The sequence below is a fragment of the Nitratireductor sp. XY-223 genome (assembly GCF_004959855.1).
Classification (GTDB): Bacteria; Pseudomonadota; Alphaproteobacteria; order Rhizobiales; family Rhizobiaceae; genus Hoeflea_A.
This window is the reverse complement of record NZ_SPNT01000002.1, coordinates 789,443-847,113: the sequence shown is the minus strand read 5'-3', so window position 1 is coordinate 847,113 and position 57,671 is coordinate 789,443. Positions and strand designations below refer to the sequence as shown.

The following is a 57,671-nucleotide window of genomic DNA, read 5'->3' as shown; positions in this document are numbered from 1 at the left end:
ATAGTGGAAATCGCCGACGATCGGCACATCGAGGCCGAGCCTTTCCAGCCTTTCGCGGATTTTCGGCACGGCCGCGGCGCTCTCGTCCCGGTCGACGGTGATGCGCACGATCTCCGAGCCGGCATTGTGGAGCGCGGCGACCTGCGCGACGGTGGCGTCGACATCGGCCGTATCCGTGTTGGTCATCGATTGAACGACGATCGCATGATCGCCCCCGACCTTGACGCCGCCGACATCGACGGCAACGGAACGGCGCCTGTCGAATACCTCTGAATAATAGCTGCTCATCGGAACCCCTGGCCGCAGTGCTTTGTGGCGCCAAAAATCCTTGTCTGGGTGTGAGGTGGTACAACCAGCCCACAATGTCAACATGATGACGGTCGGCGGAATCGTCGACAAATGCGGTGGGTCAGAAGGAACCCGCCGTGCAGGCGGGTTCTTTGTCAGCTTATGTTGTCGACAGGGCGGCCAACGCGCCGTCCCGGCGGTCCGCGGTATCCACCCCGAGTTCCGAAAGCGCAGCCGCCACCGCAACACCCGCTTCCGTGTGCGGCACACGCGCGATCAGTGCCTTGAGCTTGCTGCCATCGAGGCTGTGCGGGGTGCGCCAGAGATAGGACATCTCGCAAACCTCGCGCAGCATCGGAGAAAACACGCCGGCGGCACGCAGAAGTGGCCAGGGCATGCCGGCCCTTTTCAATGGTCGACCGGCAGCATGCTCGCACAGGGTTTTCAGTTGCGACCCGGTTAAAGTGTGGCCGGTGAAATGGAAGGTCTGGAATGGCTGCAGCGCGTCACAATGGTCGGCAAGTCTCACAAATGTTCCCGCCAGATCCGGGAGGTAGGCCCAGCCGTGCGGCAGGTCCATCGGCCCGGGATAGGTGAATATCCCCCTGCCGATCTTCTCTGCGATGGCGAGATCGAACCAAGTGCCCCTTATCGAACCGCCGAAGAAATCACCGGCACGCAAGATGGCCGTCCGCACATTGCCAAGACCGGCTTCGCGTTCGAAATGCTGCTCCAGCGCGATACGGATCCGGCCCTTGCGCGTCTCGGCCCGCTGCGGGTGTCCCACGTGCGTGTTTTCGCCGATGTCCCGCCCGAAATTATAGACGTTCCCCGGGAACAGATGGAACGCGCCGTGGCTCCGGGCCGCTGCCATGACATTCTCCCCCATTGGCAGGACATATTTGCCCCAGTCCGTGTAAGCCGGATTGAGGCCGTTGAACAATATGTCCGCACCCGACGTTGCGCTGATCAGCGCCTGCCGGTCCATGGCATCCGCCGCCCTCTGTTCAATCTCGGCTGGAAGCCCCTTGGCCTTGCCGGAGCGGGTTACCGCCACGACACGATAACCGGCCGCGTGAAATGCCCTGGCAACCGGGTTGGACAGGCGCCCGTTGGCGCCGAGGACTGCGATCGTCTGCATTGCGTCATCTCCTTTGGATGGAACTATACGATGCATCGACAATATGAATTCAAGATTGTATTTTATATAGACTAAACTGCATAACATCTATTCAACAATGTATCGTTGCCATGGACTGGAACCTAATCCGCAGTTTTCTGGCCGTCGCCGAACAGGGGACCCTGGCCGGCGCCGCCGATCATCTCGGTGTCAGCCAGCCGACGCTCGGGCGCCACATCGATGCGCTTGAATCGGCGCTGGGACTGACCCTGTTCACCCGCGGCCGGCACGGCATGTCGCTGACGGAGGCGGGCCTGTCCATCGTCGAGGACGCCAAGGCGATGGCCGCCGAGGCCGACCGGCTTACGCTGAAGGCCGCCGGCCGGGCGCTAACGGTCAGCGGCACCGTCCGCATCACCGCCAGCGAGGTGGTCTCCGCCTACGTCCTGCCGCCCATTCTGGCTGCCCTCAGCGTCGCCGAACCGGACATTCAGATCGAACTCGTGCCGAGCAACACGGTGGAGAACCTCCTGAGCCGCGACGCCGACATCGCCGTGCGCATGGTCCGTCCGGTCCAGAACGACGTCATTGCCCGCAAGACAAATGATTTCGGGATGGGAACCTATGCTCACGAGGATTATCTCGCCCGCCACGGCACGCCGGCCACGGTTGAGGAATTCTTCGAACACCGGCTCGTCGGCATGGACCGCTCCGGCCTCATCATCGACGGAATGGCGAATCTCGGCATCCGCGCACAGCGCGATTTTTTCGCGGTCCGCACCGATCACCAGATCGCCTATTTCGAGCTCGTCAAGGCCGGTTCTGGAATCGGTTTCGTCGCCCATTTCCTTGCCGCCGGACACCCGGGCTTGCGCCGCATACTGCCGGACGTTGCCATTCCCGCCCTGCCGATCTGGCTTGCTTCGCACCGGGAGTTGCGCACCAGCCAGCGCATCCGGCGCGTCATGGATTTCCTCTATGAACGCATCGGCGCACTGCCGCTCAACGACGCGTGAAGAACAGAGCATTGGTGTTGCAATATTTGCATTGGCGGGCGACACTGCGGCCGATTTGCACAGGGCGCCGGCGAGCGGAAGGGAGGCGATTCGATGCATCTGATTGACTTCCCGATCACCGGCTACGACTACCTGACCTTCCTGTTCCTGGTCGTCCTCATCGTTGTATTCTTCTATGTCCTTATTCAGCTCGGCAGTTTGCCGGGAAAGATCGCGGAGCGGCGCAACCACCCGCACGCCGAGGCCGTCAAGATTGTTGGCTGGATCGGCCTGTTCACGATCTTCCCGTGGATTCACGCGATCATCTGGGCGCTGCATGAAGCGACGCTCGTCGACGTGCGTTCCATGCCCGACACAAACGCCGATCTCGAAGGCCAGCGCGCCACCGTCTACGGCGTGCCGCTGCCGGGCGGGCCGGTAAAGAAGGTTGACGTTGCCGAGGTGCAGCCTGCCCGGCAGGCCGAAAGTGATGCCGCTCAGCCGGGATCGGCGGATGCAGCAGAAAAAGACGATCCGGAAAAACCGGCATAGCGGGGTGGGTGGATGTTAATAGCCGTCGGCATCGTCGTTACCTACATCGTCTTCGTGTGGCTGGTCTTTTTCCGTTTCCGGCTTCTCAAGTTCAACATCGTGTGGGGCATCGTCGGCTTCTGGGTCGGCGTCCATATGCTGCTGATCTTCCTGATCGCGCTGCGCTTCTTCCAGCCGTTCTCCATGGACGGGCATGTCATCCGCCCGACGATCCAGCTCGTACCGCGCCTGCCGCAGCCCACCATCCTCAAGGAGGTGCTGGTGACGGCCAACCAGCAGGTCAAGGCCGGCGACGTGATGTACCAGTTCGACAAGACGATCTACGAGGCCAATCTGGCGACCAACCAGGCCAACCTCGTGCAGGCGCAGCAGAACGCCAAGATGTTGGATGTCGACGTCGAACAGGCCAAGGATGCCCTTTTGGAGGCGCAGGCGAACCGCACCTTCGCGCAGGAAGACGTCAATCGCTACACGGACCTCGTACCCAAGGGCGGCGCCCGTCAGGAGACGCTGGACAAGTGGACGCAGCAGCTTGCCGCCGCCGACGCGCAGGTCTCCGAGGCGCAGGCCAATATCACCAAGGCCGAGCTTGCCCGCGACGCCAAGATCGACGGCATCAACGCGCAGGTCTACGGCGCGCAGGCCGAGGTTGCAAAATCCCAGTATTATCTGGACCAGACCACCATCCGGGCGCCGGAGGACGGCGTCATCATAACCCAGCAGGCGCGGCCCGGCCTTGTCGTCGGCAATCGCCGCATCGCATCCCTCGCCGTGCTCGTGGCCGACGCCGACCCCTATTTGCTGGCGACCTTCTATCAGGAGCATCTCAAATTCGTCGAACCCGGCCAGGAGGTGGAGATCGCGCTCGACATCTTCCCGGGACAGATATTCAAGGGCAGCGTAGAGGCGGTCTGGTGGGGCACGGGACAGGGCCAGATCAAGCCGAGCGGCAACGTGCCGACATTCCGCTTCCCCAAAGTTCAGGGCCGCATTGCCGTGCAGATCAAGGTGGACGATCCGGCGCTGAAGCGGTTTCCTGCCGGCGTGCACGGCGCTGTCGCCATCTACACCGGCCTCGGCAAGGGATTCGAGCCGCTGCGGCGCATCAACATCCGGCTCTACTCCTGGGCCAATCTCCTGTTCCCACTGAATCTGTGACCGAGGCGGGCAAGATGAGCGGACTGACCCGATACGCAAGGCATCTCAGCAGACTTCCCACCCTTGCGGCGACCGCCCTTGTCCTTGCCGGCTGCATGGTCGGGCCGGATTTCGAGCGTCCGGAAGCGCCCTATCTCGGAAGCTGGAGCAAGGGCGCCGGCCTTCCCGTCGACGCCAAGACCGGTTTCACGACCCGCAGCGCCGCCGTCAACAACTGGTGGACGCTGTTCAAGGACCCGACCCTGACGGCGCTGATCAACGAGGCGTACCGGCAGAACGTCCTGCTCGAGGCCGCCGGCGCCCGAGTCTATCAGGCGCGCGCCCAACTCGGCGTCGCCGAGGGCGAGCTGTTTCCGCAGCAGCAGCAGGCCAAGGCCGGCGTCGAGAAGGTTCAGCTCAGCGAGAACGAGCCGCTGGTGCGCGATGTCCGCCAGTTCATCCCCCTGGATCCGAATTTCACCCGCTACAGCACCGGCTTCGATGCCGGCTGGGAGATCGATCTGTGGGGCAAGATCCGCCGCGATATCCAGTCGGCCCGGGCCAACCTGCTCTACCAGATCGCCAGCTATGACGATGCGCTGGTCACTTTGACCGGCGACATCGCCGCCACCTATGTGACGATCCGCGAACTGCAGGGCCTGATCGCCATCACCCGCCGGAACCTGGCCCTGCAGAAAAAGAGCCTCGACATCGCCAAGGTCAAGCTCGAGGGCGGCACAACCACGCGCCTCGACGTCGACGAGGCCACCGCGGCCTATAACAGCACGCTCGCCACCCTGCCCGGCTACCAGGCCGATCTGGCGCAGACGATGAACGCCCTGAGCGTGCTCCTGAGCGAGCCGCCGGGCGATGTGGCGCCGCGGCTGAAGAAATACGCCCGCCTGCCGCGCGTGCCGGCGACGGTGGCCGTTGGCGTGCCCGCCGACATGCTGCGCCGCCGCCCCGACATCCGTGCCGCCGAGTATCTTGCCGCCGCACAGTCGGCGCAGATCGGCGTCGCCAAGGCGGACCTTTATCCCGCCTTTACGATATCCGGCGCCATCGGCCTCAAGGCCAGCGACTTCAAGGGCCTGTTCAACACGCGCAGTTTCGAGGGTTTCATCAACCCGTCCTTTTCCTGGAACGTGCTCAACTACGGGCGCATTCAGAACAATGTGCGGGTTCAGGATGCCGAGTTCCAGGAAACGATCGAGCAGTACAAGAACACCGTGCTCAACGCCTATTCCGAGGTCGAGACCGCGCTCGTCGCCTTTGTCCGCTCGAAACAGCAGGTGGTTTATCTGTCCCGCGCCGTCGCCGCATCGAAGCGCGCCGAGGGGGAGGTACTGGTCCAGTACCAGGACGGCACCGCCAGCTACGACCGGGTGATCGACGCGCAACGGGCGCTGCTGGATTCGGAGGCCCGCCTGCTCGTCGCCCGCGCCGATGTGCTGACCAACCTGATTTCCGTCTACAAGGGGCTCGCCGGCGGCTGGGTGCCGCCCAACGTCAAGGGATTCATCAACGCCCAGACACGCGAGCAGATGGAAGACCGCACCAATTGGGGCCAGCTGCTCGAGAAGCCGATCGAGCCGGATCCCATCCAGACGCAGTAGCTTTGACTATGAACGAGCCCCGCGGGCGCATGGCAGCACCCGCACCATGAGAGCATTCGTTGTCATAAATCCGCTCGCCGGAAGCGGCCGAACCGGCCGCCGCTGGCCGGGCATTGCCAACGCCCTGTCAGACAGGATCGGATCGTTCGAGCACGCTTTCACAAGCGGCCCGGGCGATGCCACGAAGCGTGTGCGACAGGCCGTCGAGGCGGGCGCGGAACTTGTGATCGCCGTCGGCGGGGACGGAACGATCAGCGAGGCGGTGAACGGATTTGCGGGTGACGACGGAAGCATCCGGCGCGGATGCGCCTTCGCCGTCATCAGTGCTGGCACCGGTGCGGATTTTGCCCGCAGCCTGGGTCCCTCGGCAGACCCCCTCAGGGACATCGCATCGGGAAAGCAGCGCCGGATCGATCTCGGCCGCGTTAGCTATACGGATGACAACGGGAATCCCGCATCCCGCCTGTTCATAAACATTGCCGGCATGGGCCTTTCCGGCGAGGTCGACCGCGCGGTCAATGGCGAGCGCATGACGGGTCTCCTGCCGGGAAAGGCCGCCTATTACATCGCCACGCTCGGGGCGCTGCTGCGCCACCGCAGCCGCACCGTGCGCCTGACCATTGACGACCGCGAGGAACTGACCGTCGATCTCACCATGGCAGCGATCGCCAACGGCCGGTACTTCGGCGGCGGCATGCATGTCGCGCCGAATGCGCGGCTTGACAGCGGCGAGTTCGAAATCGTCATTCTTCGGGGCGGATCGAAGCTGACACTGGCAAAGGATCTGCGCCAGGTCTATCGCGGCGCCCATATGAATCACCGGATGATCGTCGCACGCACGGGACGCCGCATCGTTGCGGAAACCGTGGGGCAGCCGGGGTCCGGGGTGCCGCTCGATATCGACGGCGAATCGCCGGGCTGCCTGAAGGCAACGTTCGAGATCCTTCCCGGCGCGCTGCTGCTGGGCCAGTAGCGGCAATCACCCTCCGGTGAATGGCGTCTCGGCCGCTTCGCTGAGATCGGCGTGGCGCGCCACCGACGACAGCCCGAATACGACGACGAACAGCGCGGCGAGCCCCATGAAGGCTGCCGAAAAGCCCTGGAACTCGGCGACGAAGCCGATCAGCGCCGGCGCCATCAGGATGCCCGAATAGCCCATCGACGTGGCGATGCTGATGCCGACGCCGGGCGGCAGGCCCGGCAGGTTGCCCGCCGCCGACAGCGCCACGGGCACCAGGTTGGCGATGCCGATGCCGGACAGCGCGAACCCGGCGATCGCCATCGCCGGGCCGGTCGCCGTCGCGGCGAGGAGCAGCCCGGCGGCGGCTACAACCGCCGAATAGCGCATGGTGGTCACGGCGCCGAACCGTTGCCGCACCGCATCGCCGGCAAAGCGCATGATGGCCATGGTGGCCGCGACGGCGCCGAAGGCGAGCCCGGAATAGGTGACATCGGCGCCGAGATCCTGGCGCAGGTAAAGCGCGCCCCAGTCGAGGATCGCGCCCTCCGGCACCATGGAAAACAGCGCGACGAGCCCGACGACGTAGGGCATCGGCGCGAGCGTCAGCCGGAATTTCGGCTTGGCGTCTTCAGCCAGGGGCAGGTCCGGCGCCAGCCGCGAAACGAAGGACAGGGCGACGATGGCGGCAAGAACGCAGACCAGCGCCACCTGGACGCTGCTCCCGAAACGGTCGATCAGCACGCCGCCCGACGCCGCGCCAATGAGTCCGCCGAGGCTCCAGAAACCGTGGCAGGAGGACATGATCGCCTTCTTCAGCCGCCGCTCGACGACCACAGCGTTGGCGTTCATAGCGATGTCCATGGAGCCGATGATGCCGCCGAAGACGAAGAGCACGCCGACCAGCACCGGCACGGACGGCGCCAGCGCGACGGGCAGAAGCGCAAACGCGCATAAAAGGCACGTCACGCGCAGCACTGGCAGCGCGCCGATGCGGGCGATCAGCGCCCCGGAGATGGGCATGATGAGGATCGAGCCGAAGCCCAGCGTCAGGATCAACAGCCCCAGCGCCGATTCCGACAGCCCGTGCCGTTCGGCGAGCTCGGGGACCAGCGGCGCCCAGCTGCCGACGACAAAGCCGTTCATCAGGAACATCGCGGATACCGCTGCGCGCATGCCCGTAGCCCCCAGAGCAGTCAATGACCGGATTGCTCGATGCCCGCCGACCGGCGGATATGGTTGAATTACGCGTAGACGACCAGGAGGTCTTTCGCGTCGATCTGATCGCCGGCTTTTACCAGCACCTCGGCGATCACGCCATCCCTTTCGGCATGAATTGCCGTTTCCATCTTCATGGCCTCGATGGACAGCAGCACGTCGCCGGCCTGGACCTCCTGGCCGGCGGCGACCGCGACCGTGGAGACGACACCCGGCATCGGTGCCCCGACCTCGGCATCGTTGCCGGCATCGGCCTTGCGCCGCTGCGCCGCCGCCGATGCGCCGTGCGCGCGGTCCGGAACCTTGATGCGGCGCGGCTGGCCGTTGAGCTCGAAGAACACGGTGACCATGCCCTTCTCATTGGGTTCGCCCACCGCCAGGTTACGGATCACCAGCGTCTTGCCCTTCTCCAGGTCGACGAACAGCTCGTTGCCCGCCGGCAGGCCGTAGAAATAGGCGGGCGTCGGCAGGGCCGACACGGGACCGTAGGTCTTGCGCGCCAGCGCATAGTCCGTGAAGACCTTCGGGTACATCAGGTACGAAGCCAGCTCAAAGTCGTCGACCGACCGGTCTATTTGCTTCTCGATCTCGGTTTTTTCGGCGTCCAGGTCCGCATCCTCCAGAAGCGAGCCGGGGCGGTCGGTAAAGGCCTTATCGCCCTTCAGGACCTTCTTCTGCAGCGCCTGCGGCCAGCCGCCCGGCGACTGGCCGAGATCGCCGCGCATCATCGAGACGACCGAATCGGGAAAGGACACATCGCGGTCGGGATCCTCGACGTCGGCAACCGACAGGTCCTGCGAGACCATCATCAGCGCCATATCGCCGACCACCTTCGACGATGGCGTCACCTTGACGATGTCGCCGAACATCTGGTTGGCGTCGGCGTAGGCTTGCGCCACCTCGTGCCAGCGGGTCTCAAGCCCCAGCGACCGTGCCTGTTCCTTGAGATTGGTGAACTGGCCGCCCGGCATTTCGTGCAAGTAGACCTCCGAGGCCGGTCCCTTGAGGTCGCTCTCGAAAGCCACGTACTGGGCGCGCACGGCTTCCCAGTAGAAGGAAATGCGGCGGATCCACTCGGGATCGAGACCCGGGTCCCGCTCGCCGCCGCGCAGTGCCTCCACGATCGAGCCGAGGCAGGGCTGCGAAGTGTTGCCGGAAAGCGCGTCCATTGCCGCGTCAACGGCATCGACGCCGGCGTCCACGGCCGCCAGAACGGTGGCGGCGGCGATGCCCGAGGTGTCATGCGTGTGGAAATGGATGGGAAGGTCGGTCGCCTCGCGCATCGCCTTGAACAGCTCCGTCGCCGCCGCCGGTTTCAGAAGCCCCGCCATGTCCTTGAGCGCGATGATGTGGGCGCCGGCATCGGTCAGCTCGCGGGTCAGGTCCGTATAGTATTTGAGATCGTATTTCGGCCGCGCCGAGTTCAAAATGTCGCCCGTGTAGCAGATCGTCGCCTCGCAGAGCCTGTTCTCCTCGCACACGGCATCCATTGCGACGCGCATGTTCTCCACCCAGTTGAGGCAGTCGAAGACGCGAAAGAGGTCAATGCCGCCGCGTGCCGCCTGGTGCACGAAATGCCTGACCACATTGTCGGGATAGTTCTTGTAGCCGACGCCGTTGGCGCCGCGCAGCAGCATCTGCAACAGGATGTTGGGGGCGCCTTCGCGGATCTGCGCCAGCCGCTCCCACGGGTCCTCCGTCAAAAAGCGCATGGCGACGTCGAAGGTCGCGCCGCCCCAGCATTCCAGCGACAGCAGTTCCGGCAGCGCCCGCGCATAGGTGCCGGCGATACCGGCGATGTCGTGCGTGCGCATGCGCGTCGCCAGCAGCGACTGATGCCCGTCGCGCATGGTCGTGTCGGTCATCAGCACGCGTTTTTCGGCGCGCATCCACGCCGCGAACTTCTCCGGCCCCAGCGCGTCGAGCTTCTGCTTGCTGCCGTCGGGGGCGTCGCCGCCGACAAACGGCACGATCGGCGCGCTGACCTCCTCGTCCGGTCTGATCCGGCCGCGCGTTTCGGGATGCCCGTTGACCGTGACGTCGGCGAGATAGGTCAAAAGCCGCGTCGCGCGGTCCTTGCGCCGGACCTGCTCGAACAGTTCCGGCGTATTGTCGATGAATTTCGTCGTATAGCTGTTGTCGCGGAAATTCGGGTGGCCGATGATTGCTTCAAGGAAGGTCAGATTGGTGGCGACGCCGCGGATGCGGAACTCGCGCAGCGCCCGGTCCATCCGGTTGATGGCCTCTTCGGGCGTCGGCGCCCAGGCCGTCACCTTCTCGAGCAGCGGATCGTAGTAACGGGTGATCACCGCGCCGGAATAGGCGGTTCCGCCGTCCAGCCGGATGCCGAAGCCGGTGGCGCCGCGGTAAGCGGTGATGCGCCCGTAATCGGGAATGAAGTTCTGCTCCGGATCCTCCGTCGTGATGCGGCACTGCAAGGCGTGGCCGTTGAGGCGGATGTCCTTCTGCGCCGGTACGCCCGACCCGGCGGTTCCGATGGCGTGCCCCTCGAGAATGTGGATCTGCGCCTTGACGATATCGATACCGGTCACTTCCTCGGTCACCGTGTGCTCGACCTGGATGCGCGGATTGACCTCGATGAAATAGAAGGCGCCGCTGTCGGCATCCATCAGGAACTCGACGGTGCCGGCGCCGATATAGTCGGTCGCTTCGCCGATCTTGATGGCGTAGGAGGCAAGCTCGGCCCGCCGCGCGTCGTCGAGATAGGGCGCCGGCGCCCGCTCGACGACCTTCTGGTTGCGCCGCTGGATGGAGCAGTCGCGCTCGAAGAGGTGCACGACATTGCCGTGCTTGTCGCCGAGCATCTGGACCTCCACGTGACGGGCCCGCTCGACCAGCTTTTCAAGGTAGACCTCGTCCTTGCCGAAGGCGGCGCGGGCCTCACGCTTGGCTTCCGTCACCTCGCGTTCCAGATCGTCCTCGGAGCGGATGACGCGCATGCCGCGCCCGCCGCCGCCCCAGGACGCTTTCAGCATCACCGGATAGCCGATCTCCCGCGCCATTTTGGCGGTCTCTTCCATGTCGTCCGGCAGCGGCTCGGTGGCCGGCACGACCGGCACGCCGACCTCCACCGCAAGATTGCGCGCCGCCACCTTGTTGCCGAGCCGGCGCATGGTCTCCGGCTTCGGGCCGATGAAAACAATGCCGCTGTCAGCACAGGCTTCCGCGAATTCGGGGCTCTCCGACAACAGCCCGTATCCCGGGTGGATGGCGTCGGCGCCGGAAAGCTTGGCGACCCGGATCATCTCGTCGATCGACAGATAGCTCTCGATCGGACCGAGATCCTGCGCCAGATGCGGGCCGCGGCCGACCTGGTAGGATTCGTCCGCCTTGAACCGGTGCAGCGCCAGCTTGTCCTCTTCCGCCCACACGGCGACCGTCTTCAGGCCGAGCTCGTTGGCGGCGCGGAAAACGCGGATGGCAATTTCGGAACGGTTTGCGACCAGGATCTTGGAAATCGGCAAGGCGAGAGTCTCCGTCATTGTGCGGCGCGGTATAATTCGGCCGCAGTCGCACTCTCTTAGAGCATGTGACGGCTAATTTGAAGCGTTTGATGGCCGGGGCTGTGAGCCGGAGCCGGAGCCGGAGCCTGTGTGCATTGCACCATACCGCGCCGGTCTCAGGAGATCAGTCCCAGCCGGAAGGCAATCGCCACCGCGTGGTGGCGGTTCTTTGCCTTGAGCTTGATCTGCAGGGCGTTCATGTACCAGTCCACCGTATGGTTGGAGAGCTTGAGCACCGATGCGATCTCGTTTGAGGTCATGCCATCGGCCAGGTAACTCAGCGCCTCCATTTCACGGCGGGTCAGCTGGACGTCGACCGCCGACGACAGCTCCTCGTTGATCAGCGGATCGGTCAGTTCGAGCAGCCGCCAGAACACGGTTTTCGCCAGGGCGTCGAACAGGGTCATCTGCGTCTGGTTCAGCTCGACGGCCTTGCCCCCCACCGAGAGGTTGCCCATCAGGCCGCGGCGGCCGTGGATCGGAAAGATATAGCCGCCCTCCAGGCCGAATTTCATCGCGTCCACCATCATGCGCTGCATGCGGCGGCGATGCGGGTCCGACTGGAACGCCGGAATGGCCTCGGCCCAGCTGAAGCCCTTGCGGGCATGCCCCAGATAGCGGATCGTCGGATCGATCAGCACGTATTTCTTTTCCATGTAGCGGGCCGGCCAGCCTTCGGGCCACCGCCCCGCCAGCACGAGGCTGAGCGGATCCTCAGACGCCTTGGGCTGGCGTATGACGCCGTAATAGTCGAAGCCGAAGCGGTCCAGTACGGATTCCAGCGCGTCGATGATCTCCGACTGGGTTTCCAGTTCGTGCACTGATTCGAGGAACTCGGTAATTGCGTCCGTATTCACAAAGACACCTATCTTTCCAAATATTCGTTCGCCGGCAATGTTTCGGGCCGATTGCCCGCATTGCGGCCCGAAAAACAGCCAACGCCACCCGGCGCTGGCGCCCGGTGCCGTTTTCCCCATCAAAATCCTATTTCCACCCAATGCGATCTTAACCACTGTTGTGAACTGAGAAAAGTGATCGATGAAATGTTGTAGCGCTGGGACATTTAGCCGGCGGGACCGTTTCGCCCGGCTGGCTGCTTGCCTGCCACATCGTTCTTGCTATGCTCCGCCCATGACGGCCATCAAAAGCTCCTTGCGGATCGTTCTGACGCTTGCGGCGACGCTGGTTTTGCCGTGGGCCGTTTCCTGTGCGGGCGCCAAGCCGACCTTCAAGAATTATGTCGATTCGCTCTATCCCGATGCGGCCGCGGCCGGCGTGACCTGGGAGACATTCGAGGCCGCGACAACGGGACTGCAGCCCAACAACAAGATCCTGAAATTCACCAAGAGCCAGCCGGAATTCAATCGTTCGATCGGTCAGTATGTCGGCAAGCGGGTAACGTCGGGGCAGATCAAGTCGGGCCAGGCGAAGGCCAAGAAGCTCAACCGCACACTCTCGGCCATCGAGAAGAAATACGGCGTCGACCGCCACGTCCTGCTGGCTATCTGGGGCATGGAAACGAACTATGGCGGCTATATCGGCAAAAGCGACATCCTCCGGTCGCTGGCCACGCTCGCCCATTCCGGCTACCGCGGCGATTTTTTCCAGAAGGAATTCATCAATGCGCTGCTGGTCATCCAGCAGGAAAACCTCAATCCCCGCCAGCTGCGCGGCTCCTGGGCCGGCGCGGTCGGCCATACCCAGTTCATGCCGTCGAGTTTCCTCAAATACGCGGTCGACCATACCGGCGACGGCAAGCGCGACCTGTGGGGCAGCCCCTCGGACGCGCTGGCCTCGGCAGCCAACTACCTGAAGGGAAACGGGTGGCAGAGCGGCGTCCCGTGGGGTTTTCAGGTCAACCTGCCCAGGAACATCGACCTGACGAAGGCAACCGACAGCTACCGCAACTGGGTCCGGCGCGGCGTTGTGCGCATGGACGGCGGCAGCCTGCCCGACCACGGCTCGGCGACGCTGCTCTTCCCCAGCGGCATAGAGGGTCTCGCCTTCCTCGTCACCGACAATTACATGGTCCTGAAATCCTACAATTTCTCCGACGCATACGCCTTGTCCGTCGGGCACCTTGCCGACCGCATTGCCAACCGGCACGCGCCGCTGGCGGGCAAATGGAATGTCGAGCGGCCCCTCAGCAAGGCAGAGCGCATCGCCCTTCAGGAAAAGCTCAAGGCCATGGGCTATGCGGTGCCCGGCACCGACGGGCGGATCAGCCTCGAAATGCGCGACGTCATCCGCAGCTATCAGATCCGCAACGGCATGACGCCGGACGGCCACGCGGATGTGCCGGTTTATGAATCGGTCATGAAGAAATAGAGCAATTCTGAATTACTCGACGACCACCTCCACACCGGTGCTGCGCCCGGCCGCGTCGATGACGGAAAGGCGTGCGCTGCCGGGTCCGTCCGGTACCCATTGCCAGTCGCGCCGGCGCACGGGTGCGGCCGCCGGCCGGCCGTTCGCCAGCCACCGGAATGGCGGACGACCACCCTGCAGCTTGATGACCAGCGGACGGAAGCTGCCGTCGGCGGAACGGCTGAGCGCAACATGCGCGCCGCTCGGCGGATAGGCGATCTGCGGCGCGGCCTCGCCGCTTGGCGCCTGCTGCAGCCGTTCCTCGAAGCTGCGGAACCGGCGCATCGGCTCCGGCAACGATCCGCGGGCAAGGCGCACCGCCCCGGGCGGCGGCGGCCGGAACGGCACGATGGCCGTGCCGGACCGGGCAAAGGCCTCGAACAGGACCGGGGCGGCGGCATTGAGGCCGGTGAGACCGGGCACCGCGCTGTTGTCGGGCCGCCCGATCCACACGCCGATGACATGGCGGCCGTCAAAGCCGACGGACCAGGCATCGCGGTATCCATAGCTGGTGCCGGTCTTGTATGCGATGCCGATCTGCTGCGAGCCGGCCGGCGGCGCGACACCGCTCAGGATATCGCGGACATGCCAGCGCGCCACGCCGCTGAGCGGCGCGTTCGACGATTCGGGAGGTGACACGGGATCGACCCCGTTGGAAAGCCCGACCGGCCGGCCGTCGGGCGCTGCGAGCACACCGTAGAGCTGCACCAGGTCGACAAGGCTCGTCCCGATCCCGCCGAGCCCGATGGAAAGCCCGGGCCGGTCCGCCGCCCTCGGCAGCGCGTAGCGTATGCCGCTCCTGCGCAACAGGGCCGACAGGCGCGCCGGCCCCACCGCGACCAGCAGCCGGACAGCCGGAACGTTCAGCGACAACTGCAGCGCCCGGCGCACGCTGACGTCACCCTGGAACTGCATGTCGAAATTGCGCGGCCGGTAGCCGGCGAAATTGGCCGGCCGGTCCGAGATCAGGGTTTCGGGAACCACCAGCCCCTCGTCGAAAGCGAGGCCGTAGATGAAGGGCTTAAGCGTCGAACCCGGCGAGCGCGCCGCGCGGCTCATGTCGACCCAGCCGGCGCGACCGCCGTCGAAATATCCGGCCGAGCCGACCTGTGCCAGGATGCTGCCGGTACGGCTGTCGGCCATGACAATGGCGACGGAGAGGCGTCCGCCCAGCCGTTCGGCGGCATCCTTGGCCACCGTCTCGAGGTTTCGCTGTGCCGCGCGCGACAGGAGCGTAGCGTATACTCTGCCCGGGCCGGCGGCGCGGGCCCGTTCCGCGAGATGCGCCGCCAGCGAAGGCAACGGCCTGCGGCGGGCGGAAAATTCCAGGCCGGCGACCCGGGCCACCTCGCCATTGTCGATCAGGCCCTTGACCGCCGCCCGCTCGAGCACCCGCAAGCTGGCGTTGCGCGCCGCGTCCGCGTGACGGTCGGGCCGGCGGCTCTCGGGCGACTGCGGAAGAGCGACCAGCAACGCCGCCTGCTGGAGGCTGAGCCCATCGGGTTCCTTGCCGAAATAGGCGAGGCTGGCCGCCCGCACGCCTTCCAGGTTTCCGCCATAGGGCGCCAGCGTCAGGTACCAGCCGAGAATCTCGTGCTTGCTCAGCCGCCGCTCGAGCTGGATCGCGCGCGCCATCTGCCTCAGCTTGGCGCCGAGGGTCCGCGCCGGACGCGGTTCAAGCAGCCGCGCCAATTGCATGGTGAGGGTCGATCCGCCGGAGACGATGCGGCCGTTTGCGACCATTTGCGCGAAGGCCCGGGCCATCGCCAGCGGATCGACACCGCGGTGCGACCAGAAGCGCTTGTCCTCATAGGCCACCAGCAGCGCCGTGAATGTCGGATCGAGCGCGGCAAGGTCGGACTTCAGGCGCCAGCGACCTTCATCGTTGGCAAACACCCGCAAGAGGGCACCGTCGCGGTCGGTGACCTCCACCGAAAGCGAACGCGGATCGGGCAGCGGCGGCGGATAGGCCCGGTCCAGCACACTGCCGACGACCGCAAGCAGGGCGAAAAGGCCCGCCGCGGCCGCCGCCGCGAGGGTCAGCAGCCGACGTCGCCTCGTCATTGATCCGCGCCGCGCACCGTCATCCAGCGGGCAGCGGTGCGGGCCGAATACTCGGGCCGGTACATGTCCTCGACCTGCGCGCCCGGAAGCGCGTAGGAACCGGGAACCACGGCGCGCACCACGTAGGCCACGCGGATCGGGCCGTCATTGCCGCCGTTCGTCTCGAACGCCGCGACAAAACGGTCGTCTCGAAACTCAGTATGGGCCGGTGCGGTGTCGCCGAGCCATGCGAAACCCGACAGCACGGCGCTTTGCACGATCCTCGGATTGTCGATTTCAAGACCCGCCGGCAGCAGATCGGTGAGGACAATGTTTGCCGGAAGCCGGTTGGTCTGCTCGACGGTAAGGACGACGACGAAGCGCTGGTTCTGCGCCACCGAATCGATGGTCACCTCGTTCCCGTCGAGATCGTGGTAGCTGCGGGCGATGGTGAAGCCGTCGCCGCCGGCGCGCGGCGCCTGCAGCGGCGCGGCCACCGTCGTGACGACGGCCCGCACCGGCTCGTCGCCGTCATTGCGCACCCGGATCGGCTGCGCGACGATCTCGTCGCCACTGACGGTGCGACCGAAACGCCCGCTCACCGGCTCACCGTCCACCGTCAGTTTCGAGGCCTGTTCAGCTGCCTGCACCGAACGCGCCGCGAGCAGCATCCAGGCCTGTTCCTGCGTCGTGCGTGCCGGCCTCTGCGACTGGCGACTCGAGACGAGTTGCACCATGTCGCCGAGCAGCGGCGAGACCGGGCGGCTTTCGCCGGCAAGCGCGAGCATCGCCGCATCGTCGCGAAGCACCGAGCCGTAGTCGGTGCGCCGCAGATTGGCGGCCGCGTCGGTGTTGGCGAGCCGGTAGGCAGAACCGAAGGCCCGCTGCGCCCGCTCGTTGTCGCCATAGAGCGCCAGGCTGGCGGCGATCTGCGCCCGCGCCAGCGGTGTCGCGAAGGCGTCCAGCCGCGCATCCGCGTAATAGCGCAGGTCACCGGCAGACGCCCGCTTGTTGCGCGCCAGCACGTAGAGCGCATAGGCGATGCCGTCGCCGTTGTCGGCAACGCTGTCGGTGTAGGAAAGGACGTTCTGCAGGTTGTCGAGCGCCAGGCGCATCGACTGGGTGGGAACCGAGTAGTCCTTTTCGCGCGCCCGGGTCAGAAAGTCCGTCACATAGGCATCGAGCCACAGATCGCCGCCGCCCGGTCCCCACAGGCCGAAACTGCCGCCCGCCGACTGGTAGGACAGAACCCGCGCGATCGCCTTTTGGACCCGTTCCCGAAGATCCGGATCCTCCAGCAGTGCCGCCGGCGCGTCGAGCTCGCTGAGGTAAAGCAGCGGCAAGGCGCGGCTCGTCGTCTGCTCGGCACAGCCATAGGGATAGCGATCCAGCGCCAGAAGCAGACCCGGCACGTCGAAATCCGATCGCGACACGTCGATGCTGACGCTGGCCCCGTCGAGATAATAGGCCGCGAGCAGCTCTTCATCGATGACCGCCGTTCCGCCGGCGGCTGCCAGCGGCAGTTCCAGGCGCGTCGTCACCGGCAGCGTCGCCGGGCGGATGTTCAGGGTCTGCGTGTTCTCGACACTGACACCGTCCGGACCGTCGAGGCGCAGCGTGACTTCAGCCGCATCCGGCCGATCCGCGGTGACTCCGACAATGAAGGCCGTCGCACCGCCCTCGTCCAGTTGGATCGTGTCGGGCACGCCGGAAATCTCGGCCCGCAATGCGGCGCCGGTCTCTAGGGTCAGCCGGTAGTCGCCGGCCGGCCCGTCCGTGTTGGCGATATCGAAGCGGATCTGCGAATAGTCCTCCGGCGCCAGGAACTTCGGCAGGCTCGAAGTGACAACGACGGGATCGCGGACGATGAGTTCTTCCTCGGCCTGGCCGACTCCGTCGGGCGTCCAGGCCACGGCCATCAGCCGCAGCGTTCCGTTGAACTGGGGCACGTCGAAGGAAACGACCGTCTTACCGTCCGCGTCCAGCCGCACGATGCCGGAATAGAGCGCCACGAGCTTTTCGCGCGGCGGGCTGCCCTTGGCCGCCATGCCCGGCCCGTCGCCGCCCGTGCGCAGGCGCCCGGTCGCGCCCTGCGCGCCGTCGATAAGGCGGCTGTAGAGATCGCGGATCTCGACCCCCAGGCGGCGCTGGCCGAAATACCAGTTGCGCGGATTCGGCGTCTCGAACGCGGTCAGGTTCAAGATCCCGACATCCACCGCGGCAAGCGTTATGTGCGCTTCCTCGCCGACCCCGGCGCCGGAAACGGCGACCGGGATATCGAGCCGCGTATTCGGCTGGATTTTCTCCGGCACATCGAGCGCGACATCCAGCGCCCGGCCTCCCGGATCGATCGACAGCCACTTGATGCCGACGGCACGCGACGGCATCCGGTTGTCCGCGTCGCCACCGGGCCGGATCAGGGTCGCGGTCACATAGGCGCCGGCGCCCCAGTCGGCTTCGACGGGAATGTCGATCTCAGCGCCGCCGTCCGGCACGGTCGCGGTGAACACGTCATAGAGGCGGTCGCTGGAGACCGTGATCAGCGCCTCGCCGGCAAAGCGCGGCGAGATGAGCAGCTTTGCCGTATCGCCGGCCCGGTAGCGGTCGCGGTCAAGAGCGATCTCGAGCCCGTCCGGCGTTTCCGTTGACGCGGCACTGACATACCAACCGGCATCGAATTCGACGCTGGTTGCCGGGCCCCCGGCATCATTCGATTCGACCGTCAGCCGGTAGCGGCCCCAGTCGACTGTCACGGCGATCTGCGCGGGCGCGCTTTCGCCGACTTCGATCGTGCCGTTTTCAACCTGGGCGGTGTATTCGACCGGCTCGTAACGCCAGCTATTGCCCTCGCGGTACCACTGGTAGTCGCGCTCGATGCGCAACAGCGACCAGCTTAAGCCATCCTGCGAAACGCGCTCGCCTTCCGGATCGACGACGATCACATCGAAGCGTGCGGTGCTGCCTTCTCCGACCTGGCCTCCCTCGAATTCGGGCCGCACGCCGATCATGGCGCCTTCCGGCTGGAACGGCTCTGATACGGTCTTTTCCACCGCCCGACCGCCATGCTCCTGCAGGCGGACGGTCAAATCGACCACCAGCGGACGGGTCGTAGCGGGCGGAGTTTGTGGCCGCGCCCACGTGACGTACCCGCCACCATCGGCGTCGAGGGTAGGCGTTAAATCCATCTCCAACTGCGTGTTGATCGGCGCTTCATCGTCAAGGCCAAAGACATAGCCGGGGACATCGGCCCGCTCACGCACCGACTTGACATTCACCTCCGCATCGAGCGCGAGACCCGACGCGGGTGCACCATAGAGATACCGTCCCTCAACTAGGAACCCGCCGCCTCCTTCGGGTGGATCCCACGAAAGCCAGTCGTTCACATCAAACTCGATTCGGTCCGGCCTGAAGTCCTCGACCAGGAATCGCGTCTCGTTCAGCGTCGGTCCGTCGACATCGGCAAAGGCCCGCACCGACCAGACGCCGTGCATGGCGTTGACCGGCAGGTTGAGATCGACACCGTAGCCGCCGGCCGGGCCGCCGGTGCGCACCACGCGCCGTTCTTCCTTGCCGTCCGGGCGGCTCACCACGAAGGTCAGCGGCAGGTCGGCAACGGCCAGTGCCGCGTCATCGCGGACGAGCGCGGCCATGTGCACGGTCTCCCCAGCGCGGTAGATGCCGCGGTCGAGCCATGCGAACATGTCGAGCGGGCCGGGCGCCGCCCTGCCCGTCACGCCCCGGTCGGAAAGATCGAAACCCGCGCGTGAAAGATCCAGGAACACGAAGTCCCCGTCGCCGCCATCGGCCGTGACGACGGCCGGTGCGCGGCCATCCTTGCCGCGCGTCAGGCCGGCGGCGAAATGCGCCCGCCCGTCAGCGTCGCTCTCAGCCTCGCCCAGCACCTCGTTGTTGCGCGCCAGCAGCGTGAGCTTCACGCCCTCGATCGGCATCGCCGTGTCCAGCGAGCGGGCAAAGACATGCAAGCCGTCGCTTCCCGAGAAGGACGAAAGGCCGATATCGGAGATCACCAGCCATTGTGTGGCGCGGCTTTCCCAGTTGTCGAGCAGCACGCCGTCGACGGTTGCCATCATCACGTAAACGCCGGGCTCGCGTTGCGGCAGCGCTTCGTCCACCGGAAAGCTGGTCACCGTCTCGCGGTTCAGGTCTCCGCCAGTCTCCAGCGTTCCCTGCCAGACGCGCTCGCCGAGCGCGCTGCGGATATTGTCGGCGTCGTAGGCATCGAGTTGCCGCAGGAACTGCGAGCGCGAGAGGACCGGCGCCAGCGAGCGGCTGCCGATCCGGTAAAGGGAGACCTCGACCGCGTCGGCGTTGACGCTGACCACGGGAATGCCGTGTCGCCCGACGCCCGGAAGGACAAAACGGTCGCCGTCAAACCGCACCGTCGGCGCGCGGTCGCGGACATAGGCGTTGATGGTCATCGGCGCTTCGAGCACCTCACCGATCTCGGCCGGCAGGCCGGCCCGCAGGGTCAACCGGTAGGTCTTGCCGTGGTCGAGCCCGTCTGCGCAGATTTCCCGGTCCTTTGCCGAAATGGACTGCGCCGGCTGCCCGTCGATGCGCACAAACGAGGAATAGTCGGTGCCAGACGGCACCAGCGGGTCGGAAAAGCGCACGCAAAGCCGCGCCGACGCGCTGTCCGCATCGACCGTGTGTTCGACGACACGAAAGCCCTTGCGCGCCTTCAGATCCTGAAAATCGGCGCGCACACGCGGCGAATCGACGAGCGAAAGGCTGGCCTTGTAGGCCTCCAGCGCCGGACGGTACTGCTGGCGCACCTCCAGCCCCTTGGCCAGCAGGTCGAGCGCCTGGGCGCGCGTATCCGCGTCACGGGAAAGCTCATAGGCATTGAACGCCGCGGCCGTTGCCGCGCGCTGCGTCCTGTAGTTGTTGCGGTTTCCCGTATAAAGGGCGTTCAGCGCCGCATGGGACAGGCTCAGCCAGAGCTTCGGATCGTTTGAATCAATCGCGAGTGCCCGGCCGAAATAGTCGATCGCCGTATTCGCATCGCCCGCCGCAATCGCATCGCGGGCCGCTGCCTCCGTTGCCGCCAGGCCGAGGGTGGAATCGTGCCAATCGGGCGCCTCGGTTTTCAGCCCGGCCGCCTCCGAACGAAGACCCTGCGACAGGAAGGTCAGATCCGGCGCGGCGCCGATATCAGGCCCGCCCGCCGCTGAAACGACCCTTCCCGAGACCGCGCCTTCGAACCGGTCCATGCGGTTGAAATCGGATTTGAGGAAACACCTTTGCGCCTTGGTATTGTAAGTGAAGGCGCGGCAGGCCTTGTCGGCGAGACAGTCGGACTTGCACTGCTCGAGCGTCACATCCTGTTCCGCCCGCAGATCGAAGCCGTAGAAATCAGCATTATCGAAAGTCTCGAGCCGTTTTGTTTCGGCGTGGGAACTCTGCGCCGCAATCGTCAAAATGGCTGTCAGGGCCGCTGCAAATCTAAAATGCCTGAACATCGTTTCCTCCCATCAAGGAATTCATCGAATTTACTGCGCCCACTGCCCCTAACGCAGCAGGAAAGTGCGAAGATTTCAAGACACTTGGGCGACAATGCCCGCCTTCCTTGACATTGTCGCCCGGTTGGGATGGATTGCCCGGCACCGGGGTGCCCGAATTCGGGCTGAGATCACACCCGTCGAACCTGATCTGGATAATGCCGGCGAAGGGAGTTGTGCGCATCATGGCGATACCCAACATTTTGACGATCGCGGGGTCCGACCCGTCCGGCGGCGCGGGCATCCAGGCCGACCTGAAGACCATTGCCGCGAACGGTGCCTACGGCATGGCCGTAATCACCGCGCTCACGGTCCAGAACACAAGGGGGGTCAGCGGCATCCACACGGTTCCCGCCGGCTTTGTCCGCGACCAGATCCTCGCGATCTTCGACGATATCCGTGTCGATGCCATAAAGGTCGGCATGCTTGCCGATACCGGGACGGTGCAGGCCGTGGCCGATTGTTTGCGCCTTGTCGACGCCATTCCCGTCGTTGTCGATCCGGTGTGCGTGGCGACGAGCGGCGCGCGCCTGCTTGCGCACGACGCGCTTGACGCAATGAAGGAGACGCTGATCCCGCGGGCGAGCCTGCTGACGCCGAACCTGCCGGAAGCGGCTGAACTGCTGGGCCGGGCCGAACCGGTCCGGCGACAGGACATGGCCCCGGCGGCGGATGCTCTGCTGCGGCTCGGCGCCGAGGCAGTGCTCTTGAAGGGCGGACACCTTGCTGGTCGCACCTCGTGCGATTTGCTGGTGGGGACGGGAACGCGCTCGTGGCTGGAAGCGGCACGCGTCGAAACCAAAAACACGCACGGCACCGGCTGCACCCTTTCCGCGGCGATCGCGTCACAGATTCCCCGGCACGGTTCGCTGCTGGAGGCCGTTGCGGCGGCAAAGGACTACGTCCACGGCGCGATCGTCCACAGCGGCCGGTTATCGGTCGGCCACGGCCACGGCCCGGTCAATCATGCGTGGAAGACGACTGGACCTGCGCCGGCCGTGCATCGGTATCGGCAATGAGCCGTCGCACCACGTCCTTCGGCAGCGGGTTGCGGACCGCGACGCGGAAGATCGACAGCGAGACGGCCACGATAAGGACCGAATCCGTGTAGACGGGAATAACGCCGAGCCCGCCGCCGAAATTGCCGAGCCACGAAACCAATGCCAGCACTGCGTAATAGGCGACGAGCCAGCCCGAGTGCGCGATGTATAGGGGCATCGGCTCCTTCCGGAAGCCGTTGTAAACCACGAAGCAGGTGAAACCGGCCAATGCGATCAGCAGGATTTTCCAGTTGGTCTCCCATCCGGACCAGTAGACGATGAAACCGACAAATATGAACGCGAGGGCCGAAAAGGCGTTTGCAAACGGAACCTTGAACGGCCGCTCGTAGTTCGCTGCCTGTTGCCGCAGAACCACCAGCGCGACCGGACCGATGGCAAGCGACAGCACTGCCGCGGAGGATATGAAACCGGCGAGCTGCGGCCATCCCGGCAACGGCGCGAGGATGAGAATGCCGATCGCCGAATTGACGATCATGCTCCAGGCCGGCACCCGATTGCGGTTGAGGCGCGAAAACAGCTTCGGGAACAGGCCGGTCTGCGCCATCGAGTAGTTGATCCGGCCGGAGGAGCCGACATAGGCGAGCGCCGTGCCGCCCGGTGAAATGATCGCATCGGCGAAAATCAGCAGCGCCGCCCATTGCAGCCCGAGGATCAGCGCCAGGCCCGCGAACGGACCGGCCGCGAAGTTCTCGACCACGCCGGCCCAGCCATCCGCCAGGTGCTCGGCCGGTATCGCGCCGATCAGCGCCACCTGCAGGAGGACATAGATCACGAGGCAGATGACGACCGAGCCCACCAGCGCCAGCGGCACGTTGCGCGCCGGATTGCGGGCTTCGCCGGCAAGGTCGATCACCGACCGGAACCCGACGAAGGAGAAGATGATGCCGCCGCTCGAAACCGCCCCCAGTATGCCGTTGATTCCGTAGGGTGCGAAGCCGCCGTAGGCGGTGAAGTTTTCCGCCTGGAAGCCAACCACGATCAGCACGACCGGCACCAGGACGGGCACGGCGAGCTTCCAGATGGTGATTGTTATGTTGGAGCGGATCATCCATCGGACGCCGGCGATGTTGATGGCCGTGAAGGCAGCAATGAGAACCGCCGCCACCGCGATGCCGCCGCCCGTCAGGATCCGGTCTTCGTCGACGGTCTCGGTCAGCCAGGGAACATAGTTGCCGGCATAGTCCAGCACGGCGGTGACCTCGATCGATACCATGGCGACATAGGCGATCCAGCACAGCCAGCCGCTCAAGAACCCGCCGAGCGGGCCGAGCGCCACGAACGGGATGCGCGCCAGGGCGCCGGCGGCGGGGATGAGCGCGCCGAGCTCGGCGTAGATGAATGCGAGGGTCAGCGCCAGCACACATCCGATCAGCCAGGAAATGACGGCCGCCGGTCCGGCGATCTGGACGGCGTAGAGCGAGGCGAACAGCCAGCCCGAGCCGATGATGCCGGTCAGTCCCGTCAGCAACATGCCCCAGGCGCCGATATGGCGCTCGAGGCCCTGCCCTCCGGTCCCTGCCGCATTCGCCGCCGCTTCTCTCATGGACAACCCTCCTGGCCCCCGAATCGCGCGGACTATGGACGAGCCGTCGGGGCGGTTCAATCCGCGTTGCGCAAACGGCAGGAGCAAGCTGTGCCGAACGGAGCGCGCAGACCGGCGGATCTACTTGCGGCACGTCACAGCCTGCAAATAGAAAAACGGCGGTTCCGCCGGCCGGCAAGATGAGTCAACGCAAAAATCGCTCGACTATTCAATCGCACCCCAGCATAAAGGCCCGTGGGGCACTGTGCACGACATTATACAACGCAATTGAGCGGCCGCAGCGCAGTATTCGCGGCTGGCTTTTCACGGCGACAGGAAAATTGACGATGGGAAACACAATGACCGGTCCGATGCGCGGAATGGAGCGTATCTCCCGCAAGATCAGCGCAAAAATGGGTGCCTTGATCACCGGCAAGGACTATATCGGCGTTGCCGGCAACCGGTCAGAGAGCGACGATCGCGGCGTTTATGTCCCGATCGTCAGGGCGGCGCTCAACAAGCCCAGGCTGTTCCACAGTTTCCGGCGCCATCCGCACTATGTGAAGATCCTGGAACATGTCACCGAGGAGGAAGGCGCGAAATACCTGGCTTGGCTTCGCGAGCACGCGCCGGCGCTTGTCGAACGCATCGACGATTTCAAGATAAACGACCGGGTCGGCAGCCCCGTGGTCTTCGATTATCCCGGCATCGGCACGACCAGCCCGACGACGCTTCGGTACATCAAGGTTCTGGCCGACCTTCAGCATCTGTTCGCCGGCAATATCGGGAACAGGATTGCCGAAATCGGCTGCGGCTACGGCGGTCAGCTGCTGGTCATCGACGCCGTGCTTGACTTTGACGAATACCACCTGTTCGACCTGCCCCCGGTGCTTGATCTGATCTCCCGGTATCTTGAGTGCTTCACGCTGAACGGCTCCTACCAGACATTGACCCTCAACCGGCATCCGGGTCACACGGACTACGATCTCGTCATCAGCAACTACGCCTTTTCCGAACTTCCGTCCGACCTGCAGCGCAAGTACATCTCCAAGGTGCTGTCGCGCTCGAAGCGCGGCTATCTGACGATGAACAGCGGTCTTCCGACGAGCTCGTTCACCAACGACAAGCTGTCCCAGGCCGAACTGCTCGAGCTGCTGCCCGGCGCCCAGATCATCGCCGAGGAGCCCAATGCGGCCCGCGACAACTACATTCTCGTCTGGGGACACGAGACGCAGGCCTAGACCGGCACGCCCGTCCGGCCCGATCCGGGCTGAGGTTCTGACTAATCCGCCGCAACCAATTGACCGGGAATGCAGGCCTCCACCCGGCGCATCCTGCCCGGAGAAACGCCGAACATGCGCTTGAATGCCCGGCTGAAGGCGGCCTCGGACCGGTATCCGAGCTGCTGCGCCAGCACACCGGGCGGCACGGCCTCCTCGAGGATCTGCGAACGGGCAAGCTGCATGCGCCACTGGGTGATGTAGCGCATGGCCGGCTGGCCGACGAGTTCGGTGAAGCGCGCCGAAAAGGCCGAGCGCGACATGCCCACTTCCCGCGCCAGGCTCTCGACGCTCCAGTCGCGATCCGGCGTCCTGTGGATCATCGCCAGCGCCCGTCCGATCTGCCCGTCCCGCAACGCCGCCAGCCAGCCCTGGTCCGCGGCCGGCGCCGTTGCCAGCCAGGACCGGATGGCCTGGATGACGAGAATGTCGGAAAGATGCGTAATCACCGTCTCGCCGCCGGGCCTCAGTTCCTTCGCCTCGCGCGCGATGAACCGCAGCGTGCTCTGCAGCCAGCTCTCGGCATCCGTGTCCCAGGCATCCACCTGAACCACCTTGGGAAGCAGCGCGACGAGCCGTTCCGCCGCCACATGATCGAAGCGGACGACCACGCAGATCGAATGGGTGTACTCGCCGCCGCCGCCATGGCGCATGACCTCGTAGCGGTCGCTGATCCTGTCGACAGGAATGTCGAACAACGGTTCGGCCCGGCTGTCCGGGCTGCTGCGAATGATGTGCCCGGCACCGTGCGGCACGAGCGTGAGGCTGCCGGTCTCGAGCAGGACCGGATCCTCGCCCTCGACCTCCAGCCATCCCCGCCCGGCGGTCACGATGTGGAACATCATGCATCCCTCGATGGGCGGCAGGTCGATGCCCCACGGCGCGGTCAGTTCCGACCGGCAATAGAGCGTTCCGTTGAGCTTGAGCATGTGAAGCGTCTCGCCGAGCGGATCGGCGTAGGACGGCAATTGCGGTTTGGCGTCTGTCATTCCCGATACTTGCCATATCCAAGTTCATTCGTCCAGATTTTCTGGACGATCTGCAAAAAATCACAGACGAAACAGCATTGATAATCTGAGCATCCGTGATGATTTTGGATCATGTGAACAACCCAAGGAGCAGATCCATGCACACGTCACCCATTCTCGTCATCGGCGCCACCGGCAAGACCGGCCGGCGCATTGCGCAAAAACTGGAAGACGCCGGCCACACGGTGCGGCACGGCTCCAGGAACGCCGCCATTCCCTTCGACTGGGAAGACCCCGCCGGATGGCCGGCGGCCCTGGAGGGCGTTTCCGCCGCCTATGTCTCCTATTTTCCCGACCTTGCGGTGCCGCAGGCGCCGGCGGCGATCACGCAGCTGACCGCCATCGCGAAAGAAGCCGGCGTCACGCGCCTGGTGCTCCTGTCCGGCCGCGGCGAGGCCAACGCCCGGCGCTGCGAGGAGATCGTCCGTGACAGCGGCATCGACTTTACGCTGGTTCGCGCGAGCTGGTTCTTCCAGAATTTCGACGAAGGCCAGCTGCTCGGATCCGTCCTCGGCGGAACCATCGCCATGCCGGCCGGCAACATACGCGAACCCTTCATCGATATCGAAGACATCGCCGATGTCGCGGTCGCCGCGCTGACCGAGGCGCGTCACGGCGGTCAGCTCTACGAGGTAACCGGCCCGCGGCTCCTGAGCTTCGCCGATGTCGCGGCTGAAATCTCGAAGGCCTCCGGCAGGACAGTGAACTACCTGCCGGTGACCCTGGAGCAATTTCACGCGGCCTTGAGTGACGAGGCCGGACCCCAGATGGCCGACATGCTCACCGCTCTTTGCCGCGAGGTGTTCGACGGGCGCAACGAGTCCCTCTCCGACGGCGTCCGGCGGGCCCTTGGCCGTGAACCGCACGATTTTTCCGTGTTCTGCCGCGACGCCGCCGCAACCGGCGTCTGGAACCCGCCGGCCGAGGCGAGAACCGCCTAGCCGCGTCACATCGGTTGCGGCCCGTCCTCGGGCCGCACTTTCAAGGAGAAACCACCATGCTTATGACCCGAACTGTAAAAGCGGTCTTGATCGTTGCCGGGCTCGTCGCCTCGGCGATCGGCGCCGCCATCCTTCTGGCACCCCACGCGTTCTACGGAACCTACGGGATCGCCCTCGGCACCAATGCCAGCCAGCTTTCCGAGATCAGGGCGCAGGGCGGCGCGCTGCTTGCCGGCGGCCTGTTGATCGGCAGCGGTGCATTTGTATCCCGTCTGGCGTTCAGCTCGGCGCTTGTGGCAAGCCTTCTTTATCTTTCTTACGGCACGTCCCGCCTGATCAGCATGGGGCTGGACGGCGTTCCCGTGTCCGGGCTGGTACAGGCAACGGTTCTTGAATTCGTCATCGGACTGCTGAGTCTCTTCGCCCTGACAAGGCTGGTCGCCGGCAGGCCTGAAGCCCATTGACGCTGAGGCGCTTCGGGTTGCGGCCATTGACCGGGAACGCTTCGGAATCCAGATTGGCGGAAAGCCAGCCGGTGCATGACGTCAAGGACCCGGGAAACGGACGGAATGAAGATCACGCATATCGTTTCCCATTTCGGCAAGAACGGCGTCACCAGCAGTTGCCGCGCGCTGATCACGGCGCAGATGCGCCGCGGTCACGAGATCCTGCTGGTCGGCCGGCCCGGGTCATGGCTCTCTTCCCAGGCGTTTCCAGCACCCTTTGCCAGCATGGAAACCGGCCTTGCTACGCGGCCGGCCGAAATACGCCGGGTCGGCTATGAAATCCGCGACTGGGGATCCGACATCATCCATTGCCACGGCAGCCGCGCCAACAAATACGGCATGGTTTTCCGGATCGCCGCCAATGCTGCCGTCGTCACGACCGCCCACAGCCGCCATGTCCAGATCCCCTTCGCCTTCTTCAAGGCGGTCATCGCGCCGAGCCGGCAGACCGCCGATTTCCACCGACGCTACAATCTGGTGCGCCGCTCAAGGCTTCACGTTATTCCGCACTTTGTTCCGCTCGCCGAAGCGGCGGCCGGCGACGCCGCACCGGTCCGCGCCGAATTCGGCCTTCCCGAGGACGCTTTCGTGATTGGCATGGTCGGCAGTATCTGCCGGCGCAAGAACCAGGCCGATGGCCTGCGCATTCTGCGTTCCCTTTCCAAGCGTCACAACAATGTCCGTCTGCTGGTCGTCGGCTCGCTTGAGCATGCCGGCGAGATGCCCGGATGGGGCAAGCTGCTGGACGATCCGCTGATTGCAGGCCGCACGGTCCTGGCAGGTCATCGCGACGACGCCGAAAGGCTGATGCGCGCGTGCAATGTGTTGCTCAGCACCTCGAAACAGGAGGAGGGGCCGATCGCGGTTCTGGAGGCAATGGCTGCGGCTGTGCCAGTCGTTGCCTACCGGACCGGCCAGGCCGTCGTACTTATTCGCAACGGGATCGACGGCTATGCCGTTGGCATGATGGACAGGAACGCGGCCTTGCAGGCACTCGCGACCCTGATCGAGGACCCGGACGGAGCAAGGCGGATCGGCCTGCAGGGACAACGCCGTGTGCGGGAACTGTGCAGCGAGGATGCGATCGTGGCGCAGGTCGAGAAGGTCTACGAGACGGTGGCGGACGGCCGGTAATTTCAGCAAGATTTGCAAATTCACGATGTGGCAGGCTTGCTGGGTCAAACCGGCAGAGCGTAGAGACTTTACGGCGATGGACGCAAGAAACAGCTACGAAGAGCGCGTATTGCGGGTGATCACCTACATCCACGACAATGCCGATGTCGATCTTAGTCTCGACACCCTGGCCGATGTCGCCTGCATGTCCCGGTTTCACTGGCATCGCGTGTTTCGCGCCGTGACCGGAGAGACCATCGCCGAGGCTGTGCGGCGCATCCGGCTCCACAAGGCATCGCTGCAGCTCGTCGCAACGGACGATCCGGTTCATGTGATCGCCGGCCGGTTTGGCTACCCGAACGTCGCGAGTTTCACCCGCGCCTTTACCGCCGAAAAGGGCATGCCTCCCGGCGCCTTTCGCGAGCGGCGGGAAACACGGCGGCTGGAACTCGTGCAAGCCAGAGGAGCCGACAACATGTTTCCTGTTAGAATTGAAACCTGCCCTGAATTGACGGTCGCCGCCGTCGCGCATTCAGGGCCATATCAGCAAATCGCCGTCGCCTTCGAGCGCGCCATCCGGCTCTTTGTCGACCGCCGACTACTGGACCACTGGGCGGGCATGGTGGCCCTCTACCACGACGATCCCGACACGGTGCCGGCCGGCGACCTTCGCTCCCACGCAGGCGTCGTGCTGGCGCACCCCGGCAACTTTCCGCGCGACATTGACGGGCTCGAGATACTGCCCGTCAAAGCCGGCAGATACGCTATTGTCGAGCATAAAGGCCCCTATCTGACGCTGCCCGACGCGTATCAGTGGTTCTTCGGGACATGGCTGCGAGGCGCGGATGTGGAGCTCAGGGACTCCCCGCTGGTGGAGTTTTATGTCAACAACCCCCGTGAGGTCGCAGCGGAAGAACTTCGCACGGATGTGCGTGTGCCGATCGTCTAGACCGGGGCGCCGGCCTTGGTTTGTGGAACAGTTCGCTTGGAGGAAATGGCGGAGAGGAAGGGATTCGAACCCCCGATACGGTTGCCCGTATGCCGCATTTCGAGTGCGGTGCTTTCAACCACTCAGCCACCTCTCCGCGTCGTGGTGCGCATCAATATGCGGGCGCTGTCTTAACCATTCAAGGGCGCCGAGACAAGGGCGTTTTCGAACCGCCGGCGCGATATCCGGCGCGTCGGCCGGCAAACTGTCGGGAATGCGCCCGATCGGCGCCTGAAAATGGCTTGCTCCGCCTTGACTTGCGCACCGCTTTCCCGTATTTCCCGACTGTCCATGGCGTGAGGCGACTTGCGCCATCTGTTTTTGTGGGGCCGAGCCCCGTCAACAACGGCTCCGGGAAAATTCGCCGCTTGGCGCTGAAGGGCCTGAAAAGGGCCGTCGGCACAATCCGGCGATCATTCGTAACCGACTGAATAAAAAGACGGCTGTGCGGGCAACCGCGACAAGCCGGACCGAACATGGAAAGGCAAGAAAGTGTTCGCAGTCATCAAAACGGGCGGAAAGCAGTACACCGTTGCTGCCGACGACGTCCTCAAGGTCGAAAGACTGGCCGGCGATGCCGGCGACATTGTTGAGTTCAACGAAGTTCTGATGGTCGGCGAAGGTGCCGATGCGGCCATCGGCAAGCCGTTTGTCGACGGCGCGCTCGTCACCGCCGAGGTTGTCGAGCAGGGCCGTGCCCGCAAGGTCATCGCGTTCAAGAAGCGCCGCCGCCAGAACTCCAAGCGGACCCGCGGTCATCGTCAGCACGAGACGACGATCCGGATCTCGGAAATTCTGACGGGTGGCGCCAAACCGAAGAAAAAGGCCGCCGCACCGAAGAAGGCCGAAGCCAAGAAGAGCGAGGAGGCTCCGAAGGCAAAGGCAACGGAAAAGGCCAAGCCTGCCGAGAAGCCGAAGGCTGCGGAAAAGCCCAAGGCTACGGAAAATGCAAAGGCCGCTGAGAAACCCAAGGCCGCACCCAAGGCGAAAGCCGCCGAGGATGCACCGGCCGCAATTTTCTCGGCCCCGAAGGGCGAAGCCGATGATCTGAAGAAGATCTCCGGCGTCGGCCCGGTCCTGGAGAAGAAGCTGCATGCGTTCGGCGTCACCCAGTACGCGCAGATCGCTGCCTTCACCAAGGACGACATCGCCAAGCTCGACGAGGCCCTGAACTTCAAGGGCCGCATCGAGCGCGACGACTGGATCGGTCAGGCCAAGGCCCTGGCCGACGAAGCGAAGTAATCGGGATCGAGGTAAAGGAGTAGACCAATGGCACACAAAAAAGCTGGCGGTTCGTCGCGCAACGGACGCGATTCAGAATCCAAGCGCCTCGGCGTGAAGAAGTTCGGCGGCGAAGCCGTGATTCCGGGCAACATTATCGTGCGCCAGCGCGGCACCAAGTGGCACCCGGGCCAGGGCGTCGGCCTCGGCAAGGATCACACGATTTTTGCGACCGTGGAGGGCAATGTGTCCTTCCGCACCAAGGCAAACGGTCGCTGCTACGTGTCCGTAATGCCGCGTGCGCAAGCAGCGGAATAGCCGGTGGGGACAGCCGGCGTCTCATCGACCCGGCTGACATAGATCAGGCCAAAAGTTGCAAGGGGAGATGGGACACCGTCTCCCCTTTTCATTTGCAACTGGAGGACTGAAAATGGAAACGGAAAGTCAGGACGAAGACAGCCATCACGAGCGAGGGGGATGCCCTGTTCTTGTTACCGAGCGGTTGGTCTTGCGGGCCCCGCACATCGAGGACACGGACGCAATTGCCTATCTCGCCAACAACGCCCGGGTCGCAACGATGGTGTCGCGCATGCCGCATCCCTATACCCGCAAGGACGCGACGGATTTTATCCGCCGCTCCCGGACCGGCGCGATCGGCAAATGCGTCTACGCGGTGACCAATGCGGAGGACGGCCGGTTCCTCGGCTGCTGCGGGATCGAGCCGCAGGACGATCCCGTCACGCTCGAGCTCGGCTACTGGATCGGCGAGCCGTTCTGGGACAACGGCTACGCCACGGAGGCCGCCCACGCGGTGATCGACATGGCGTTCCGCACCCGCAACATCGAGTGCATCGACGTGCGCTGCCGCGTCACCAATCTCGGCTCGCGCCGGGTGATCCACAAATGCGGGTTCCAGTTCCAGGGAACCGGCATGGTCAACTCGCTGGCGCTCGGCAGTGCCGTGCCCGTCGAGTGGTACCGCCTCGACCGCAAGACCTGGATTTCCTTGCGCAGCTGGGCAGCCGCATGAACACCGGCCCGTGGCGAAAGCCGCGGGCCGTTGTTTTGAAAGGGACCCTGGTATGAAACAACACGAGGCCGGATCGTTGATTGTCACCGGCAAATGTCGATTGCCTTTGACCTTCACACATGCGGGCATTATCCGTATGGCTGGCCGCAAACAGAGATAGCAGGCAGATGAAATTTCTCGATCAGGCGAAGGTCTATATCCGCTCGGGCGATGGCGGCGCCGGCTGCGTGTCGTTCCACCGCGAGAAATATATCGAGTTCGGCGGCCCCGACGGCGGCGACGGCGGCCGCGGCGGCGACGTGTGGGTCGAGGCTGTCCAGGGCCTCAATACGCTGATCGACTATCGCTACCAGCAGCACTACAAGGCCAAGACAGGCATACACGGCATGGGCCGCAACCGCACCGGCGGGGCGGGCGCCGACAAGGTGCTCAAGGTTCCGGTCGGGACCCAGATCTTCGAGGAAGACAACGAGACGCTGATCTGCGACCTGACCGAGGAGGGCCAGCGTTTCCGCCTGGCCGCCGGCGGCAATGGCGGCTTCGGCAACGCCCATTTCAAATCCTCCACCAACCAGGCGCCGCGCCGCGCCAATCCGGGGCTGCCTGGATCGGAAATGACCGTCTGGCTGCGGCTGAAGCTGATCGCCGATGCAGGCCTTGTCGGCCTGCCCAATGCCGGCAAGTCCACGTTCCTTGCCGCCGTCACGCGGGCGCGGCCCAAAATCGCCGATTATCCCTTCACCACGCTGCATCCCAATCTGGGCGTCGCGAGCACCGACGGACGCGAATTCGTCATTGCCGATATCCCGGGCCTAATCGAGGGCGCCCACGAGGGCGCCGGCATCGGCGACCGCTTCCTGGGCCATGTCGAGCGCACCCGGGTCCTGCTGCACCTCGTTTCCGCACAGGAGGATGTAGGCGAGGCCTATCGCACGATACGCGGCGAGCTGGAAGCTTACGGCCATGGCCTTGGCGACAAGCCGGAGATCGTTGCCCTGTCGCAGGCCGATCTGCTTGACGACGAATTGCGCGCCGCGCTTTCCGCAGAACTTGAGACCGCCTGCGGCAGCAAGCCCCTGGTCCTGTCGGCCGTGTCCGGCTACGGCATGAAGGAGGCCTTGCGCACGCTTGCCCGAAACATTGACGCGGACAAGCAGGCCGAAGACCTGCAAGACGCTTCGGCGGGCGGCCGGGATTAGCGCCATGACCCAGAGCCCGGCCCGCCTCAAGGATTACCGCCGCATCGCCGTGAAAGTCGGCTCGGCCCTGCTGGTCGACCGCAAGGACGGGCTGCGCCGCCGCTGGGTTGAGACCCTGTGCCGCGATATCGCCGCCCTGCGCGGCAACGGCTCGGACGTCATGATCGTCTCCTCCGGCTCGATCGCACTAGGACGCACCGTGATGCGCGGCACCAGCCTCGGTCACGAGCGTGGCCTGAAACTTGAGGAAAGTCAGGCGGTTGCGTCCATTGGCCAGATCGCGCTGGCCCACGCGTGGTCGGAGGCCTTGTCCGAAAAAGGCCTTGTCGCCGGCCAGATTCTGCTGACGCTCGACGACACCAAGGACCGGCGCCGCTATCTCAACGCCCGTGCGACAATCCAGCAATTGCTGGAGGCGGGTGCCGTACCGGTGATCAACGAGAACGACAGTGTCGCCACCAACGAGATCCGCTACGGCGACAACGACCGCCTGGCGGCCCGCGTCGCCTCCATGGCCGGCGCCGATCTTCTGGTGCTGCTGTCGGACGTCGATGGTCTCTACTCCGCGCCGCCGGATAAGAACCCGGATGCCGAGTTCCTGCCCCGCATCGCCGAAATCACCCCCGAGATCGACGCCATGGCCGGCGACGCGGGTTCGGAGCTGTCACGCGGCGGCATGAAGACCAAGATCGAGGCGGGCCGTATCGCCACCAAGGCCGGCTGCGCCATGATCATCGCCTCGGGCAAGCGCGACCATCCGCTGCGCGCCATCGAAGAGGGCGCCCGGCACAGCCTGTTCGAGGCCGATGCGTCGCCCGTGACGGCCCGCAAGAAATGGATCGCCGGCCAGCTTGACCCGGCCGGGCGGTTCTTCGTTGACACCGGTGCGCTTGAGGCGCTCAAATCCGGCAGGAGCCTTCTGCCCGCGGGGGTGCGCAAGGTCACCGGCAGCTTCGCGCGCGGCGACACCGTCGCCATTTGCGACCTGGCCGGCTACGAGTTCGCCCGCGGCCTTGCCGCCTATGGCGCCGAGGAGGCCCTGCAGATAGCCGGCCGCAAATCCTCGGAAATCGCCGAAATACTCGGCTATTCGGGGCGCGCGGCGATGGTCCACCGGGACGACATGGTGTTGACAGGGGCGCAGATTGCCCTGAATGAGGACGAGTAACGGCAACAGGAACGGTACGATGCTTGACGAAGTTGCGGAGAAGGCAAACGTGGGTGAACTGATGGCGGCGATGGGCGAGAATGCCCGGGCCGCGAGCGCACCGCTGGCCGTCGCCACCGAAGAGCAGAAGAACGCGGCACTGCTGGCCATGGCCGATGCCATCCTGGCCGACACGGACGCCATCCTGGAGGCGAATGCCGTCGACATGCAGAACGCTGCGGAATCCGACATGGCGGCCTCCTTCCTCGACCGACTTAAGCTCGACAGGGACCGCGTCGCGGCTATGGCCGAGGGCGTGCGCGCCATTGCCGGGCTGAAGGATCCGGTCGGCGACGTCATCGCCAGATGGACGCGTCCCAACGGCCTCGCAATTGAGCGCGTGCGCACGCCGCTTGGCGTCATCGGCGTCATTTACGAGAGCCGGCCGAACGTGACGGCGGATGCCGGCGCACTGTGCCTCAAGGCCGGCAACGCGGTGATCCTGCGCGGCGGTTCGGATTCGCACAACTCGTCGGCCGCCATACACCGCTGCCTGGTCAAGGGACTTGAGGCGGCGGACCTTCCCGCGCACGCCATCCAGCGTGTGCCCGTGACCGACCGCCAGGCCGTCGGCGAAATGCTCAAGGGCCTGTCCGGCGCCATCGACGTGATCGTGCCGAGGGGCGGTAAGAACCTCGTGGCCCGGGTGCAAAGCGAGGCACGTGTTCCCGTCTTTGCCCATCTGGAGGGCATTTGCCACATCTATGTCGACAAGTCCGCCGAACCCGACATGGCGAAGGCGATAACGGTCAACGCCAAGATGCGCCGCACAGGCATTTGCGGCGCAGCGGAAACGCTGCTGGTGGACAAGGAGGCGGCGCAATCCCACCTCGTTCCCCTGCTCGAGGCCCTGACGGCGGCCGGATGCGAGATTCGCGGCTCGACCGCGGTCTGCAAGGCCTATCCGCAGGCCGTGGCGGCCAGCGAATCGGATTGGTCGACCGAATATCTGGCGCCGGTCATTTCCGTGGCGCTCGTCGACGGGATTGGCGGCGCGATCGCCCATATCGGTAAATATTCGTCGAATCACACCGAGGCGGTCATTGCCGAGGATGCGGCGGTCGTCGAGCGCTTCATGAACGAGATCGATTCGGCGATTCTCCTGCACAATGCGTCGACCCAGTTCGCAGACGGCGGCGAGTTCGGCATGGGCGCCGAGATCGGCATTGCCACGGGCAAGATGCACGCGCGCGGACCCGTCGGCGTCGAGCAGCTCACCTCGTTCAAGTACCGGGTGCGCGGCAGCGGCCAGACACGGCCCTGACGGCCGATCGGGTGAACGAATTGCACGAAATCCCGGCTTCGCTCCTGCGCATGCCCCATGTCGAACCCGGTATGGCCGTCGGCCTGTTCGGCGGCTCGTTCAATCCGCCTCACGAGGGGCATGTCCTGGTGGCCGACACGGCCCTGCGCAGGCTGCGGCTCGACCAGTTGTGGTGGATCGTGACACCTGGCAACCCGTTGAAAGACAACAGCAATCTGGCAGACTTGGCAACCCGCATACGATGGTGCCAGGAGATCGCCGCCGATCCGCGCGTCAAGTTCACCGCCTTCGAGGCGGCGCACGGCCTGCGCTACACGGCCGAGACGCTGCAATTCGTGACCGAACGCAATCGCGGCGTCGATTTCGCCTGGGTGATGGGCGCCGACAATCTCGCCGGCTTCCACCGCTGGCAGGATTGGCAATATATCGCCAACACGATGCCGATCGCCGTCGTCGACCGGCCCGGCTCGACGCTGTCCTATCTGTCCTCGATCATGGCCAAGACGTTCGACTATGCGCGCGTTGACGAGGCCCAGGCCGGGGCGCTGGCGCGCATGCGCCCACCCGCCTGGACGTTCATTCACGGTCCGCGCTCGCCATTGTCGTCGACCGCCATCCGCAACAGCCAGCAATTGCCGGTCGGCAAATCGTGAATGGGGTTGTCTTGAAACCTTAAGGTTTCCATGCCTATCTTTAGGTGTATTTGCTGCGACGCGTGCCGTCTGAGTCGTTTTTTGCTACTCGGACTGCAGTTGAGGCGAAGAAACATCGGCAATGGGGCCGGAAGGTCTTCGCGCACAGGCAGATACACAGCTTGTTCTGTCACGGAAAGGAAAGACACTGAGAACAGCACACAGCAAGGGAAATGTTGAAAACATTTCCTCATCCGCACTGGAAAGCGGCAATGCTGCATTTCATGCGTTGAAACTGGTCCTCGCCAGCCTCGAGGAATCCAAGGCCGAAGACGTTGTCTCCATAGACATTACCGGAAAGTCGGCACTGGGCGATCACATGGTGGTCTCGTCCGGCCGATCGAACCGTCATGTCACGGCGATCTGCGACCATCTTTTGCGCGACCTGAAAGACGCCGGCTTCGGTACGGCGAAAGTTGAGGGTCTGAGCAACGGTGACTGGGTCCTGATCGACGCGGGCGACATCATCATTCACGTGTTCCGCCCGGAAGTCAGGGAATTCTACAACATCGAGAAGATGTGGATGACCCCGGAGATCGACGAGGACACGATCCACTAGCGTCCGCAAGCCGGACCCCCGGTCCGCGATCGCCCGCGGACAGCCGTTCCGGTTCCTTGCAGGCACGTTGGTGACTTATTGATTGAGTGTGGTATCGGATCCGCACGCGGCCTTAATGTGCGAATCCGCCCGGCCACACGATGCGCCGGTTGCCGGTCCGGTCCGGACCGGGCGACCATGCGAGGCGAAATGCGCGTATCGATTTATGCCGTGGGCCGGTTGAAGGCCGGCCCCGAAAGAGAACTTGCAGCGCGCTATCTCAATCGATTCTCCAAAACCGGTGCCGCCTGCGGCCTGACCTTCAGCCGCGTCGTCGAGCTGCCGGAGAGCCGGGCCGCAAACGCCGACACCCGAAAAAGCGATGAATACGATGCCCTTGCCAGGCAATTGCCGGCCGATGCACTGATCATTGCCCTGGACGAGCGCGGCAAGGCCATCGATTCGAACGCCTTCGCGCGCATGCTGCAGGACTGGTCCGATGCTGGGCGCCGGGATCTCGTCATTGTGATCGGCGGCGCGGACGGCCTCGACCGGCAACTCACGGAGCGGGCCGATGCGGTGCTTTGCTTTGGAAAGCTGACCTGGCCGCACCAGATCGTCAGGATCCTGCTTGCCGAGCAGCTTTACAGGGTTTCGACCATATTGACCGGTCATCCCTATCACCGAAGCTAGTGCGCGTTGCGATGAGCCCGATAACCCGGATCCTGCCATATCCCGGCCACTCTTGGCTGGCAGACAGGTCCGACGGCCGTGAATCGCGATATGCGGTGCCTTCGACGCGCGATCACGGGCATGGAGGACAAAATCGGCCATACGGCAATTCCCGCCCCGGGAGGATATTGCATTGGCTTGCGAGGAGCGGCGATAATGATCGCATGGTGCAAAGACGGGGACTGATGATTCGCACGGGGAAATACACGGCAGGTCTGCCCGGCCGCTTGCGGGCGCGCCCCCTGCACACAGCGTTCCCTTTGTTGCGCAACAGTGCGGTCGGACTGGTTTGCGCCGCGTCCGTCCTGGCGGCGGCAATGGCGCCCGCCCAGTCGCAGAGTGTCCGGACATCGCAGGCCCTGAAGTCCGGCCGGCCCGGCGAGGCCACGGTCGAGCGGCTGGACGAGCAGCGGCGCAAGGGGCTGGGCGAACTCGAGAAGATCACCGCCGATATCGAGCTCTCGCGGGAACGCCGCGTGGCGCTCGAATCGAGCATCGACGCGCTCAAAAAGGATCAGGCGACGATCCGGACCGAACTCATTCAGAGCGCCAAGACGCAGAAGAAATTGAGTGAGGAGGTTGCCGAAAGCGAGTTGCGCCTAGCCAGTCTCAGCGGCCGCCACACCGCGTTGCGCGATTCGCTCAACGCCCGCCGCGGCGTTCTCGCCGAGGTGCTTGCCGCCCTGCAGCGCATGGGGCGCAATCCGCCGCCGGCCCTGCTTGTCAGCCCCGAAGACGCGCTCTCATCGGTGCGCAGCGCCATTTTGCTTGGCGCAGTGGTCCCGGAGATCCGCGAACAGACCGAAAAGCTGGTGGCCGACCTGAAGGAACTGACGGATGTGCGCGCCTCGATCTCCAACGAGCGCGAGCGCCTGATCGCAACGCTGCAGGAGCAGGCGGAGGAGGAGGAGAAGCTGACGCTGCTCCTTGCCGAGAAACGCAAGCTTGCCGAACAGAACCGCGAAAAGCTGGAACAGGAGGCCGCGGCGTCCCAGCGGCTCGCGGCACGTGCCCGCAGCCTTGAGGATTTGATCTCATCGCTGGGCGACGAGATCGAATCGGTGCGCCGCGCCGCCGAGGAAGCCGAGCGCGCGGAAAAGCAACGCGCCGAGCAGTCGCAGAAGCAAAGGGAAAAAGCCCGCGAAACAGCTCGCAAGGCGCCGCCGGATGCCGATCGCATCGCCCCGGCATTTGCCTTCTCGCGCCTGAAGAAGAAACTGGAACTGCCCGTCGCCGGGAACCGGAAGTTCGGATTCGGCGAGGATGACGGGACCGGCCGGCCGCTGAAGGGCATGATGGTTTCAACGGTGCCTGACGCAATTGTGACAGCACCGGCAGACGGTTGGGTGGTATACTCCGGCCCGTTCCGTTCCTATGGCGAGTTGATTATACTCAATGCCGGGGACGGCTATCATCTGGTGCTTGCAGGCATGGGCAGCACCAACGCCGATATCGGTCAGTTTGTCGTCGCCGGCGAGCCAATTGGGCGCATGAACACGACAAAAGTGGTATCGGCATCGGTTTTGGCTCTGGCTACGGCGGAGCCAACGCTTTACATTGAATTCAGAAAGAACGGTAAACCCGTTGATCCGGCTCCGTGGTGGGCCAGCAAACCTTCCGGAAGGGTAAGCAATGATTCGTAAGGTAATTATTCTGGCCGCCGGCGTCTTCATAGGCGCGGTCTCCGTTAGCGCACTGCAATCGGCGGGCACATCGGCCGTTGCCGCAAATTCCGAGACCTACAAGCAGCTTTCCATATTCGGTGACGTGTTCGAGCGCGTGCGGGCGCAATATGTGACACCCCCGGAGGAAAGCGAGCTGATCGAAAGCGCCATCAACGGCATGCTGACTTCGCTCGACCCGCATTCGAGCTACCTGAACGCCAAGGATGCGGACGACATGCGGACGCAGACGCGCGGCGAGTTCGGCGGTCTCGGCATTGAGGTGACGCTCGATCAGGACAGCGAGCTGGTGAAGGTCATCACGCCGATCGACGATACGCCCGCATCGCGGGCCGGCGTCCTTTCCGGCGACCTGATCTCCGAGATCGATGGCGAGCCGGTGCGCGGTCTCACCCTCTCGCAGGCGGTCGAGAAAATGCGCGGTCCGGTCGGATCCGACATCAACCTGACGATCCTGCGCGAAGGCGCCGACGCACCGATTGATATCGCGATCACCCGCGCGATCATCAAGATCAAGGCCGTCAAGCACCGGGTCGAAGGCAATGTCGGCTATATCCGGCTGATTTCCTTTACCGAGAAGACCTATAACGATCTTGCCGATGCCATCGACTCCATCGAGGAGAAGATTCCGGCCGACAAGCTGCAGGGATACGTTCTCGATCTGCGGCTCAACCCGGGCGGCCTGCTCGATCAGGCGATCAATGTTTCCGACGCCTTCCTGGATCGCGGCGAAATCGTCTCGACCCGCGGCCGCAACGCCGAGGAAACCAGGCGCTACAATTCGCGGCCGGGCGACCTGACCGGCGGCAAGCCGATCATCGTGCTTGTCAACGGCGGATCCGCAAGTGCCTCGGAGATTGTCGCCGGCGCCCTCCAAGATCACAAGCGGGCAACCATCGTCGGCACCCGCTCCTTCGGCAAGGGGTCGGTGCAGACCATCATCCCGCTCGGTGAGAACGGTGCGCTGCGCCTGACCACGGCGCTGTATTACACGCCGTCCGGCAAGTCCATCCAGGGCACCGGCATCAAGCCCGACATCATCGTCCAGCAGCCGCTGCCCGAGGAACTCCAGGGCCGCGTCCGCGAGACCGGTGAATCGGAGCTGCGCGGACATATCCAGGGACAGGACGAGACCGACGAGGCATCGGGCTCGATCGCCTATGTCCCGCCGGAGCCGGAAGACGACGAGCAACTCGGCCACGCGCTCGAGCTGATGCGCGGCGAAATCACCGATCCGGCCTATCCGCCCAATGCCGACAAGACGGCAAAGGCGGCCGAGGATGTTGACAACGCCGACAGCAAGACCGAATAAGCGTAACGGTGCCGCGCGCCGAATCGGGCGGCACCGAGCTGAAACGAGGTTGAGCCGGCGGCTGTGGACACAGGTTCCGAACTAGACAAACCGCTCGGTCAGGATCGCCGGAACAAACGGCCGGGGTCGCGACCGCGCGGTTCCCTGCGTCTTTGGTTAGCGTCGATCGCCGGCGTCGTCGTCATCGCCGGTGCCGGATTTGTCGCCCTGCAGCAGGCGCCGCTCAGACAGCAGGAACCGCAGATGCAGGCCGAGGCCCAATCCGGGAGCCAGCCGGCATCGGCCGAAGCCCTTCCGGTCGTCATTGAAGGCGGCGAAGTCGCCGACAAGCGCCTTTCCGGCGATTCCGGCGCGAACGTGCAACGCACGCTGACCAATGAAGGCCAGGTCGTCACCACCATCTCGCCCGCCGATCGTGGCAATGACGGCCCGATCATCATTTCAGGCGCGGAAACGGTCGGACAGGACCCGCGCGTCGCCCATCTTCCGGTTCCAGAACTGCTGGAGAAGACGGAATTCGGCAGGCTGCCCGTTAAGGGCGCCGACGGCTACCGCCCGTTCGATGCCTATGCCCGCCCCTGGTCGGGCGCGCGCGGCACGCGGCTGGCTATCGTTGTCGGCGGCCTCGGCCTCAGCCAGACGGGCACGCAATACGCGATTGCCACGCTTCCGGAGGAAATCACCCTGGCATTTGCCGCCACCGGCAACAGTCTGCAGCGCTGGCTGCAGGAATCGCGGCGGGCCGGTCACGAAGTGCTTTTGCAGGTGCCGTTCGAGCCGTTCAACTATCCGCAGACCGATCCGGGCCCGCACACGCTGCTTGTCGAGGACGGGCCGCAGCAGAACCTTGCCGATCTCCACTGGGCCATGGGGCGCATCACCAATTACACCGGCATCATGAACTTCATGGGCGCGCGTTTCCTTTCCGACCAGAAGGCGACGGAGACGGTCATGCGCGAACTGGCAAAGCGCGGGGTGCTCTTTCTCGACGACGGCACATCCGCGCGCACCGTCACCGAGCCGATCGCCGGCGCCGTGGGCGTTCCCCATGCGCAGGCCGACATCATCGTCGATGCCAAGGTCGGCCGCACGGATATCATGAAGAAGCTGGACGATGCGGAACGCATTGCCCGGCGCAACGGTTCGGCGATCGCCGTCGCCTCGGCCTTCGAAGAGAGCGTCGACGCCATCGCCGCATGGGCCAACGAGGCCAAGGCGCGCGGGGTCGAGATCGTCTCGGTATCGGCGCTCGCCGACGATCCGGAAGATCCCTGAAAATGGCCAGGAGCCGTCCAAAAGCCGAGGACCTGCCCTACCGCCCCTGCGTCGGGATCGTCGTCGTCAACGACGCAGGCCTGGTGTGGACCGGACGGCGCATCTACGAGGATAAGGGCGAGTTTTCCGCCTCGGATCACGTCTGGCAGATGCCGCAGGGCGGTATCGACAAGGGCGAAGCGCCTTTCGATGCCGCAAAACGCGAACTTTACGAAGAAACCGGCATCTCCAGCATCTCCCTGCTCGCCGAGGCGCCAGACTGGATCGACTACGACCTGCCGCAGCACCTGATCGGCGTCGCGCTCAAGGGCAAGTATCGCGGCCAGACCCAGCGCTGGTTCGCCTTTCGCTTCGAGGGCGATGAGAGCGAAATCACCATCAACCCGCCGCCCGACGGCCACAAGGCCGAGTTCGACGCCTGGCAGTGGCGCCGGCTCTCCGAGGTCCCCGATCTCATCATTCCCTTCAAGCGCGCGGTCTACGACAAAGTGGCCGCTGCCTTCGCCCACGTCACGGCATGAATGCGATGCGTTTGATCGGCCTGATCGGCGGCATGAGCTGGGAATCGACGGCGCTCTATTACCGCCTGATGAACGAAGAGGTGAAGCGCCGCCTCGGCGGCCTGCGTTCGGCCCGCATCCTCATGCACTCGGTCGATTTTCACGAGATCGAGCAGCGCCAGCATTCGGGCGACTGGGCCGGCACCGCCGAAATTCTGGCCGGTGCGGCAAGCGGGCTGAAATCGGCGGGCGCCGAATTCCTCGTCATCGCCACCAACACGATGCACAAGGTCGCCGACGAGGTCGAGGCCGCTTCCGGGCTGGAGGTCCTGCACATTGCCGATGCGACCGGTGACGCCCTTGCCTCGGACCGGAGAAAACGCGTCGGTCTTCTCGGCACCCGTTTTACCATGGAAGAGGACTTCTATGCCGAGCGCCTGCGTTCCAGGTTCGGCCTCGACGTCGTTGTTCCCGAAAAGCCGTCCCGCGATGCGATCCACCGGGTGATCTACGAGGAACTGTGCCTCGGCGAGGTGAAGGCCGGCGCGCGCGACCTGTTTCGCGCGGTCATTGACGACCTGCGCGGCGGCGGTTGCGATTCCGTCATTCTCGGCTGCACGGAGATAACGATGGCGGTCGACGAGACGAACAGTGCGCTGCCGATCTATGACACCACGGCCCTGCACGCCGTCGCCGCGGTGGACCGGGCGCTGCAATAGAAAACGGGCCTTTCGGCCCGCTCAGGATCCCGGCAATGCTGCGAGGTGCTCAGACCGCGCTTTGCAGTGTCGTCAGGTGGTCCAGGCGCTCTGAGAAACGCGCCTTGTCGGCATCCGTCGTCGCGTCCTGAAGGTCTTCTTTCGTGTCCTGGATGCGCTGCGCCAGCGCCTCGTGATCGATGTCGTCGACATGGACGGCCGATTCGGCCAGAAGCGTGCAGCCCTCGGGCAGGATATCGGCAAAGCCGCCGAAGACGACGTACCGGTTGGAGGCGCCGTCAGCCGCCCGCACCTCGACGATGCCCGGCTTGATGGTGGTCATGACCGGCGCGTGCTGGGCCATCACCGTCATCTCGCCGTCGGCGCCCGGCAGGATAACCTCGTTGACCGCTTCCGAAAGCAGCAGGCGTTCCGGGGACACGAGTTCGAAATTGAAACTGTCGGCCATGGCTTGTCACCCTGTCATCTTTGTCGACGCCGGGCGGCCCTTTCGCGGCCGCCCCGATCCGTCAGGTCATCAGGCGGCTTCGGCAGCCAGTTTCTGTGCCTTCTCGATCGCCTGATCGATACCGCCGACCATGTAGAAGGCGGCTTCCGGCAGGTGGTCGTATTCACCTTCGACAAGACCCTTGAAGCTCTTGATCGTGTCGTCGAGATCGACGAGCTGGCCGGGCGAGCCGGTGAAGACCTCGGCGACGAAGAAGGGCTGCGACAGGAAGCGCTCGATCTTGCGGGCGCGGGCAACCGTCATCTTGTCCTCTTCGGAGAGTTCGTCCATGCCGAGGATGGCGATGATGTCCTGGAGCGATTTGTAGCGCTGCAGGATCGACTGCACCTGGCGGGCGACATCGTAGTGCTCCTGTCCGACGATCATCGGGTCGAGCATGCGCGACGTGGAATCGAGCGGATCCACCGCCGGATAGATGCCCTTTTCCGAAATCGCGCGGTTGAGAACCGTCGTCGCGTCAAGGTGCGCGAACGAGGTCGCCGGCGCCGGGTCGGTCAGGTCGTCCGCCGGGACGTAAACGGCCTGCACGGACGTGATCGAGCCCTTGTTGGTGGTGGTGATGCGCTCCTGCATGGTGCCCATGTCGGTCGCCAGCGTCGGCTGGTAGCCCACCGCCGAAGGAATACGGCCGAGAAGCGCCGACACTTCCGAACCCGCCTGGGTGAAGCGGAAGATGTTGTCGATGAAGAACAGCACGTCCTGGCCTTCGTCGCGGAACTGCTCGGCGATCGTCAGACCCGTCAGCGCGACGCGGGCGCGGGCTCCGGGCGGCTCGTTCATCTGGCCGAAGACGAGCGCGCATTTCGAACCCTCGGTCGAGCCCTTGTGTTCCTGCGGGTCCTTGTTCACGCCCGATTCGATCATTTCCCAGTAGAGGTCGTTGCCCTCGCGCGTACGTTCGCCGACGCCGGCAAAGACGGAGTAGCCGCCATGCGCCTTGGCAACGTTGTTGATCAGCTCCTGGATGAGAACGGTCTTGCCGACGCCTGCGCCGCCGAACAGGCCGATCTTTCCGCCGCGGGCGTAAGGTGCGAGCAGGTCGACAACCTTGATGCCGGTGACGAGGATTTCGGCTTCCGTCGACTGGTCGACATATTCCGGCGCGTCCTGGTGGATGGCGCGGGTCGCCGTGGCCTTGACGGGGCCGGCCTCGTCGATCGGCTCGCCGATGACGTTCATGATGCGGCCGAGCGTCTCGTCGCCGACCGGCACCGAGATCGGGCCGCCCGTATCGGTGACTTCCTGGCCGCGCACAAGGCCCTCTGTGGAGTCCATGGCGATCGTGCGCACGGTGTTTTCACCGAGGTGCTGCGCCACTTCCAGGACCAGGCGGTTGCCGAGGTTGTCGGTCTCCAGGGCATTGAGGATTGGCGGCAGATGGTCCTCGAAGGCGACGTCGACGACGGCGCCGATGATCTGTGTGACCGTGCCTTTGGCGCCTGCCGGCTTTGTTTCCGCTCCAGCGGTCTTTGTTTTGGTAGCTGCCTTAGCCATGTCTTCTAACCCTTCTCCAGAGCCTCTAGAGCGCTTCCGCGCCCGAAATAATTTCAATCAGTTCTTTGGTGATCTGCGCCTGCCGCTGACGGTTGTAGTTGAGCGTCAGCTTGTCGATCATGTCGCCGGCATTGCGCGTCGCGTTGTCCATGGCCGTCATGCGCGCGCCCTGTTCGGACGCGGCGTTTTCCAGCAAAGCGCGGAAAATCTGCACGGCGATGTTGCGCGGGATCAGGTCGTCGAGGATTGCCGATGCATCCGGCTCGTATTCGTAGACCGCATCGGTCCCGTTGCCCTCGGTTTCAGCCTCGCCGGTGCTGGCGGGAATGATCTTCTGCGCCGTCGGCACCTGGGTGATGACCGACTGGAACTCCGAGTAGAACAGGGTGCACACGTCGAAGGCGCCCTCGTCGAACAGGCCGATGACCTGGCGGGCGATCTCGTCGGCATTGGCGAAACCGATGCGCTTGACCTCCCTGAGGTCGACGCGGTCGATGATCAGGTCGCCATATTGCCGCTTGAGGATGTCGTAGCCCTTCTTGCCGACGCACAGGATCTTCACATCCTTGCCTTCTCCAAGAAGGGTGCCGACATGCTCGCGCGCCAGGCGCGAGATCTGCGCGTTGAAGCCGCCGCAAAGGCCGCGTTCCGCCGTGCACACGACGAGAAGATGGGTCTGGTCGGAGCCGGTCCCGGTCATCAGCCGCGGCGTGTCGTCGCCCTCGCTGACCGCATTGGCGATGTTGCCGAGCACGGCGCTCATGCGCTGCGAATAGGGCCGCGCTGCCTCGACCGCCTCCTGGGCGCGCCGCAGCTTCGCCGCGGCGACCATCTGCATCGCCTTGGTGATCTTCTGCGTCGCCTTGACCGAGGCGATCCGGTTTCTCAGATCCTTAAGGGAAGGCATCCGTTATCCGTCCGTTGCTAGGGTTGCGTCCGCAGCCGCTCAGGCGAAGGACTTGGCAAAGGCATCAATGGCAGCGGTGAGCTTGTCCTTGATGTCGTCGCTGATCGCCTTTTCGACGCGGATGGCTTCCAGCACATCCTTGCCGTCGCTGCGCATATGCGCCAGCAGACCCTGCTCGAACTTGCCGACATCGTCGACATCGAGATTGTCGAGATAGCCGTTGACGCCGGCGAAGATGACGGCAACCTGCTCTTCCGTCTTCAGCGGCGAGAACTGCGGCTGCTTGAGCAGTTCCGTCAGCCGCGATCCGCGGTTGAGCAGCCGCTGCGTGGCGGCATCGAGATCCGAGCCGAACTGGGCGAACGCCGCCATCTCGCGATACTGGGCAAGCTCGCCCTTGATCGAGCCGGCGACCTGTTTCATCGCCTTGACCTGGGCGGAGGAGCCGACGCGCGAAACCGAAAGGCCGACATTCACCGCCGGGCGGATGCCCTGGTAGAACAGGTCCGTTTCGAGGAAGATCTGGCCGTCGGTGATCGAGATCACGTTGGTCGGAATAAAGGCCGAAACGTCGTTGCCCTGCGTTTCGATGACCGGCAGGGCCGTCAGCGAGCCGGCGCCGTTGTCCTCGTTGAGCTTGGCGGCGCGCTCCAGCAGGCGCGAGTGCAGGTAGAAGACGTCGCCCGGATAGGCTTCGCGGCCCGGCGGACGGCGCAGCAGCAGCGACATCTGGCGGTAGGCGACGGCCTGTTTCGAAAGGTCGTCATAGCCGATCAGGGCGTGCATGCCGTTGTCGCGGAAATATTCGCCGATGGCGCATCCGGCAAACGGCGCCAGGAACTGCATCGGTGCCGGGTCGGACGCCGTTGCGGCGACAATGATCGAATATTCGAGCGCGCCGCGCTCTTCCAGAACCTTCACGAACTGCGCGACGGTCGAGCGCTTCTGGCCGACTGCAACATAGACGCAATAAAGCTTGTCTTCCTCGGCGCCGGATTCGTGGATCGGCTTCTGGTTGAGGAACGTGTCGAGCAGGATGGCGGTCTTGCCGGTCTGGCGGTCGCCGATGACCAGCTCGCGCTGGCCGCGGCCGATCGGGATCAGCGCGTCGATGGCCTTGAGGCCTGTCGACATCGGCTCGTGCACCGATTTGCGCGGGATGATGCCGGGCGCCTTGACGTCGACGCGGCGGCGTTCCTTGGCCTGGATCGGGCCCTTGCCGTCGATCGGGTTTCCGAGCGCATCGACGACGCGTCCGAGCAGTTCCTTGCCCACCGGCACGTCAACGATGGCGCCGGTCCGCTTGACGGTGTCGCCTTCCTTGATGTCGCGGTCGGAACCGAAGATGACGACGCCGACATTGTCCGATTCAAGGTTCAGCGCCATGCCGCGGATGCCGCCGGGAAACTCGACCATCTCACCGGCCTGCACATTGTCCAGGCCGTAGACGCGGGCGATACCGTCGCCGACCGACAGCACCTGACCGACCTCGGAGACTTCAGCCTCCTTGCCGAAATTTTTGATTTGTTCTTTTAGGATTGCGGAGATTTCCGCGGCACGGATGTCCATCAGCCGACCTCTTTCAGTGCAAGCTTAAGGGTAGAAAGTTTTGAACGAAGCGATGTGTCGATTTGACGCGAGCCGACCTTGACGATCAGCCCGCCCATGATCGACGGGTCGACGTTGACATGCATTGCCACGTCTTTGCCGGTGACGCTCTTGAGCGCCGCCTTCAATTCGTTTTCCTGCTCGGCGCTCAGCGCATGCGCGGAAGTGACTTCCGCCGACACCTCGCCGCGGTGCCTGGCTGCGATAAGCCGGTAGGCGCGGATGATGCCGGGCACGGCGAACAGCCGCCGGTTCTTCGCCACCACGCGCAGGAAATTGCCCACAAGGCCGGTCAGGCCCGCCTTGTCGGCGATGGCGCCGATAGCCTTGAACTGGTCCTCGGCGGAAAACACCGGGCTGACGATCAGACGCTTGAGATCGTCGCTTTCTTCAATCAGGGATTCGAGCCGGGTGAGTTCTTCGGCAACCGCTGCTTCGGAACCGGCCTCGAGCGCCAATTCGAAAAGGGATGACGCGTACCGTTCTGCAACACCGGAAATGAGCGAAGATGTGTCTGCCACGGGCACAAATTTCTCTGAACTGAATTCAGGGATTCGGAACCGGAGGCTTATGTCCCCGCAAACCCTTGAATTTGTTTCGATTTTTCTTCAGCCGCAACACCATTCAAATGTGCGGCGGCCAAAAATTCGTGGTTCGTCTAGCACACGTGTCTTGGACTCGCAACACGCTTTGCCCCCTGCTTTCGGATGAGTCCGGACATTCTTTCGCGCGAAACGAAAAAAATCGGCTTTCAGGAAGCGAACTTGCCGCGAAAACGCAAATCGGAATGTTGGAATTCCAGTCGGTTCGGTAACGCGTTCCGGCTTGCTTACAGCAGTCGGTCGTTGCCCGGAACGGCCTGCGTTGTCACAGATATCCGAACACGAAGCCGAGCGGCAGCAGTGCCAACACGGCCTCGAAGACAAGCGATGCCCAGTTGAACGGCGTTCCGGCCCGGTCGAACAGGATGGAGACAAGCCTGCCGAGCGCCGTGAAGGCCCAGGAAAGGCCGAGTGCCAAGTAGAGCAGCGGCTGTGCCAGCAGCAGGCAGCTCAGGCCGCAACCGAGATAAAAGCCGGCCAGGGTGGCGCGACCCTCGGCGATCGCATCCGGGCGTTCATCCAGCGGCTTCAGGCGCAGGATGCGAAACGACAGTCGCGGCATCAGGAACAGCAGCAGTCCGAAGCCGACGGTGACCGCCGCCACGATGAAAGCCAGCCATTCCCCGGTGCTGCCCGGCCAGTAAAACGCGATCATTGGTGCTCCCCCGTGACGTCACATGAAACTCTGCGGGTCGATATCGATCTGCACGCGCACGGACCCCCGCGGATTCGGTCCGTTCTCGATCATCTTCGCGACAAAGGCCTGGAGGTCCGACTGCCGGCCACCGTGGACAAGCAGCCGGTAGCGATAGCGCCCGCGGATCAGCGCCATCGGCGCCTCCGCTGGCCCCAGCACCTGGATATCGTGCGCCGCGGGCGCGGCGCGCCGCAGGCCGCGCGCATGCGCTTCCGCTTCCGGCCGGTCGGCCGCCGAGACGATCAGCGCCGCCATGCGCCCGAACGGCGGCAGCTTTGCCCGTTCGCGCTCGTCGATCTCGCGCGCGTAGAACGACTCAGCGTCGCCGGAGACAATCGCCTGGATAACCGGATGCTGCGGCTGGTAGGTCTGCAGGAGGCCGCGGCTGCGGCGCCCCGACCGCCCGGCACGCCCGGTCACCTGCGACAGCAGTTGGAATGTGCGTTCCGCGGCGCGCGGGTCGCCATTGGCGAGCCCGAGATCGGCGTCGACGATGCCGACAAGCGTCATCATCGGAAAATTGTGCCCCTTTGCGACGAGCTGCGTGCCGATGACGATATCAACCTCGCCCTTGGCGATGGCTTCCAGTTCCAGCCGCAGGCGGCGCACGCCGCCGGTCATGTCGGAGGAAAGCACGATCGTGCGCGCGCCGGGAAAATGCCGGTCGACCTCCTCGGCGATGCGCTCGACGCCGGGGCCGCAGGCGACGAGATGGTCGAGCGTACCGCATTCCGGGCACGCCTCCGGCGTCGGTTCCGCGTGGCCGCAATGATGGCACTGCAGCTGGCGCCGGAACCGGTGCTCGACCAGCCAGGCCGAACAGTCTGGGCACTGGAAACGGTGGCCGCACACCCGGCACAGCGTCAGCGGGGCGTAGCCGCGCCGGTTGAGGAAAAGCAGCGCCTGTTCGCCGCCTTCGATGGTTTTGCCGACGGCCTCAATCAGTTTCGGAGAGAGGAAACCGCCGCGCGCCGGCGGATCGCGCCGCATGTCGATCAGCTTGAGGTCCGGCAGGGCTGCGCCGCCGAAGCGCTCCGGCAGGTGAATGCGCCGGTATTTGCCGCTGTCGGCATTGACCCGGCTTTCGATGGACGGCGTGGCCGATGCGAGTATGGCGGGAAACCGCCCGATATGGGCGCGCACCACGGCCATGTCCCGGGCGTTGTAGAACACCCGGTCTTCCTGCTTGTAGGCGCTGTCGTGCTCCTCGTCGACGACGATCAGGCCGAGATTGTCGAACGGCAGGAACAGCGCAGAGCGGGCCCCGGCGACAACCCGGATGTCGCCGGTCGCGGCTTGCCGCCACACCCGTTCGCGCATGCGCGGTGGGACATCGGAGTGCCACTCGGCCGGCCGGCAGCCGAAGCGGCGCTCGAACCGGTCGAGGAAGGCCGAGGTCAGCGCGATCTCCGGCAGCAGGATGAGCACCTGCCTTCCGGCAAGGATCGCCTCGGCAACGGCCTCGAAATAGACCTCGGTCTTGCCGGATCCGGTGACGCCGTCGATGAGGAAGACCGGCGCGGCACTGTCCTGCGGCGCGGTCAGAAGATCGGCGGCCTCTCGCTGGTCGGGGCTCAGCTCCGGCAGCCGGAACGCCGGGTCCGGATAGGGCACGACCGGTTGCGGCGGAATCTGGATCGTCTCGAACACATGCTGTTTCAAAAGCCCGTCGACGACGCTTACCGAAACGCCTGCGGCGCGGGCCAGGCCGGTCCGTGTCCAGCCGAATCCGTCCGCGGCAAGCGACAGCACCCGTTCGCGCGCCGACGTCATGCGCTCCGGGCGCCGTTCGGTCAGCCGTACGCCTTCCGTCGGCGCCTCAGGCTCGAAGGCGGCCGGCGCGCGCAGCGCCATGCGGGCCACCAGTCCGGGCGGCGACAAAGTGTAGGCTGCGACCCAGTCGAGAAAGCGGCGCATGTCACCGGCAATCGGCGGGCAGTCGAAGGCAAGCGTTATGGGGCGCAGTTTTTCCGGATCGACATCATCGGTCTTGCCGTCCCAGACGATCCCCGCCACCTGCCGCGGTCCGAGCGGCACCTGCACGACCGATCCCGGCCGCACGGCGACGTCGTCCGGCACGGCATAGGAATAGGCCTGCATCGTCGGCAGCGGCAACAGCACCGGCACGATTGCAACCGGCTGGTCGGTCAGCGGCAGGAGCGGCGAATCTTTCATCTTGAGGGTGACCTTGCCCCGCGTTTCATCTAAAGAAAACCCGCGACCGCCAATTAACCGCTCATGAGAGACGAGACACACAATGAAATTTTTTGTCGATACGGCAGATGTCAGCGAAATCCAGGAATTGAATGCGCTTGGCCTGCTCGATGGCGTGACCACCAACCCGTCGCTGGTCATGAAGGCCGGACGGGACATCATGGACGTGACGAAGGAAATCTGCTCGATCGTTGACGGCCCGGTTTCGGCCGAGGTCACGGCAACCGATTTCGACGGCATGATGACCGAGGCCGCGGTCCTCTCGAAGATCGCCGACAACATCTGCATCAAGGTGCCGCTGACCTTCGACGGGCTGAAGGCCTGCAAGGCGCTGACCACGGCCGGTCAGCAGGTCAATGTGACCCTGTGCTTCTCGGCCAACCAGGCGCTGCTGGCCGCCAAGGCCGGCGCGACCTTCATCTCGCCCTTCATCGGCCGCCTGGACGATACGGCGATCGACGGCATGGAGATCATCGCCGATATCCGAAGGATCTATGACAATTACGAGTTCGAGACCGAGATTCTCGCGGCTTCGATCCGCACCGTGAACCATGTCAAGGAAGCCGCCCTGATCGGCGCCGATGTCGCCACCGTCCCTCCGGCGACGCTGCGCGCGCTCGTCAAACATCCGCTGACCGACAAGGGCCTGGAGGCCTTCCTCGCCGACTGGGCCAAGACCGGCCAGTCGATCGGCTGATCCGCCGATCGAGCATATGCGGGCGGTCACCGGATCGGCCGCCGTGGTGAGGGCGACAGGACATCGCCTTCACTGCCTTGTCCGGTTAAGCCTTCGCCAACAGCTTTTCGCTGATCTCCCAGAGCCGCTCGGCGGATTCGTCGCTGCAGGCGTGCGGATCGACGCCCATATACCGGGCATAGGGGCTATCCGGATCGGTGATCGCGGCAATGTCGCAATCCTCGCAATAAACGCCCGGTTTTCCTTCAAGCTTCGTCGAGGTTGCCGCCCACAGGGTGGTGGATGCGCCCTGCTCCGGGTTCTTGAATCCCTGCTTGGCGGGTTCCGACGGCTCGCCGCTTTCGTCCAGCCAGCCGAGCGCGATCATCTCTTCCTGCGGCAGGTGTCGCTGCAGGGGCGTGAAGATCCCGCCCGGGTGGACCGAGAACGCCAGGCCCCCGCTGTCCGCCAAGCGCCGCGACAACCCGTTGGCAAACAGGGCGTTGGCGGTCTTTGCCTGGCCGTATGCCTGCCATTTGTCATAGTCGGTCCTGTCGTACTGTATGTCGTCCCAGCGCATGTCGGTCAGTTTGTGGGCCGTTGACGAGAGTGCGACAACCCTTGCCCCGGATGTCTTCTTCAGAAGGTCGAGCAAGGCCGTAGTCAGGGCGAAATGGCCCATGTGGTTGACGCCGAACTGGGACTCCCAACCGGGACCGACCCGGGCCTCCGGGCAGGCCATGATGCCGGCATTGTTGATCAGAAGGTCGAGGCGCGGACTGAATTCCAGGATCGAATCCGCGAATTTCCGGATCGATGCGAGATCGGCGAGGTCCATCGGCGCGGTCTTCACATCGCCCTGCATATCGGCGAGGTTCTCCTTTGCCTTGTCGGGCGAGCGAACCGGCACGATGACCGAGGCCCCGTTGCGCGCCAGACAGCGCGCCGCTTCCAGTCCGATCCCGCTGTAGCCGCCGGTCACGATCACGGTCTTTCCGGTCAGATCAATGCCGGAAAGAACCTCGGAACCGGTGCTTTTTGCATGGAAGCCGGAATTCGTCGGAATCTGGTCGGTGGTTGCCATTTTGTGCTCCCGGTCATGTGTTCGCCCTGGCGCCCGGCGGCAAGGGCACGCCGCACGGCACCGGCCAAGGTGTCCGACGGGGTGAAACTGCCACCGAGCTTAGCACGTTATCGCTGAGGGCCGGCGACAATCCGTGGGTCAGCGGATGACATGCACCGCACACTGGGCATGGCGCACCACCCTGGCGGCGGTCGAGCCGAGGAAATAGTCTTCGATGCCCGGCCTGTGCGAGGCGATGATGATGCAGTCGACACCGTGCTCTTCGGCATAATCGACGATGAATCGCCCGGCATGGCCGACCGCGAGATGCGTCGACGCCCCCGGCAGGGCGGCGGCGGACTTGATCAGGGCCTTCTCGGCGTGGTCACGCGATCTGTCGAGGGCATCCTTCGGCAATTGCGTTGCCACGAAGCTCGGGATCGCCTCCATGACGTGCAGCACGGTGAAATTGGCGCCTTCATCCGCGAGCGTGCGGGCTGCGAGAAAGGATGGCTGCGTATCGTGATCTTCGCCGATAAGGACTGGAACAAGGATGTTTTTATACATGGGTGTTATCTCCAACCGGCAGGTGCCATGCACCTGCCGGTCGGCTTGTCGCACATTGTGACGCGCTCCGCATTGACATGGCTCAATCGTCTGCCGACGCGCCCGTCAATTACGGCCCCGGCGATCCGGGACGGACGCCGGCCGACCGGATTGTGCCGGTTCCTAGAGCACCGCCAGTATGACCAGGATCACCATCGCGATGTTGAAGATCCAAGAGGCCACGTAGATGAACGACCGCACGCTCTGCGCCGGCTGTCCGATCTTCTGCAGGTAGACGATCGAGTATGCCAGACGTGCGACGACGGTCGCCCACACCAGGACGGCGACCCAGGTGACCGAGGCCCCCAGGAGCATGGCAAACAGCGTCGGTATGGCGAACTGGGCATAGTTCTCGACCGCGTTCACATGGCATCGGTGCAGCCGATAGATGGCGTCGTCGTAGTTCCTGTCCGGCTCCGATCCCGGCGTGATCGCCGCGCTGGCCTTTCTGGCAGCAACGGCGGGTCCGAGGGCCAGGATGATGATCCCGGTGATCATCAGGCCGATAATGCTGCCGCCATAGGGTATGAGTGCTTCAACCATCTTCTTCCTCCTTTTTGCCGGAAAAACCTTCCAATCCGGCAAGTCCCAAGCAGATTGGCTGATGTCGACGGTACGCCCAGCCGGCTTTTCGGGCAAGTTCGCCCGCCATCCCGGCCGTTCAGTCTTCCTCGTCGTCCATCGCCCCGGTCAGCGTCATGCCCTCGATCCAGGTGGCGCCGTCCTGGCGGATGACGGTTTTCGGGCGCACGCCGCAGCGCTCGCCGAGCGCATCCGCGAGCGCCCCGGAATGGGTGACAACCCAGACCTGGCTGTCCGCCGAGGCACTGGCGATCATGCCGGCAAGCGCCGGCAGCATGTCCGGATGCAGGCTGGCCTCCGGCTCGTTGAGAGCGATGAAGGGCGGCCGGCGATAGGACATCAGCGCCGCCGCCAGTGCGAGGAAGCGGATCTGCCCGTCGGACAGTTCGCGCGGCTGGAAGATGCGTTGCGGAAAATCCGGGAAAACCAGCCCGAAACTGGCATATTCCTCGGGCACCGGAACGGAAAGCGCTGCGCCGGAAAACGCGTCGTAGACGGCGCGGTCGAGATCGATCGTGTCCTGCCGCGTATGGGCGATCGTTGCGAACACCGCGGCGATATTGGCCCCGTCCTCCTCGAGCATCGGCGCGGTGATCGCCAGGCACGGCTGACGCAGGGGAGATCCGGCATCGGAACGGAACCCGTGATAGAACCGCCATTGCCCGATGATGTGCCGCAGGGTGCTGATTTCGGGATAGCGGCCCGCATCGCCGAGCATGAACAGCGCTGTCTCCGAGGTCAGGGCCTGCTCGGGATAGTCCTCCATCCTGCCGGATTCGCCGCGCGCGGAGATATGCGAGCCCTCGCGCCGCATGGTCACCACCGGCCGCCTGCCCGTATCGACAGTCAGCTCCTCTTTCTTGATCTGCGCTTCGTGGGAAAAACCCGCCGACGGCTCGGCCGGCTTGAAGCCGGCTTCGATGCTGTACCGGTAGACGATGCCCGTCTGCTCGTCGACGATCTCCGCCGCAAGGGTGATGCGCGCCTTTTCGTGCTTGCGCGTTCCACCGCTCCAGAAGGCCGAATAGATGCCGCCCTCCTCGGCGATCAGATGGGAAAGACGCCCGTCGGCGGAAGCCTTGATGAGTTGCAGCGCACGGTAGAGATTTGATTTGCCGACGCCATTGGCGCCGACAAAGAGGTTCACGGATCCAAGGTCCATGCGGATCGAACGCAGGGACCGGTAGTTCCCGGCGGACATTGAGCGCAAATACATGCGCCGAAGCTAAGCCGAGTCGGCGCGCCCCACAAGCCGCGCCAACGCGTGCGGACTACGCGGCAGATTCCTGCTGATAGACCAGCTCGTCCTCAAACGCATCAGCCGGCTCGGCCTCGTCCTGCGCGGCGATCCCCGTTGCCGGGGCCTCGCCCAGCTCGAACCGGGCGATCTGGTTCGAAAGACCATCGAGTTCGGCCGCCAGCGCGTGGGTCGACGCGGTGGTCTCCTCGACCATTGCGGCATTCTGCTGGGTGAACTGGTCCATCTGGCTGACCGCCACGTTGATCTGCTGCAGACCGGCGGACTGCTCGCGCGAGGAACTGGCGATGGCGTCGATATGGCGGTCGATATCGACGACCTTGCCGGCGATGGAGTTGAGCACCGCACCGGTCTTGTTGACGAGTTCGACGCTCGACGTGACGTGCCCGTCGCTGGCCTCGATCAGCGTGGTGATCTCCTTGGCCGCGTTCGAGGCGCGCTGCGCCAGCTCGCGCACCTCCTGCGCCACGACCGCGAAACCCTTGCCGGCCTCGCCGGCCCGCGCCGCCTCGACCCCGGCATTGAGCGCCAGGAGGTTGGTCTGGAAGGCGATGTCCTCGATCACCCCGATGATCTGGCCGATCTTCTTGGAGGAGCCCTCCATCTCGTCCATCGCCTTGATGACCTTCTCGACGATCTCCCCGGACTCGTCCGCGTCGACCTTGGCCTCGGACACCATCTTGCGCGCCTCGTCGGCCCGTTCAACGGCGTTCTGGACCGTTGTCGTGATCTCGCCGAGCGCTGCGGCCGTTTCCTCGAGCGAGGCGGCCTGCTGTTCGGTGCGGCGCGACAGATCGTCGGTCGCGTTGCGGATTTCGGCAGAGCCGGCATTGATGTTGCCTGCGCTTGAATTGACCTCCCGCAGCGCCGACTGGAGCTGTTCAATGGCCCGGTTGAAGTCTGTGCGCACCTGATCGAGTTCGCCGGAGAAGGCGGCATCGATGCCGCGGGAGAAGTCCCGGTCGGCAAGGCGACCGAGCCCGGCGGCGATCTGCTCTATGGCGGTGCGCTGTTCCCGCGCCGCCTCTTCCTTTTCGGCATCGCGCTGGGCCCGCTCCTCATCCGTCTGCTGGTGCAGTTCCTCCGCCTTGGCGGATTCGGCGGCCAACGCCTCCTGCGCGGCCTGAGCCTCGCCCGTTGCCGATTCGGCGGCGATCAGCGACCGCTCGACCGACCAGGACATGATCAGGAGCACACCGCTCTGCAGGACGAGGACAACGGCGTGCAGCGCCACCCTTGCGAGATCCGATTCGCCGGGGAAAACGGCCATCGGAAGCACGAAATAGAGGATGAGGTGGTGCAGGGCTGTCGCGCCGGAAAAGGCGACGATTGAGCGCCAGTCGATCCATGCGGCGCTGACCGCCAGCGAGGCGAAGAAATACATGTGCATGTCGATCTGCAGCGGCGATCCGGTGAAGCCGTAGACCAGCAGCGACACAAGAGCGAACTGCGCGATCGAGGTGACGATGCGCGTCGCCGGCCCGGTGCGGTCGAAGTACCAGGTTCCGGTTGCGGCGGCAGCGATCGCGAAACCCCCGCCCAGCAGCACCGGCAGCGACGCCTCGGTCCCGAAAACGGCCCGGGCGACCAGGAGGGCGAAATTGACCCACAGCAGTGCAACCACCCCGATCGACACCTTGGAGCGTAAAGCTTCCAGAGCATTCATGTTGAATTCCTCCTGAGGCACCCGGCCGCCAGCGCGTGGTCGATGACCAAAAGCGCACCGCGCTTCATGAGCCGGGATGCAAATTCCGATTGATTTGAATGGGCGATGGCGATCCAGTCAAAACGGCCGTTTTCGACGATCGTTCCGTCCGCTTCGGCGATGATCCGCAAGACTGGGCTGTCGCTGTGCCATGGCGGCGCCACCACGATGAGGTAGGGGCTGCGCGGCACGGCAAGGGCCATCAGCAGCACAACGGCGGCCAAAGCCGCATTGGCCGCTATCACGAGCCAGCCTTTTTTTGTGACGGACAATCGCACACCAACGCATGAGGCCGGGCGAAATGGCACGGCCTTGCTGAAACGCATCGCTCCGGATGAGCTTGTTCGGCGGCGGCTTCATGCCTCTAGAAACGCGAAGGCGCGGTTTTGCAATCATGTCACCGCACTGCGCCGCAAGCGCCGGGCACCACTTTAGGGCGCAATGCTTTCGGCATGGTAAACGGTTTGTTGAATGAACCGCGCCGGCGTTTTCCGGCGGCGCTCAGCCGCCGTTGACGAATTCCCGGTCCGGATCGTCGGCAAGCTCGTGAACGCAATGATGTTCCAGCGACTTGGTGATCGTGGCGACATCGCCATCCAGC

General features: G+C 64.5%; 50 protein-coding genes, 1 tRNA gene and 1 riboswitch (2 of these 52 running past the window's edge). Of the genes, 27 read left to right on the top strand and 24 right to left on the bottom strand.

The features are described 5' to 3' along the window. Both ispG and E4M07_RS10570 read right to left on the bottom strand, forming a co-directional pair. Positions 1-288: the 5' end (the start) of a flavodoxin-dependent (E)-4-hydroxy-3-methylbut-2-enyl-diphosphate synthase gene (gene ispG, locus E4M07_RS10575; protein ID WP_136658261.1), read on the bottom strand. 972 nt of this gene lie to the left of the window's left edge; only the first 288 of its 1,260 coding nucleotides appear in the window; the start codon lies at positions 286-288; its stop codon lies beyond the left edge, outside the window. Between the two features lie 160 nt (positions 289-448). Next, entirely contained in the window at positions 449-1,429 is a 981-nt protein-coding gene (locus E4M07_RS10570; RefSeq protein WP_136658260.1) for an NmrA family NAD(P)-binding protein, read from the bottom strand. Between the two features lie 110 nt (positions 1,430-1,539). On the opposite strand from E4M07_RS10570, the gene E4M07_RS10565 reads away from it, so the two are divergent. The 5 genes from E4M07_RS10565 (at position 1,540) to E4M07_RS10545 (ending at position 6,681) form a co-directional block, all read left to right on the top strand. Continuing rightward, the gene (locus tag E4M07_RS10565; RefSeq protein ID WP_348640517.1) at positions 1,540-2,424 is read left to right on the top strand and encodes a LysR family transcriptional regulator; all 885 of its coding nucleotides are present in this window, start codon (positions 1,540-1,542) and stop codon (positions 2,422-2,424) included. A gap of 93 nt (positions 2,425-2,517) precedes the next feature. Then, entirely contained in the window at positions 2,518-2,955 is a 438-nt protein-coding gene (locus tag E4M07_RS10560; RefSeq protein ID WP_246660406.1) for a DUF3302 domain-containing protein, read from the top strand. 12 nt (positions 2,956-2,967) lie between these two features. Further along, the gene (locus tag E4M07_RS10555; protein WP_136658258.1) at positions 2,968-4,113 is read left to right on the top strand and encodes an HlyD family secretion protein; all 1,146 of its coding nucleotides are present in this window, start codon (positions 2,968-2,970) and stop codon (positions 4,111-4,113) included. Positions 4,114-4,127: 14 nt separating this feature from the next. After that, positions 4,128-5,708, top strand: a complete 1,581-nt coding sequence (locus E4M07_RS10550; protein WP_136658257.1) for an efflux transporter outer membrane subunit — start codon at positions 4,128-4,130, stop codon at positions 5,706-5,708. A 46-nt stretch (positions 5,709-5,754) separates the two neighbouring features. Further along, positions 5,755-6,681: a diacylglycerol kinase family protein gene (locus E4M07_RS10545; protein WP_136658256.1), complete on the top strand. Its 927-nt coding sequence runs from the start codon at positions 5,755-5,757 to the stop codon at positions 6,679-6,681. 6 nt (positions 6,682-6,687) lie between these two features. On the opposite strand, the gene E4M07_RS10540 is transcribed toward E4M07_RS10545, so the two are convergent. The 3 genes from E4M07_RS10540 to E4M07_RS10530 all read right to left on the bottom strand — a co-directional run bounded on the left by E4M07_RS10540 (position 6,688) and on the right by E4M07_RS10530 (position 12,265). Next, complete coding sequence (locus E4M07_RS10540) at positions 6,688-7,842, bottom strand: MFS transporter (RefSeq protein ID WP_136658255.1); 1,155 nt, start codon at positions 7,840-7,842, stop codon at positions 6,688-6,690. 68 nt (positions 7,843-7,910) lie between these two features. Beyond that, complete coding sequence (pyc, locus tag E4M07_RS10535; RefSeq protein ID WP_136658499.1) at positions 7,911-11,369, bottom strand: pyruvate carboxylase; 3,459 nt, start codon at positions 11,367-11,369, stop codon at positions 7,911-7,913. 155 nt (positions 11,370-11,524) lie between these two features. Next, a complete protein-coding gene (locus tag E4M07_RS10530) occupies positions 11,525-12,265 on the bottom strand; it encodes a LuxR family transcriptional regulator (protein ID WP_136658254.1) in 741 nt (246 codons plus the stop codon). A 274-nt stretch (positions 12,266-12,539) separates the two neighbouring features. Between E4M07_RS10530 and E4M07_RS10525 the strand changes: the two genes are divergently transcribed. Beyond that, on the top strand, positions 12,540-13,736 hold the full coding sequence (locus E4M07_RS10525) for a lytic murein transglycosylase (RefSeq protein ID WP_169054163.1): 1,197 nt from the start codon (positions 12,540-12,542) through the stop codon (positions 13,734-13,736). Between the two features lie 12 nt (positions 13,737-13,748). On the opposite strand, the gene pbpC is transcribed toward E4M07_RS10525, so the two are convergent. Next, a complete protein-coding gene (pbpC, locus tag E4M07_RS10520) occupies positions 13,749-15,839 on the bottom strand; it encodes a penicillin-binding protein 1C (protein WP_136658252.1) in 2,091 nt (696 codons plus the stop codon). Then, the gene (locus E4M07_RS10515; protein WP_136658251.1) at positions 15,836-21,301 is read right to left on the bottom strand and encodes an alpha-2-macroglobulin family protein; all 5,466 of its coding nucleotides are present in this window, start codon (positions 21,299-21,301) and stop codon (positions 15,836-15,838) included. The genes pbpC and E4M07_RS10515 overlap by 4 nt, the downstream gene beginning before the upstream one ends. Before the next feature lie 135 nt (positions 21,302-21,436). Continuing rightward, positions 21,437-21,530, top strand: a riboswitch (TPP riboswitch). Here E4M07_RS10515 and thiD point away from each other — a divergent pair. After that, positions 21,526-22,359, top strand: a complete 834-nt coding sequence (thiD, locus tag E4M07_RS10510) for a bifunctional hydroxymethylpyrimidine kinase/phosphomethylpyrimidine kinase (RefSeq protein WP_136658250.1) — start codon at positions 21,526-21,528, stop codon at positions 22,357-22,359. Its footprint overlaps the riboswitch before it by 5 nt. On the opposite strand, the gene E4M07_RS10505 is transcribed toward thiD, so the two are convergent. Further along, positions 22,301-23,944, bottom strand: coding sequence for an APC family permease (locus tag E4M07_RS10505; RefSeq protein WP_136658249.1), 1,644 nt, complete (start codon positions 23,942-23,944; stop codon positions 22,301-22,303). The genes thiD and E4M07_RS10505 overlap by 59 nt on opposite strands. A 326-nt stretch (positions 23,945-24,270) precedes the next feature. Between E4M07_RS10505 and E4M07_RS10500 the strand changes: the two genes are divergently transcribed. Continuing rightward, on the top strand, positions 24,271-25,164 hold the full coding sequence (locus E4M07_RS10500; protein ID WP_169054162.1) for a putative sugar O-methyltransferase: 894 nt from the start codon (positions 24,271-24,273) through the stop codon (positions 25,162-25,164). A gap of 41 nt (positions 25,165-25,205) precedes the next feature. Here the strand turns inward: E4M07_RS10500 and E4M07_RS10495 are convergent, their stop codons facing one another. Then, complete coding sequence (locus E4M07_RS10495; protein ID WP_136658247.1) at positions 25,206-26,192, bottom strand: AraC family transcriptional regulator; 987 nt, start codon at positions 26,190-26,192, stop codon at positions 25,206-25,208. A gap of 137 nt (positions 26,193-26,329) precedes the next feature. On the opposite strand from E4M07_RS10495, the gene E4M07_RS10490 reads away from it, so the two are divergent. The 4 genes from E4M07_RS10490 to E4M07_RS10475 all read left to right on the top strand — a co-directional run bounded on the left by E4M07_RS10490 (position 26,330) and on the right by E4M07_RS10475 (position 29,740). Next, entirely contained in the window at positions 26,330-27,172 is an 843-nt protein-coding gene (locus tag E4M07_RS10490; RefSeq protein WP_136658246.1) for an NmrA family NAD(P)-binding protein, read from the top strand. A 62-nt stretch (positions 27,173-27,234) separates the two neighbouring features. Then, the gene (locus E4M07_RS10485; RefSeq protein ID WP_206057214.1) at positions 27,235-27,636 is read left to right on the top strand and encodes a DUF4345 domain-containing protein; all 402 of its coding nucleotides are present in this window, start codon (positions 27,235-27,237) and stop codon (positions 27,634-27,636) included. 105 nt (positions 27,637-27,741) lie between these two features. Beyond that, the gene (locus E4M07_RS10480; protein ID WP_169054161.1) at positions 27,742-28,812 is read left to right on the top strand and encodes a glycosyltransferase family 4 protein; all 1,071 of its coding nucleotides are present in this window, start codon (positions 27,742-27,744) and stop codon (positions 28,810-28,812) included. Between the two features lie 76 nt (positions 28,813-28,888). Beyond that, entirely contained in the window at positions 28,889-29,740 is an 852-nt protein-coding gene (locus E4M07_RS10475) for an AraC family transcriptional regulator (protein WP_169054160.1), read from the top strand. A gap of 46 nt (positions 29,741-29,786) precedes the next feature. On the opposite strand, the gene E4M07_RS10470 is transcribed toward E4M07_RS10475, so the two are convergent. After that, positions 29,787-29,876 (bottom strand) — tRNA-Ser (locus E4M07_RS10470). Between the two features lie 395 nt (positions 29,877-30,271). Between E4M07_RS10470 and rplU the strand changes: the two genes are divergently transcribed. From rplU to E4M07_RS10400, 14 genes are all read left to right on the top strand, one after another. Beyond that, complete coding sequence (gene rplU / locus E4M07_RS10465) at positions 30,272-31,021, top strand: 50S ribosomal protein L21 (protein WP_136658242.1); 750 nt, start codon at positions 30,272-30,274, stop codon at positions 31,019-31,021. 27 nt (positions 31,022-31,048) lie between these two features. Beyond that, positions 31,049-31,318 (top strand): 50S ribosomal protein L27, encoded by a 270-nt coding sequence (gene rpmA, locus E4M07_RS10460; protein ID WP_136658241.1) that lies wholly within the window; start codon positions 31,049-31,051, stop codon positions 31,316-31,318. 112 nt (positions 31,319-31,430) lie between these two features. After that, entirely contained in the window at positions 31,431-32,030 is a 600-nt protein-coding gene (locus tag E4M07_RS10455; protein ID WP_136658240.1) for a GNAT family protein, read from the top strand. Between the two features lie 167 nt (positions 32,031-32,197). Beyond that, positions 32,198-33,229 carry a GTPase ObgE gene (gene obgE, locus E4M07_RS10450; protein ID WP_136658239.1) on the top strand — a complete coding sequence of 344 codons (1,032 nt, stop codon included), beginning with the start codon at positions 32,198-32,200 and terminating at the stop codon, positions 33,227-33,229. 4 nt (positions 33,230-33,233) lie between these two features. Next, positions 33,234-34,397, top strand: a complete 1,164-nt coding sequence (gene proB, locus E4M07_RS10445; protein ID WP_136658238.1) for a glutamate 5-kinase — start codon at positions 33,234-33,236, stop codon at positions 34,395-34,397. A 19-nt stretch (positions 34,398-34,416) separates the two neighbouring features. Next, complete coding sequence (locus E4M07_RS10440; RefSeq protein ID WP_136658237.1) at positions 34,417-35,700, top strand: glutamate-5-semialdehyde dehydrogenase; 1,284 nt, start codon at positions 34,417-34,419, stop codon at positions 35,698-35,700. 50 nt (positions 35,701-35,750) lie between these two features. Continuing rightward, a complete protein-coding gene (locus tag E4M07_RS10435) occupies positions 35,751-36,353 on the top strand; it encodes a nicotinate-nucleotide adenylyltransferase (protein WP_136658498.1) in 603 nt (200 codons plus the stop codon). A gap of 121 nt (positions 36,354-36,474) precedes the next feature. After that, positions 36,475-36,951, top strand: coding sequence for a ribosome silencing factor (gene rsfS, locus E4M07_RS10430; RefSeq protein WP_136658236.1), 477 nt, complete (start codon positions 36,475-36,477; stop codon positions 36,949-36,951). Positions 36,952-37,140: 189 nt separating this feature from the next. Then, on the top strand, positions 37,141-37,623 hold the full coding sequence (rlmH, locus tag E4M07_RS10425; protein WP_136658235.1) for a 23S rRNA (pseudouridine(1915)-N(3))-methyltransferase RlmH: 483 nt from the start codon (positions 37,141-37,143) through the stop codon (positions 37,621-37,623). 356 nt (positions 37,624-37,979) lie between these two features. Continuing rightward, positions 37,980-39,305 carry a murein hydrolase activator EnvC gene (locus tag E4M07_RS10420; protein WP_246660405.1) on the top strand — a complete coding sequence of 442 codons (1,326 nt, stop codon included), beginning with the start codon at positions 37,980-37,982 and terminating at the stop codon, positions 39,303-39,305. Continuing rightward, complete coding sequence (locus E4M07_RS10415) at positions 39,295-40,656, top strand: S41 family peptidase (RefSeq protein ID WP_136658233.1); 1,362 nt, start codon at positions 39,295-39,297, stop codon at positions 40,654-40,656. The genes E4M07_RS10420 and E4M07_RS10415 overlap by 11 nt, the downstream gene beginning before the upstream one ends. A 63-nt stretch (positions 40,657-40,719) precedes the next feature. Next, positions 40,720-41,931 (top strand): divergent polysaccharide deacetylase family protein, encoded by a 1,212-nt coding sequence (locus E4M07_RS10410; RefSeq protein WP_136658232.1) that lies wholly within the window; start codon positions 40,720-40,722, stop codon positions 41,929-41,931. 2 nt (positions 41,932-41,933) lie between these two features. After that, positions 41,934-42,452, top strand: a complete 519-nt coding sequence (locus tag E4M07_RS10405; RefSeq protein ID WP_136658231.1) for an RNA pyrophosphohydrolase — start codon at positions 41,934-41,936, stop codon at positions 42,450-42,452. Between the two features lie 5 nt (positions 42,453-42,457). Continuing rightward, positions 42,458-43,150 (top strand): aspartate/glutamate racemase family protein, encoded by a 693-nt coding sequence (locus E4M07_RS10400; protein ID WP_136658230.1) that lies wholly within the window; start codon positions 42,458-42,460, stop codon positions 43,148-43,150. A gap of 49 nt (positions 43,151-43,199) precedes the next feature. On the opposite strand, the gene E4M07_RS10395 is transcribed toward E4M07_RS10400, so the two are convergent. From E4M07_RS10395 to E4M07_RS10365, 7 genes are all read right to left on the bottom strand, one after another. After that, a complete protein-coding gene (locus E4M07_RS10395) occupies positions 43,200-43,598 on the bottom strand; it encodes a F0F1 ATP synthase subunit epsilon (RefSeq protein ID WP_136658229.1) in 399 nt (132 codons plus the stop codon). 69 nt (positions 43,599-43,667) lie between these two features. Then, the gene (gene atpD / locus E4M07_RS10390) at positions 43,668-45,152 is read right to left on the bottom strand and encodes a F0F1 ATP synthase subunit beta (protein WP_136658228.1); all 1,485 of its coding nucleotides are present in this window, start codon (positions 45,150-45,152) and stop codon (positions 43,668-43,670) included. 25 nt (positions 45,153-45,177) lie between these two features. Then, a complete protein-coding gene (locus E4M07_RS10385) occupies positions 45,178-46,059 on the bottom strand; it encodes a F0F1 ATP synthase subunit gamma (protein ID WP_136658227.1) in 882 nt (293 codons plus the stop codon). 39 nt (positions 46,060-46,098) lie between these two features. Further along, the gene (gene atpA, locus E4M07_RS10380; protein ID WP_136658226.1) at positions 46,099-47,628 is read right to left on the bottom strand and encodes a F0F1 ATP synthase subunit alpha; all 1,530 of its coding nucleotides are present in this window, start codon (positions 47,626-47,628) and stop codon (positions 46,099-46,101) included. Then, positions 47,628-48,188: a F0F1 ATP synthase subunit delta gene (locus E4M07_RS10375; RefSeq protein WP_281404978.1), complete on the bottom strand. Its 561-nt coding sequence runs from the start codon at positions 48,186-48,188 to the stop codon at positions 47,628-47,630. The genes atpA and E4M07_RS10375 overlap by 1 nt, the downstream gene beginning before the upstream one ends. Positions 48,189-48,534: 346 nt before the next feature. After that, positions 48,535-48,924, bottom strand: coding sequence for a DUF4345 family protein (locus E4M07_RS10370; RefSeq protein WP_136658224.1), 390 nt, complete (start codon positions 48,922-48,924; stop codon positions 48,535-48,537). Between the two features lie 18 nt (positions 48,925-48,942). Then, positions 48,943-51,141, bottom strand: coding sequence for a primosomal protein N' (locus tag E4M07_RS10365; protein WP_136658223.1), 2,199 nt, complete (start codon positions 51,139-51,141; stop codon positions 48,943-48,945). Between the two features lie 82 nt (positions 51,142-51,223). On the opposite strand from E4M07_RS10365, the gene fsa reads away from it, so the two are divergent. Further along, on the top strand, positions 51,224-51,877 hold the full coding sequence (gene fsa / locus E4M07_RS10360; protein ID WP_136658222.1) for a fructose-6-phosphate aldolase: 654 nt from the start codon (positions 51,224-51,226) through the stop codon (positions 51,875-51,877). A gap of 85 nt (positions 51,878-51,962) precedes the next feature. Here the strand turns inward: fsa and E4M07_RS10355 are convergent, their stop codons facing one another. The 7 genes from E4M07_RS10355 to E4M07_RS10325 all read right to left on the bottom strand — a co-directional run. Beyond that, a complete protein-coding gene (locus E4M07_RS10355) occupies positions 51,963-52,940 on the bottom strand; it encodes an oxidoreductase (RefSeq protein WP_136658221.1) in 978 nt (325 codons plus the stop codon). Between the two features lie 138 nt (positions 52,941-53,078). Next, complete coding sequence (locus E4M07_RS10350) at positions 53,079-53,486, bottom strand: universal stress protein (protein WP_136658220.1); 408 nt, start codon at positions 53,484-53,486, stop codon at positions 53,079-53,081. A 162-nt stretch (positions 53,487-53,648) separates the two neighbouring features. Further along, positions 53,649-54,068, bottom strand: a complete 420-nt coding sequence (locus tag E4M07_RS10345; RefSeq protein WP_136658219.1) for an MAPEG family protein — start codon at positions 54,066-54,068, stop codon at positions 53,649-53,651. Between the two features lie 118 nt (positions 54,069-54,186). Continuing rightward, complete coding sequence (locus tag E4M07_RS10340; RefSeq protein WP_136658218.1) at positions 54,187-55,323, bottom strand: AAA family ATPase; 1,137 nt, start codon at positions 55,321-55,323, stop codon at positions 54,187-54,189. A 55-nt stretch (positions 55,324-55,378) separates the two neighbouring features. Beyond that, positions 55,379-57,031, bottom strand: coding sequence for a methyl-accepting chemotaxis protein (locus tag E4M07_RS10335; RefSeq protein WP_136658217.1), 1,653 nt, complete (start codon positions 57,029-57,031; stop codon positions 55,379-55,381). Beyond that, positions 57,028-57,342: a hypothetical protein gene (locus E4M07_RS10330; RefSeq protein WP_136658216.1), complete on the bottom strand. Its 315-nt coding sequence runs from the start codon at positions 57,340-57,342 to the stop codon at positions 57,028-57,030. Before E4M07_RS10330 ends, E4M07_RS10335 begins: the two co-directional genes overlap by 4 nt. A gap of 229 nt (positions 57,343-57,571) precedes the next feature. Further along, on the bottom strand, positions 57,572-57,671 hold the 3' portion of the coding sequence (locus tag E4M07_RS10325; protein WP_246660404.1) for a 1-acyl-sn-glycerol-3-phosphate acyltransferase. It continues 809 nt past the right edge of the window; the window shows 100 of its 909 coding nt (coding positions 810-909); the start codon falls outside the window, past its right edge; the stop codon is at positions 57,572-57,574.

Coding starts and splice junctions, on each gene's coding strand:
- E4M07_RS10570 (WP_136658260.1), bottom strand. CDS start 1,429: ATGCAGACGATCGCAGTCCTCGGCGCCAACGGGCGCCTGTCCAACCCG.
- E4M07_RS10565 (WP_348640517.1), top strand. CDS start 1,540: ATGGACTGGAACCTAATCCGCAGTTTTCTGGCCGTCGCCGAACAGGGG.
- E4M07_RS10560 (WP_246660406.1), top strand. CDS start 2,518: ATGCATCTGATTGACTTCCCGATCACCGGCTACGACTACCTGACCTTC.
- E4M07_RS10555 (WP_136658258.1), top strand. CDS start 2,968: ATGTTAATAGCCGTCGGCATCGTCGTTACCTACATCGTCTTCGTGTGG.
- E4M07_RS10550 (WP_136658257.1), top strand. CDS start 4,128: ATGAGCGGACTGACCCGATACGCAAGGCATCTCAGCAGACTTCCCACC.
- E4M07_RS10545 (WP_136658256.1), top strand. CDS start 5,755: ATGAGAGCATTCGTTGTCATAAATCCGCTCGCCGGAAGCGGCCGAACC.
- E4M07_RS10540 (WP_136658255.1), bottom strand. CDS start 7,842: ATGCGCGCAGCGGTATCCGCGATGTTCCTGATGAACGGCTTTGTCGTC.
- E4M07_RS10525 (WP_169054163.1), top strand. CDS start 12,540: ATGACGGCCATCAAAAGCTCCTTGCGGATCGTTCTGACGCTTGCGGCG.
- pbpC (WP_136658252.1), bottom strand. CDS start 15,839: ATGACGAGGCGACGTCGGCTGCTGACCCTCGCGGCGGCGGCCGCGGCG.
- E4M07_RS10515 (WP_136658251.1), bottom strand. CDS start 21,301: ATGTTCAGGCATTTTAGATTTGCAGCGGCCCTGACAGCCATTTTGACG.
- thiD (WP_136658250.1), top strand. CDS start 21,526: ATGGCGATACCCAACATTTTGACGATCGCGGGGTCCGACCCGTCCGGC.
- E4M07_RS10505 (WP_136658249.1), bottom strand. CDS start 23,944: ATGAGAGAAGCGGCGGCGAATGCGGCAGGGACCGGAGGGCAGGGCCTC.
- E4M07_RS10500 (WP_169054162.1), top strand. CDS start 24,271: ATGGGAAACACAATGACCGGTCCGATGCGCGGAATGGAGCGTATCTCC.
- E4M07_RS10495 (WP_136658247.1), bottom strand. CDS start 26,192: ATGACAGACGCCAAACCGCAATTGCCGTCCTACGCCGATCCGCTCGGC.
- E4M07_RS10490 (WP_136658246.1), top strand. CDS start 26,330: ATGCACACGTCACCCATTCTCGTCATCGGCGCCACCGGCAAGACCGGC.
- E4M07_RS10485 (WP_206057214.1), top strand. CDS start 27,235: ATGACCCGAACTGTAAAAGCGGTCTTGATCGTTGCCGGGCTCGTCGCC.
- E4M07_RS10480 (WP_169054161.1), top strand. CDS start 27,742: ATGAAGATCACGCATATCGTTTCCCATTTCGGCAAGAACGGCGTCACC.
- E4M07_RS10475 (WP_169054160.1), top strand. CDS start 28,889: ATGGACGCAAGAAACAGCTACGAAGAGCGCGTATTGCGGGTGATCACC.
- rpmA (WP_136658241.1), top strand. CDS start 31,049: ATGGCACACAAAAAAGCTGGCGGTTCGTCGCGCAACGGACGCGATTCA.
- E4M07_RS10455 (WP_136658240.1), top strand. CDS start 31,431: ATGGAAACGGAAAGTCAGGACGAAGACAGCCATCACGAGCGAGGGGGA.
- obgE (WP_136658239.1), top strand. CDS start 32,198: ATGAAATTTCTCGATCAGGCGAAGGTCTATATCCGCTCGGGCGATGGC.
- proB (WP_136658238.1), top strand. CDS start 33,234: ATGACCCAGAGCCCGGCCCGCCTCAAGGATTACCGCCGCATCGCCGTG.
- E4M07_RS10440 (WP_136658237.1), top strand. CDS start 34,417: ATGCTTGACGAAGTTGCGGAGAAGGCAAACGTGGGTGAACTGATGGCG.
- E4M07_RS10435 (WP_136658498.1), top strand. CDS start 35,751: ATGCCCCATGTCGAACCCGGTATGGCCGTCGGCCTGTTCGGCGGCTCG.
- rsfS (WP_136658236.1), top strand. CDS start 36,475: ATGGGGCCGGAAGGTCTTCGCGCACAGGCAGATACACAGCTTGTTCTG.
- rlmH (WP_136658235.1), top strand. CDS start 37,141: ATGCGCGTATCGATTTATGCCGTGGGCCGGTTGAAGGCCGGCCCCGAA.
- E4M07_RS10420 (WP_246660405.1), top strand. CDS start 37,980: ATGGCGCCCGCCCAGTCGCAGAGTGTCCGGACATCGCAGGCCCTGAAG.
- E4M07_RS10415 (WP_136658233.1), top strand. CDS start 39,295: ATGATTCGTAAGGTAATTATTCTGGCCGCCGGCGTCTTCATAGGCGCG.
- E4M07_RS10405 (WP_136658231.1), top strand. CDS start 41,934: ATGGCCAGGAGCCGTCCAAAAGCCGAGGACCTGCCCTACCGCCCCTGC.
- E4M07_RS10400 (WP_136658230.1), top strand. CDS start 42,458: ATGCGTTTGATCGGCCTGATCGGCGGCATGAGCTGGGAATCGACGGCG.
- E4M07_RS10395 (WP_136658229.1), bottom strand. CDS start 43,598: ATGGCCGACAGTTTCAATTTCGAACTCGTGTCCCCGGAACGCCTGCTG.
- atpD (WP_136658228.1), bottom strand. CDS start 45,152: ATGGCTAAGGCAGCTACCAAAACAAAGACCGCTGGAGCGGAAACAAAG.
- E4M07_RS10385 (WP_136658227.1), bottom strand. CDS start 46,059: ATGCCTTCCCTTAAGGATCTGAGAAACCGGATCGCCTCGGTCAAGGCG.
- atpA (WP_136658226.1), bottom strand. CDS start 47,628: ATGGACATCCGTGCCGCGGAAATCTCCGCAATCCTAAAAGAACAAATC.
- E4M07_RS10370 (WP_136658224.1), bottom strand. CDS start 48,924: ATGATCGCGTTTTACTGGCCGGGCAGCACCGGGGAATGGCTGGCTTTC.
- E4M07_RS10365 (WP_136658223.1), bottom strand. CDS start 51,141: ATGAAAGATTCGCCGCTCCTGCCGCTGACCGACCAGCCGGTTGCAATC.
- fsa (WP_136658222.1), top strand. CDS start 51,224: ATGAAATTTTTTGTCGATACGGCAGATGTCAGCGAAATCCAGGAATTG.
- E4M07_RS10355 (WP_136658221.1), bottom strand. CDS start 52,940: ATGGCAACCACCGACCAGATTCCGACGAATTCCGGCTTCCATGCAAAA.
- E4M07_RS10350 (WP_136658220.1), bottom strand. CDS start 53,486: ATGTATAAAAACATCCTTGTTCCAGTCCTTATCGGCGAAGATCACGAT.
- E4M07_RS10345 (WP_136658219.1), bottom strand. CDS start 54,068: ATGGTTGAAGCACTCATACCCTATGGCGGCAGCATTATCGGCCTGATG.
- E4M07_RS10340 (WP_136658218.1), bottom strand. CDS start 55,323: ATGTATTTGCGCTCAATGTCCGCCGGGAACTACCGGTCCCTGCGTTCG.
- E4M07_RS10335 (WP_136658217.1), bottom strand. CDS start 57,031: ATGAATGCTCTGGAAGCTTTACGCTCCAAGGTGTCGATCGGGGTGGTT.